The sequence below is a fragment of the Glaciibacter kafniensis genome, from assembly GCF_039538945.1.
In the GTDB taxonomy this organism is placed as follows: Bacteria; Actinomycetota; Actinomycetes; order Actinomycetales; family Microbacteriaceae; genus Cryobacterium; species Cryobacterium kafniensis.
In genome coordinates this window covers 1-57,232 of record NZ_BAABCN010000016.1, presented here as the reverse complement: position 1 = coordinate 57,232, position 57,232 = coordinate 1, and the positions used below count along the sequence as shown (strand labels likewise).

Annotated in this window: 49 protein-coding genes (1 of these 49 cut by a window edge); 20 read left to right on the top strand and 29 right to left on the bottom strand. The window is 65.8% G+C overall.

All coding sequences use genetic code 11. The features are described from left to right. Positions 1–2,299: the 5' portion of a carboxypeptidase regulatory-like domain-containing protein gene (locus ABD791_RS18740; protein WP_345069400.1), read on the bottom strand. The gene continues 2,264 nt to the left of window position 1, outside the view; 2,299 of the gene's 4,563 nt are visible here — the first part of the coding sequence; its start codon is at positions 2,297–2,299; the stop codon falls past the left edge of the window. A gap of 312 nt (positions 2,300–2,611) precedes the next feature. After that, positions 2,612–3,985 carry a multidrug effflux MFS transporter gene (locus ABD791_RS18735; RefSeq protein WP_345069399.1) on the bottom strand — a complete coding sequence of 458 codons (1,374 nt, stop codon included), beginning with the start codon at positions 3,983–3,985 and terminating at the stop codon, positions 2,612–2,614. 80 nt (positions 3,986–4,065) lie between these two features. Here ABD791_RS18735 and ABD791_RS18730 point away from each other — a divergent pair, with 80 nt between their 5' ends. Next, on the top strand, positions 4,066–5,037 hold the full coding sequence (locus ABD791_RS18730; protein ID WP_345069398.1) for an acetylxylan esterase: 972 nt from the start codon (positions 4,066–4,068) through the stop codon (positions 5,035–5,037). Positions 5,038–5,311: 274 nt separating this feature from the next. Here the strand turns inward: ABD791_RS18730 and ABD791_RS18725 are convergent, their stop codons facing one another. Beyond that, entirely contained in the window at positions 5,312–6,412 is a 1,101-nt protein-coding gene (locus tag ABD791_RS18725; protein ID WP_345069397.1) for a glycerate kinase, read from the bottom strand. A 280-nt stretch (positions 6,413–6,692) separates the two neighbouring features. Between ABD791_RS18725 and ABD791_RS18720 the strand changes: the two genes are divergently transcribed. From ABD791_RS18720 to ABD791_RS18705, 4 genes are all read left to right on the top strand, one after another. Then, a complete protein-coding gene (locus tag ABD791_RS18720; protein WP_345069396.1) occupies positions 6,693–7,622 on the top strand; it encodes a DsbA family protein in 930 nt (309 codons plus the stop codon). A gap of 264 nt (positions 7,623–7,886) precedes the next feature. Next, positions 7,887–8,876: a hypothetical protein gene (locus ABD791_RS18715; RefSeq protein ID WP_345069395.1), complete on the top strand. Its 990-nt coding sequence runs from the start codon at positions 7,887–7,889 to the stop codon at positions 8,874–8,876. Between the two features lie 110 nt (positions 8,877–8,986). Next, positions 8,987–9,907 carry an ABC transporter ATP-binding protein gene (locus ABD791_RS18710; protein ID WP_345069412.1) on the top strand — a complete coding sequence of 307 codons (921 nt, stop codon included), beginning with the start codon at positions 8,987–8,989 and terminating at the stop codon, positions 9,905–9,907. Continuing rightward, positions 9,894–11,168 (top strand): ABC transporter permease, encoded by a 1,275-nt coding sequence (locus tag ABD791_RS18705; protein WP_345069394.1) that lies wholly within the window; start codon positions 9,894–9,896, stop codon positions 11,166–11,168. Before ABD791_RS18710 ends, ABD791_RS18705 begins: the two co-directional genes overlap by 14 nt. Here ABD791_RS18705 and ABD791_RS18700 read toward each other — a convergent pair. The 4 genes from ABD791_RS18700 to ABD791_RS18685 form a co-directional block, all read right to left on the bottom strand. Then, a complete protein-coding gene (locus tag ABD791_RS18700) occupies positions 11,155–12,444 on the bottom strand; it encodes an ABC transporter permease (RefSeq protein ID WP_345069393.1) in 1,290 nt (429 codons plus the stop codon). The genes ABD791_RS18705 and ABD791_RS18700 overlap by 14 nt on opposite strands. After that, a complete protein-coding gene (locus ABD791_RS18695) occupies positions 12,441–13,124 on the bottom strand; it encodes an ABC transporter ATP-binding protein (RefSeq protein ID WP_345069392.1) in 684 nt (227 codons plus the stop codon). Before ABD791_RS18695 ends, ABD791_RS18700 begins: the two co-directional genes overlap by 4 nt. A gap of 69 nt (positions 13,125–13,193) precedes the next feature. Continuing rightward, positions 13,194–14,552 carry an ion channel protein gene (locus tag ABD791_RS18690; RefSeq protein ID WP_345069391.1) on the bottom strand — a complete coding sequence of 453 codons (1,359 nt, stop codon included), beginning with the start codon at positions 14,550–14,552 and terminating at the stop codon, positions 13,194–13,196. A gap of 8 nt (positions 14,553–14,560) precedes the next feature. Continuing rightward, positions 14,561–15,235, bottom strand: coding sequence for an ion channel (locus ABD791_RS18685; RefSeq protein ID WP_345069390.1), 675 nt, complete (start codon positions 15,233–15,235; stop codon positions 14,561–14,563). Positions 15,236–15,761: 526 nt separating this feature from the next. Between ABD791_RS18685 and ABD791_RS18680 the strand changes: the two genes are divergently transcribed. The 4 genes from ABD791_RS18680 to ABD791_RS18665 all read left to right on the top strand — a co-directional run bounded on the left by ABD791_RS18680 (position 15,762) and on the right by ABD791_RS18665 (position 20,431). After that, complete coding sequence (locus ABD791_RS18680) at positions 15,762–16,229, top strand: Lrp/AsnC family transcriptional regulator (protein ID WP_345069389.1); 468 nt, start codon at positions 15,762–15,764, stop codon at positions 16,227–16,229. A gap of 109 nt (positions 16,230–16,338) precedes the next feature. Beyond that, the gene (pdhA, locus tag ABD791_RS18675; RefSeq protein WP_345069388.1) at positions 16,339–17,475 is read left to right on the top strand and encodes a pyruvate dehydrogenase (acetyl-transferring) E1 component subunit alpha; all 1,137 of its coding nucleotides are present in this window, start codon (positions 16,339–16,341) and stop codon (positions 17,473–17,475) included. A gap of 299 nt (positions 17,476–17,774) precedes the next feature. Continuing rightward, complete coding sequence (locus ABD791_RS18670) at positions 17,775–18,737, top strand: alpha-ketoacid dehydrogenase subunit beta (RefSeq protein WP_345069411.1); 963 nt, start codon at positions 17,775–17,777, stop codon at positions 18,735–18,737. A 5-nt stretch (positions 18,738–18,742) separates the two neighbouring features. After that, positions 18,743–20,431, top strand: coding sequence for a dihydrolipoamide acetyltransferase family protein (locus ABD791_RS18665; protein WP_345069387.1), 1,689 nt, complete (start codon positions 18,743–18,745; stop codon positions 20,429–20,431). 541 nt (positions 20,432–20,972) lie between these two features. On the opposite strand, the gene ABD791_RS18660 is transcribed toward ABD791_RS18665, so the two are convergent. From ABD791_RS18660 to paaA, 6 genes are read right to left on the bottom strand one after another with little or no spacing between them, the layout of a single operon-like run. Further along, positions 20,973–21,752, bottom strand: coding sequence for an enoyl-CoA hydratase/isomerase family protein (locus tag ABD791_RS18660; RefSeq protein ID WP_345069386.1), 780 nt, complete (start codon positions 21,750–21,752; stop codon positions 20,973–20,975). A 52-nt stretch (positions 21,753–21,804) separates the two neighbouring features. After that, complete coding sequence (gene paaE, locus ABD791_RS18655) at positions 21,805–23,013, bottom strand: 1,2-phenylacetyl-CoA epoxidase subunit PaaE (protein ID WP_345069385.1); 1,209 nt, start codon at positions 23,011–23,013, stop codon at positions 21,805–21,807. Beyond that, a complete protein-coding gene (gene paaD / locus ABD791_RS18650) occupies positions 23,014–23,568 on the bottom strand; it encodes a 1,2-phenylacetyl-CoA epoxidase subunit PaaD (protein WP_345069384.1) in 555 nt (184 codons plus the stop codon). It abuts the gene before it with no gap. Next, positions 23,562–24,449 carry a 1,2-phenylacetyl-CoA epoxidase subunit PaaC gene (gene paaC / locus ABD791_RS18645; RefSeq protein WP_345069383.1) on the bottom strand — a complete coding sequence of 296 codons (888 nt, stop codon included), beginning with the start codon at positions 24,447–24,449 and terminating at the stop codon, positions 23,562–23,564. The genes paaD and paaC overlap by 7 nt, the downstream gene beginning before the upstream one ends. Then, positions 24,446–24,754 carry a 1,2-phenylacetyl-CoA epoxidase subunit PaaB gene (gene paaB / locus ABD791_RS18640; protein ID WP_345069382.1) on the bottom strand — a complete coding sequence of 103 codons (309 nt, stop codon included), beginning with the start codon at positions 24,752–24,754 and terminating at the stop codon, positions 24,446–24,448. The genes paaC and paaB overlap by 4 nt, the downstream gene beginning before the upstream one ends. After that, positions 24,751–25,761 carry a 1,2-phenylacetyl-CoA epoxidase subunit PaaA gene (paaA, locus tag ABD791_RS18635; RefSeq protein ID WP_345069381.1) on the bottom strand — a complete coding sequence of 337 codons (1,011 nt, stop codon included), beginning with the start codon at positions 25,759–25,761 and terminating at the stop codon, positions 24,751–24,753. Before paaA ends, paaB begins: the two co-directional genes overlap by 4 nt. 135 nt (positions 25,762–25,896) lie before the next feature. Here paaA and ABD791_RS18630 point away from each other — a divergent pair, with 135 nt between their 5' ends. The 3 genes from ABD791_RS18630 (at position 25,897) to ABD791_RS18620 (ending at position 27,948) form a co-directional block, all read left to right on the top strand. Continuing rightward, positions 25,897–26,571: a TetR/AcrR family transcriptional regulator gene (locus ABD791_RS18630; protein ID WP_345069380.1), complete on the top strand. Its 675-nt coding sequence runs from the start codon at positions 25,897–25,899 to the stop codon at positions 26,569–26,571. 91 nt (positions 26,572–26,662) lie between these two features. Continuing rightward, positions 26,663–27,592 (top strand): hypothetical protein, encoded by a 930-nt coding sequence (locus tag ABD791_RS18625; RefSeq protein ID WP_345069379.1) that lies wholly within the window; start codon positions 26,663–26,665, stop codon positions 27,590–27,592. Beyond that, a complete protein-coding gene (locus ABD791_RS18620; RefSeq protein WP_345069378.1) occupies positions 27,589–27,948 on the top strand; it encodes a GntR family transcriptional regulator in 360 nt (119 codons plus the stop codon). The genes ABD791_RS18625 and ABD791_RS18620 overlap by 4 nt, the downstream gene beginning before the upstream one ends. Positions 27,949–28,156: 208 nt before the next feature. Here the strand turns inward: ABD791_RS18620 and ABD791_RS18615 are convergent, their stop codons facing one another. Further along, positions 28,157–28,669, bottom strand: a complete 513-nt coding sequence (locus ABD791_RS18615; RefSeq protein ID WP_345069377.1) for a hypothetical protein — start codon at positions 28,667–28,669, stop codon at positions 28,157–28,159. After that, positions 28,666–29,490 carry a GNAT family N-acetyltransferase gene (locus ABD791_RS18610; RefSeq protein WP_345069376.1) on the bottom strand — a complete coding sequence of 275 codons (825 nt, stop codon included), beginning with the start codon at positions 29,488–29,490 and terminating at the stop codon, positions 28,666–28,668. Before ABD791_RS18610 ends, ABD791_RS18615 begins: the two co-directional genes overlap by 4 nt. A gap of 73 nt (positions 29,491–29,563) precedes the next feature. On the opposite strand from ABD791_RS18610, the gene ABD791_RS18605 reads away from it, so the two are divergent. Continuing rightward, complete coding sequence (locus ABD791_RS18605) at positions 29,564–29,956, top strand: RidA family protein (protein ID WP_345069375.1); 393 nt, start codon at positions 29,564–29,566, stop codon at positions 29,954–29,956. Positions 29,957–30,272: 316 nt separating this feature from the next. Here the strand turns inward: ABD791_RS18605 and paaZ are convergent, their stop codons facing one another. The 4 genes from paaZ to ABD791_RS18585 form a co-directional block, all read right to left on the bottom strand. Next, complete coding sequence (gene paaZ, locus ABD791_RS18600; protein ID WP_345069374.1) at positions 30,273–32,405, bottom strand: phenylacetic acid degradation bifunctional protein PaaZ; 2,133 nt, start codon at positions 32,403–32,405, stop codon at positions 30,273–30,275. Between the two features lie 66 nt (positions 32,406–32,471). After that, on the bottom strand, positions 32,472–33,446 hold the full coding sequence (locus ABD791_RS18595; protein WP_345069373.1) for a 3-hydroxyacyl-CoA dehydrogenase family protein: 975 nt from the start codon (positions 33,444–33,446) through the stop codon (positions 32,472–32,474). After that, positions 33,443–34,189 (bottom strand): enoyl-CoA hydratase/isomerase family protein, encoded by a 747-nt coding sequence (locus tag ABD791_RS18590; protein WP_345069372.1) that lies wholly within the window; start codon positions 34,187–34,189, stop codon positions 33,443–33,445. The genes ABD791_RS18595 and ABD791_RS18590 overlap by 4 nt, the downstream gene beginning before the upstream one ends. Next, entirely contained in the window at positions 34,189–35,373 is a 1,185-nt protein-coding gene (locus ABD791_RS18585; RefSeq protein WP_345069371.1) for an acetyl-CoA C-acyltransferase, read from the bottom strand. The genes ABD791_RS18590 and ABD791_RS18585 overlap by 1 nt, the downstream gene beginning before the upstream one ends. Positions 35,374–35,735: 362 nt before the next feature. On the opposite strand from ABD791_RS18585, the gene ABD791_RS18580 reads away from it, so the two are divergent. Together ABD791_RS18580 and ABD791_RS18575 are read left to right on the top strand one after the other, a co-directional pair. Further along, positions 35,736–36,689 carry an ABC transporter ATP-binding protein gene (locus ABD791_RS18580; RefSeq protein WP_345069370.1) on the top strand — a complete coding sequence of 318 codons (954 nt, stop codon included), beginning with the start codon at positions 35,736–35,738 and terminating at the stop codon, positions 36,687–36,689. Next, positions 36,686–38,413 carry an ABC transporter permease gene (locus tag ABD791_RS18575; RefSeq protein WP_345069369.1) on the top strand — a complete coding sequence of 576 codons (1,728 nt, stop codon included), beginning with the start codon at positions 36,686–36,688 and terminating at the stop codon, positions 38,411–38,413. Before ABD791_RS18580 ends, ABD791_RS18575 begins: the two co-directional genes overlap by 4 nt. A gap of 158 nt (positions 38,414–38,571) precedes the next feature. On the opposite strand, the gene ABD791_RS18570 is transcribed toward ABD791_RS18575, so the two are convergent. The 4 genes from ABD791_RS18570 to ABD791_RS18555 form a co-directional block, all read right to left on the bottom strand. Next, positions 38,572–41,262, bottom strand: coding sequence for a glycoside hydrolase family 2 protein (locus tag ABD791_RS18570; RefSeq protein ID WP_345069368.1), 2,691 nt, complete (start codon positions 41,260–41,262; stop codon positions 38,572–38,574). A 115-nt stretch (positions 41,263–41,377) separates the two neighbouring features. Continuing rightward, positions 41,378–42,742 carry an extracellular solute-binding protein gene (locus ABD791_RS18565; protein ID WP_345069367.1) on the bottom strand — a complete coding sequence of 455 codons (1,365 nt, stop codon included), beginning with the start codon at positions 42,740–42,742 and terminating at the stop codon, positions 41,378–41,380. Positions 42,743–42,829: 87 nt separating this feature from the next. Continuing rightward, positions 42,830–43,744 (bottom strand): carbohydrate ABC transporter permease, encoded by a 915-nt coding sequence (locus ABD791_RS18560; protein WP_345069366.1) that lies wholly within the window; start codon positions 43,742–43,744, stop codon positions 42,830–42,832. A 5-nt stretch (positions 43,745–43,749) separates the two neighbouring features. After that, the gene (locus tag ABD791_RS18555) at positions 43,750–44,775 is read right to left on the bottom strand and encodes a carbohydrate ABC transporter permease (RefSeq protein WP_345069365.1); all 1,026 of its coding nucleotides are present in this window, start codon (positions 44,773–44,775) and stop codon (positions 43,750–43,752) included. A gap of 221 nt (positions 44,776–44,996) precedes the next feature. On the opposite strand from ABD791_RS18555, the gene ABD791_RS18550 reads away from it, so the two are divergent. Then, complete coding sequence (locus ABD791_RS18550) at positions 44,997–46,004, top strand: LacI family DNA-binding transcriptional regulator (protein WP_345069364.1); 1,008 nt, start codon at positions 44,997–44,999, stop codon at positions 46,002–46,004. Between the two features lie 697 nt (positions 46,005–46,701). On the opposite strand, the gene ABD791_RS18545 is transcribed toward ABD791_RS18550, so the two are convergent. Beyond that, positions 46,702–47,445 (bottom strand): NUDIX hydrolase, encoded by a 744-nt coding sequence (locus tag ABD791_RS18545; protein ID WP_345069363.1) that lies wholly within the window; start codon positions 47,443–47,445, stop codon positions 46,702–46,704. 315 nt (positions 47,446–47,760) lie between these two features. On the opposite strand from ABD791_RS18545, the gene ABD791_RS18540 reads away from it, so the two are divergent. Further along, positions 47,761–48,522, top strand: a complete 762-nt coding sequence (locus ABD791_RS18540; RefSeq protein WP_345069410.1) for an MBL fold metallo-hydrolase — start codon at positions 47,761–47,763, stop codon at positions 48,520–48,522. Positions 48,523–48,781: 259 nt separating this feature from the next. On the opposite strand, the gene ABD791_RS18535 is transcribed toward ABD791_RS18540, so the two are convergent. Further along, the gene (locus ABD791_RS18535) at positions 48,782–49,153 is read right to left on the bottom strand and encodes a DoxX family protein (RefSeq protein WP_345069362.1); all 372 of its coding nucleotides are present in this window, start codon (positions 49,151–49,153) and stop codon (positions 48,782–48,784) included. A 144-nt stretch (positions 49,154–49,297) separates the two neighbouring features. Here ABD791_RS18535 and ABD791_RS18530 point away from each other — a divergent pair, with 144 nt between their 5' ends. The 3 genes from ABD791_RS18530 to paaK all read left to right on the top strand — a co-directional run bounded on the left by ABD791_RS18530 (position 49,298) and on the right by paaK (position 52,244). Continuing rightward, on the top strand, positions 49,298–50,104 hold the full coding sequence (locus tag ABD791_RS18530) for a TetR/AcrR family transcriptional regulator (protein WP_345069361.1): 807 nt from the start codon (positions 49,298–49,300) through the stop codon (positions 50,102–50,104). Between the two features lie 283 nt (positions 50,105–50,387). Further along, positions 50,388–50,822: a hydroxyphenylacetyl-CoA thioesterase PaaI gene (paaI, locus tag ABD791_RS18525; RefSeq protein ID WP_345069360.1), complete on the top strand. Its 435-nt coding sequence runs from the start codon at positions 50,388–50,390 to the stop codon at positions 50,820–50,822. A 108-nt stretch (positions 50,823–50,930) separates the two neighbouring features. Then, positions 50,931–52,244, top strand: coding sequence for a phenylacetate--CoA ligase PaaK (gene paaK / locus ABD791_RS18520; protein WP_345069409.1), 1,314 nt, complete (start codon positions 50,931–50,933; stop codon positions 52,242–52,244). A gap of 20 nt (positions 52,245–52,264) precedes the next feature. On the opposite strand, the gene rarD is transcribed toward paaK, so the two are convergent. The 4 genes from rarD to ABD791_RS18500 all read right to left on the bottom strand — a co-directional run bounded on the left by rarD (position 52,265) and on the right by ABD791_RS18500 (position 56,637). Then, positions 52,265–53,179 carry an EamA family transporter RarD gene (gene rarD / locus ABD791_RS18515; RefSeq protein WP_345069359.1) on the bottom strand — a complete coding sequence of 305 codons (915 nt, stop codon included), beginning with the start codon at positions 53,177–53,179 and terminating at the stop codon, positions 52,265–52,267. A 77-nt stretch (positions 53,180–53,256) separates the two neighbouring features. Beyond that, on the bottom strand, positions 53,257–53,658 hold the full coding sequence (locus ABD791_RS18510; protein WP_345069358.1) for a DUF6855 family protein: 402 nt from the start codon (positions 53,656–53,658) through the stop codon (positions 53,257–53,259). 105 nt (positions 53,659–53,763) lie between these two features. After that, positions 53,764–55,257 carry an SDR family oxidoreductase gene (locus ABD791_RS18505; protein ID WP_345069357.1) on the bottom strand — a complete coding sequence of 498 codons (1,494 nt, stop codon included), beginning with the start codon at positions 55,255–55,257 and terminating at the stop codon, positions 53,764–53,766. Positions 55,258–55,350: 93 nt separating this feature from the next. Beyond that, positions 55,351–56,637 carry an ATP-binding protein gene (locus tag ABD791_RS18500; protein ID WP_345069356.1) on the bottom strand — a complete coding sequence of 429 codons (1,287 nt, stop codon included), beginning with the start codon at positions 56,635–56,637 and terminating at the stop codon, positions 55,351–55,353. Between the last annotated feature and the right edge of the window lie 595 nt (positions 56,638–57,232).

The following is a 57,232-nucleotide window of genomic DNA, read 5'->3' as shown; positions in this document are numbered from 1 at the left end:
CGGCGAGGTTCGCGATCGAGTAGGCACCCGATGCAGCCGTCGTCGTCGTGCCACCGGCAACACCAGCCGTCGTGCTCGTGGCCGTCACCGTGACGCCGGAAAGCACACCAGTGGCATCCTTCACCGTGCCCTTGATGGTCACTGGCTTGGCCAGAGTTGCGTTGTTCGCGCTCGACTGGCCCGCAGTCAGATCGAAGTACGTCGCGCCGACAGCGGATGCCGCGCCGCCCCACCACTTCGTCAGGTAACCGGTCGCGCTGAACTGCAGTGTGTAGCTCGCGGCGGACAGCCCTGTGAAGGAATACGCGCCCGACGCATCGGTCGTGGTCGTTCCGCCCAAACCGGACGTCTTGCTCGACGCGGTCACGGTGACTCCGGAGAGTGCCGCACCAGCGCTGTTCTTCACCGTGCCGGCGATCGTGGCGGGATCCGCCAACTGGGCATCCATGGTGACCAACGAGGAGCCGACCGTGAGGTCAAAGTACGTCGCTGCGCCAACAGTTGGGGAGTTCTTCCACCACTGCGTCATATTCGTTGAAAGGTTCTCAAATTTCAACGTGTAGGTTCCGGCGGGCAGACCCAGTGCGTAGAAGCCCTCAGCCTGGGTGTAGGTCGAGTCCACACGAGTGGGCTCGGCGCTCCCCGATGACTTGAGGTAGGCCGAAACCCGAATACCTTCGATGTTTTGCAGGGCCTGGTTCCTGACCATACCCGTGACGCTCGCACCGTCCATGAGGATGGCATCCTTGCGGACCACGGTTACCCCAGCTGCCACCGGGAAATAGAATGCTTTGGCTTCCGAGGTGTTGATCCACCATTGGGTCTTGTAACCGGCTGCACGGAACTCCAGCGTGTAGCTTCCCTCTGGGAGGCTATCGAGCTGGTATGAGCCATTGGTAGCGGCTGTCGCCGACCGGATGCCGGGAGCGTTCTCCGCCCCCTTGAGGTGAGCGATGACCGTTGCAGCTACCCCCGTGCCTGCTGCATTTGTCACAATTCCCGTGATTTTCGCGCCCGTGGCGAGGGAGATCGCTCGCTGCGTCGCGGCCAGCCTCGACGTCGTGAAATACACCGCTTGATCGAAGGATGCCGCGTTGTCCCACCACTCGGTGACATACCCGACCTTGGAGGTGCGGACGGTGTAGCTTCCGACGACGAGCGCCGAAATTTCGAAGGTTCCCGCCGCAGTGGTCACAGCACTGCCGGAGCTGCGGGGGATCGTTGAACCGGTGGTCTTCGGGAAGACATCAACCACTGCGCCAGAGATGACCTTGCCTGCGGCATCCGTCACGGTGCCCGTGATCTTCGAGTAGGCGGTCAGCGCGATGCTCTTCGTGTGCTTCGTGCCGAACGGCACATCAAAATACGTCGCATATTCCGGGCTCGTGGCTGCGCCGTACCACCACTTGTCGGCGTAGAAGGGAGCAGTGATCTTCAGTGAGTACGAACCAGGCGTGAGGCCTGTGAACGAGTACACACCGCTCGCGTTCGTCGTTGCGTCAATGAGAAGGTGCTCAATGCTCCCATCCGCCTTCTTGCGGTAGGGGGCGACCGTCGCGCCGGGGATCGCCGCGCCCGCCGCATCCGTGATGATGCCCGAAATTGTCGACCCCGTCGTCATCTCAACGTTCATGTTGAGCGGTGTAGTAGCGGGCACCGAGAAGTAGGTAGCCGAGTCCCTGTCGGGCTGGTTGTCCCAGAACTCATTGAGGTTGCCGTTTCTCCCGTTAAAAGTCAGGGTGTATCGTCCCGGGCCGTGGATCAAGAAGTCTGCAGCGCTAATGCTGAAGTTGCCCGACGCATCGGTCTCGGTGGAGCCAATCGAGTTCGCACCGTTTTCCGGAGAGATCAAAATCCATGTGGCGCCTGTCTGCCCGGTTACCTTGCCGGTGACGCCGCCCAGGGGTGATGCTGCGGCCGCAGATACGCCGGTCGATGGCTCTGCGGCCTCGACGGTCGGCTCGACCGTCGGCTTGGCGGTCGGCTTGGCGGTCGGCTCGACCGTCGGCTCGACGGTCGGCGCGACCGTCGGCTTGGCAGTCGGCTCGACCGTCGGCTCGACAGTCGGCTCGACAGTCGGCTCGACCGTCGGCTCGACAGTCGGCTCGACAGTCGGCTCGACAGTCGGCTCGACCGTCGGCTCGACAGTCGGCTCGGCCACTGCCGTGGTCAAGGCGACGCTCGGTGCGTCCGGTGCGGCGCTTGCCGGTGCGGCCGCACTGAATGCGAGCAGTGAGCCGAATAAGGCCGCGGCGGTCAGAGCCGCTAACGCCTTCTTGGCATGGTTAAAACGAATCACAGGTCTCCCCTGGCTCGATGATGAAACACGAGCAGAACAGCCGTGAAGCTTACATATTTGCGTCGTTGCAAACTTTCTGCAAACCCCAATCCGAGTGCCCCCCAAAGGGGGAAGACAAGACGCAGATTGCGGTGTGTGCTCCAACAAACCGTGACGAATGACCATTCTCGAAGCCGAGAGCCCGTGGCCACCATCAGCGTCTTTCCGGTCGCGATGGTGCCGGTGACCTTCGGCGTCGCCGACTTCAGAGCGAGCTTCGGCGCCAACTCCTTGTGGGTGGCCCCACGATGGGGAAGGTCGTTCGCAGAGCTCCTAGTGAGTGAGCGCCGGCACCGTCGCCGGGCGCACCACCACCCAGAGCACCACGATGCCCACCACCGAGGTGGCGACCATCACGACGCCCATCGCCGCTGCACTCTCGGCTCCGATCACGCCGGCGATGAGACCGACGACCGGCGAGATGAGACCAGCGATGCCGAAGTTCGCAGCGCCCAGCAGCGAGGCCGCAGTTCCGGCCTCGCTTCCGTGAGCGTTGAGGGCGAGCACCTGCGTGCAGGGAAACGTGAATCCGCATGCAGTGATGAAGAACCAGAGCGGAACCAGGGTTCCCCAGAGGCCAGCTCCGGCGAGGTCCAGCACGACGATGGCCACCGCGGTGATGCCGAGCGCGGCGGTCGCCACGACGAGAATCCACTGGGGTCCGACATCCAACCGGTGCATCAGATAGGAGCCGGCTTGCACACCGAGAATCACCCCGAGTGAGTTGACGGCGAACAGCAGCCCGTACTGCTGCGGCGTGAACAGATAGCCCTGTTGAAATAAAAAGGGGGATGCCGCGAGATAGGAGAACAATCCGGTGAAGGTCATCGCCCCGACGATCGCCACCCCCACGAAAACCTTGTCGGAGAGCACAGCCCGATAGCGCTGCCCGAGCGTGCTGTGACCGGCGACATGACGCTCAGAAACGGGGAGAGTCTCGACAATCCACAACGAGACGGCGAGGATGACGACCGCGCCGTAGGCCGCGAGCACCCAGAAGATGCCGCGCCAGTTCATCACCACGAGCAGCTGCGAGCCGAGCACCGGCGCAATCACCGGTGCAAGCCCACTGATCAGAGCGAGTCGCGACAGCATCTTGACCAGCGGCTTGCCGCCGAACAGGTCACGCACCATCGCCATCGCGACGACGCCGCCGGCCGCAGCACCGAAGCCCTGCAGTACCCGGAACAGGCTCAGCCAGAGAATGTCCTGCGACATCGCGGCCCCGACACAGGCGAGCACGTGAAACCCTGTCGCGAGCAGCAGCGGCAAGCGACGACCGACCTTGTCGCTCCACGGCCCGACAACGAGCTGCCCGAAGCCGAAGCCGAGCATCGTTCCGGTCAGAGTGAGCTGGATGGCCGCGGCCGAGACGCCGAGGTCGGCCTCAAGCGTCGGAAACGCCGGCAAGTAGAGGTCGACGGTGAACGGACCGAGCGCGGTGAGCGCCCCGAGAACGACGATGTAGATAAGTCGCTGGCCGCGCGACAGGGCGTCGCCGGGGTGGTGAATGATGCTCACGTGGCTGATGTCCTTGAGATGGTGGGTGAACAGGGGCGCTCGGCTCCACACATCACTCGGGTCATGCAGCGGGAGAAGAATCAGGTCGGCACGGGGTCGACCGCCAGATCTACTCGTCTTCTCCATCGAATCGATTCGATTGTGGCTGAATTCAGTCTAGGGGGCAACGAATCTCCTGCGCTCAAAACGAGTGGTAGAACAGTCGAATGGCAAATACCGACTTCTCGCTTGACGTGCTCCGCGGCTACACCCCCGACGTGCTCGAACCGTCCGACTTCGATGAATTCTGGTCGTCGACGATCGAGGCGTCTCGACGGGCGAACGCAGGTTTCACGCTCACCCCGGCGACGACACCGATCACGGGCATCGTGATCGAAGACCTCACCTTCTCCGGGTTCGGCGGTGAACCGATCAAGGGCTGGGTCATGCGCCCAGCGGATGCCAGCGGGCCCCTTCCCACGGTGGTCGAGTTCCAGGGTTACAACGGGGGCCGCGGCCTGCCGGGCGAGAAGCTGCACTGGGCCGCCAGCGGTTATGTGCACGTCTTCATGGACACCAGGGGCCAGGGCAGCGGCTGGGGAAGCGGCGGCGACACGCCTGACCCGCACGGCTCGGGACCCGCAGTTGCCGGATTCATGACCCGCGGCATCCACGATCCGGCTGAGTACTACTATCGGCGCCTGTACACCGATGCCGTGCGACTCGTCGATCTGGTGAAGACCTTCGACTTCGTCGATGAGGGGCGCATCGCGCTCACCGGTGGAAGCCAGGGTGGCGGCATCGCGATCGCGGCGACGGCTCTCTCGAGCGGAGTACGCGCCGTCATGCCCGATGTCCCGTTTCTCAGCCACTTTCGCCGAGCGGTCGAGGCGACACCCGAGCAACCGTTCACCGAGATCACGCGCTACCTCGCGGTGCACCGCGACCGCGTCGAGGCCACGTTCCACACGCTCAGCTACTTCGACGGAGTGAATTTCGCTCGGCGGATCGACGCCCCGGCCTACTTCTCGGTCGCGCTGATGGACGCCATCGTGTTGCCATCCACCGTCTTCGCGGCCTACAACCAGCTCGCGAGCCCCGACAAAGGCATCGAGGTCTACGCTTACAACGGCCACGAGGGCGGCCAGTTTCTGCAGTGGACCCGCCAGGCCGCCTGGCTCCCGCAACGCCTCGTCTGAGCGAGTTCCGGCGGGGTCGCCGCGACTCAATCCCTTCCGCGAGTGCGGGCAAACGGTCGCTCTGACACGTCGGATAGCGACCGTTTGCCCGCACTCGCGAGAGTTGCCATGAGAAATTGCCGCGCATGCGCTTGAATCGTCGGCTGCTCAGCGCAGAGGCGACCATTTGAGCGCACGCGCCGCGGTCGCCACGCGGTCGCGACGCGGTGGCGACGCGGTGGCGACGCGGTCGCGACGAGACTGCTTCGACTCCGCGAGGGGCTCGCGCCCGCACTCAGCGTGCGGAGTCGACCTCACGGGCGAGAGCAGCCCCCGCCGCCCGCAGAGAGCGCAGCGGGTCGGCCATCGCCAGAGCGCCGCTTCCGGCGATGGTCGTGAGCGACTGCGCGACCGCGAAAGCCGCCGTGTCAGCCTCGATGCTGCCGGCGACCAGCATCGCCGGCACCCCCGCATCCGCCGCCAGCTGAAGCAGATATGACGGCACCTTTCCCGCCGCCGACTGCGCGTCGAAGCGCCCCTCGCCGGTGATGAGAACGGATGCCCCGGCGAGCGCCGCCGGCACACCGAGCGCCTCCCCGATGGCCGCAGCACCCGGCGCGAGTGTGGCGCCCCAGGCCAGGAGTCCGAATGCGGTTCCGCCCGCTGCTCCGGCGCCGGGCAGTGACGGGTCGACGCGGATCAGCCGCGCGAGCCGAGTCAGGTTCGATTCGAGCCCCCGCACCTGCGCCTCGGTCGCGCCCTTCTGCGGGCCGAAGACCGCCGCCGCCCCGTTCGGGCCGAGCAGGGGGTTCGTGACGTCGCAGAGAATCTGGGCTCCCCCAGCAGGGAGCTCACGCAGCCCGGTCAGATCCGCTTTGGCGAGAGTCCCGAGCCCGCGATTGCCGAGTCGGATCGGCCGGTTCGTGGCGTCGACGAACAGCGCCCCAAGTGCGGCCATTGCGCCGGCTCCCCCGTCGGTCGATGCGCTTCCGCCGAGGGCGAGCAGCAGCCGGTCAACGCCATGGTCGAGCGCGGCGCCAATCGCCTGGCCGAAGCCGAGGGTGTGCGCGTCGAGCGGGCGCAGCGGGTTGAGCAGGGTGAGGCCGCTCGTGTTCGCCAATTCGACGACTCCGGTGCCGTCGGGCAGCAGCAGCCAGCTGCTGGCGACCGGCTGATTGTCGGGCCCCTGCACCTCGACGGGCATGCGTCTGGCATGCGGCACTGCCGTGTCAAACGCGTCGAGCGTTCCCTCCCCGCCGTCGGCCATCGGCAGCAGAACCAGCCGGTCGGCCGGTCGCACCGACGCCCAGCCATCGGCAATCGCGCGCGCGGCGTTCTGGGCCGGCGCGGTTCCCTTGAACGAGTCCGGCGCAATCACCACGGTCAGCACAGTCATGAGCCCAGCATGCCAGGCGCGGCAACAGCGGCCGAGCGGATGCCGACGCACCAGGCCGACCGCCGCATCCGCCCCGCTCGCAGTATCCCCGCTGCGCATCCCCGCCGCGCATCCCGCCGCGCATCCCGCCGCGCATCCTCGCCGCGCATCCCGCCGCGCATCCCGCCGCACGGGACATCCGCCTCCCTCACAGCATGCACACAGCTCACCGCCAAGCGGCTCAAAGGATCGGCGCTTAACGTCAAGGCGGCAACCCCTGGCGTACGAAACGGACAAGGCAATGAAGAGCTCAATTTACGGAGACCCGGTTCCCCCCAAGAAAGACCGCCGCGACCAGGCCAGGGAGAAAGCCCGACTTCAATTGGCCGCAGCGCAGAAGCGGGAGCGACGCGTGCGCTGGGCCTGGCGCGGGGGAATCGGCCTCGGCCTGATTGCGATCGTGGCGGTCATCGCCATCGTGATTGTGGGCGGCGCGCGGCCGGCCGGGGCCGGCCCGCTCAACATGGCCAGCGACGGCATCGTGCTCACCGGCGACGGCACCACGGTGACAGCCGTGACGACGCCGGCGCTGGCCGCAGACGCCACACCCGTCGCCACCGACCCGACGGCCTCTCCCGATACCGTCAACATCGTCACGTATATCGACTATCTCTGCCCCTTCTGCGGACAATTCGAAGCCACCAACGCGGCCCAGATCACCAGTTGGCTGACCGCAGGCAACGCCACCCTCGAGGTGCACCCGATCTCGATCCTCGACGCCAGTTCGAAAGGCACCAAGTATTCGACCCGCGCCGCCAACGCCGCGGCCTGCGTCGCCAACTACGATCCGAACAACTTTCTCGCCGTGAACACCGCGCTCTTCACGCAGCAGCCGAAGGAGAACACCGAGGGCCTGACCAACGCGCAGCTCACGACGCTGGTGAAGGATGCCGGTGCCACCGATCCGAAGATCGCCACCTGCATCACCGACGGCACCTTCTCGGCCTGGGTGGCCACCGCAACCGATCGCGCGCTGTCCGGTCCGCTGCCGAACGCGAACATCCCGAAGGTGAACGGAACCCCGACTGTGATCGTCAACGGAGTCGCCTACACCGGCGCGCTCGACGATGCGACGGCGTTCCAGACCTTCGTGACGCAGCAGGCAGCGGCAGCGAGCGCCGGGTCAACGGCCACCCCGACCCCGACTCCCGCTCCGACTCCGACTCCGTAGCGGCGCCCGGGCGGCTGGGCGGCTGTCGGCTGTCGGCTGTCGGCTGTCGGCAAGCCGGCTGTCGGCAAGCCGGCTGTCGGCAAGCCGGCCGCCGCCCGGAAGCGGCCTGGAAGCCGCCCGGAAGCGGCAGCGCACACCGTCTGGATTGCGCACCTGTCACGAGAGACCGCACCGATTGTGCGGCATCCGCTCACCCGTGCGGTTTCTGCAAACGTCGGGGCGGCACCCAGCGCTCTCTGCGGTGGGGCCGGTAGGGTCTTGCTGATGCGAAGCCCCACTTCATTCCCTCGGCGCCTGCGGGCGATTGGTCTGGTTCTCGCGCTCGCAATCGGCGGGTCAGCGCTGACCCAGGCCGTCGCTGCCCAACCGGCCCAGGCCGCGCAAGCACAAGGGGCAGCACAAGCGGCAGCACACGCGGCAACACAAGCGGCAACGCTCACAACCACCGCCGCCACACCGCTGAAATCGAAGACGACCGCCCCCGACCCTGCTGATTTCGACCCAGGTCTCATCATCAGCGATTACGACTTCTTCAACCCCGATTCGATGACCGAAGCCGGCATCCAAGCTTTTCTCGAGGGTCAAGACTGCCGCCCCAAGGATGGCTCCCCCTGCCTCGCCGACTTCAGCCAGACCACCGTCTCTCAACCCGCTGAGGGCCCGGGTCACTGCACCAACTACGTGGGCGCCCGCAACGAGACGGCCAGCCGCATCATCGCCAAGGTCGCCGCGGCCTGCACGATCAGCCCGCGAGTGCTGCTCGTTCTGCTGCAGAAAGAGCAGTCCCTGCTCACCCGGCCAAGCGCATCCGGCTACCTGCGGGCCACCGGCTACGGCTGCCCAGACACGGCAGACTGTGACACCAAATACTTCGGCTTCTTCAACCAGGTGTACAACGCCGCGTGGCAGTTTCGGCAGTACACGCAGGAGCCAGACCGCACCTACAAGATCGGACAGGTCGACGTCGGATTCAACCCCAACGCCGAGTGCGGATCGTCGGTGGTGAAGATTCAGAACCAGGCCACCGCCAACCTCTACAACTACACGCCGTACCAGCCCAACCGGTCAGCGTTGAAGAGCGCAGCTAGTGAGGGCGACGGATGCTCCGCCTGGGGCAACCTCAATTTCTGGACGTTTTACACCGCCTGGTTCGGACCATCGGTCACCGATCCGTTCCCGGCATTCCTCGGCAGTTGCCTGAACTTTGCGGGCGGACAGCCGTGCCTGGCCCCTCGCCTGCTTCCGCGCGTCTGAACTCCCTCTCAGCCTTTCGCGCTGTCGCACACGATCGCCTGATTCCGGCGTAGCGTGACAGCGTGAGGACGGCGAATCCGGGGCCGCTGGTGGCGGTCGAGCACTTTCGAATGGACTTCGGCAAGACCACCGTCATAAGGGACCTGTCGTTCACGATCGAGCGCGGAGAGACCTTCGGCTTTCTCGGCAGCAACGGCTCGGGCAAGACCACCACGATTCGGGCTTTGCTCGGCATCTACCAGCCGACGGCCGGCATCCTGCACATCGACGGCCGCCCATTCACACCGGAGAACAGCGGCCGGCTCGGCTATCTGCCCGAGGAACGCGGACTCTACAAAAAGGAGTCGGTGATCGATGTGATGGTCTACTTCGGGCTGCTCAAGGGACTGGGCAGGGAGCAGGCTCGCCGCTGGTCGATTGACTACCTCGACCGGGTCGGTCTGGCCTCCACAGAGAAAACGCGCCTCGACAAGCTCTCGAGCGGCCAGCAGCAAAAGGTGCAGCTCGGTGTCACGGTGATGAACGAGCCAGAGCTGCTGATTCTCGACGAACCGACGAAGGGGTTCGATCCGGTCAACCGGCGCCTGCTGATGGACATCATCGACGACCAGAAGAGGGCCGGCACGACGGTGATGATGGTCACCCACCAGATGGAGGAGGTGGAGCGACTCTGCGACCGGGTGATCCTGTTGAAAGACGGAATGTCTCGCGCCTACGGAACCGTCGAAGAGGTGCAGGATGAGTTCGGCGGCACGGTCATCCAGGTCGATCACGACGGGGTGATACCGGAGGATGCGGCCTATCGCTGCACTCGCGATGCCCACGGTCACGCCGAGCTCGAGCTCAATCACGGGGCGGATGTCCCGGCGGTCCTCGCACGGCTCGTCGCGTCGGGAATCCGCATCAGCCGGTTTGCCCCGGCCCGGAGATCTCTCGAAGACATCTTCATCGAGGTATACGGCGCAGAGGACGATGGTTTAGACGAGCGTGGTGAAGCCGAGCGGGCGGAGGCGCGGCATGGCCAGGCATAATCTCGGCACGGTGGTGCGGTTCGAATTCTTTCGCACCATCACGAAGCGGCGGTTCTGGGTGGCGACCTTGTTCGTTCCCGTCGTTCTCATCGTCGTGTTCTCGCTGGTCTTCGTCTCGAACAACTCACGCGAGCAGTCGGAAGCGGCCCAGAAAGACGCCCACTTCTCGTTTGAGTACACCGATGCGTCAGGGGTCGTGCTGCCTTCCGTCGTCGAGTCATTCGGCGGGACTCTCGCGCCGAGCACCGAAGCGGGCGTTGCGGCGGTTAAGGCGGGCACACTCGATGCGTTCTTTGCCTACCCGGCCGAACCGGCAAGTCAGAAGATTCGGGTGTTCGGCGCTGACATCGGGGTGTTCAACAATGGGGAGTACTCCTCCGTCGCCCAATCGATCCTGCAGACGAGCGCAGCCGAACGGTTGGGCTCCCCCGAGTTGACGCAGATCGCCGCCGGAGATCTCACGACGAACACCGTCACATTCTCGAATGGGAATGTCTCGGGCGGGTTCAACGGGGTGCTCCCTCCATTGGTGTTCCTGGCCATCTTCTACGCCGTCATCCTGTTGCTCGGCAACCAGATGTTGAGCGCAACGCTGGAGGAGAAAGAGAACCGGGTCACCGAGATGATTCTGACCACGATCAACCCGACAAGCCTGATCCTCGGCAAGATCGTCTCACTGCTGTTCATCGGCATCGTTCAGATGGCAGTCTTCGCTCTGCCCTTCGTGCTCGGCTATCTTTTCTTTCGCAGCCAGCTCAACATCCCGAATCTCGACCTCGCCGCGCTCACTTTCGATCCGCAGCAGATGATCGTCGGCGCCTTGATTCTGCTCGGCGGTTTCGCCCTGTTCACCGGCACACTCGTGGCGCTCGGTGCCGCGATGCCGACGGTGAAAGATGCCGGACCGATCTACGGCGCATTGATGATCCTGATCTTCGTGCCGTTCTACACAATCTCGTTGATCATCAGCGACCCGACCGCACTCATCGTGCAGATCTTCACGTTCTTTCCGTACTCGGCGCCTGTGACGGCGCTGCTGCGCAATGCGTTCGGAACACTCCCGCTCTGGCAGGCAATCGTCATCATCGCCGAACTGTGGATTCTCGCCGCGCTCGTGCTGCGCCTGGCCGTTCGGCTGTTTCGCTACGGGTCGATCGAGTACTCCCGCAAGATCTCAATTCGGGATGCCCTGCGGCCGACCAGACAGCCGGTCAAGCAGCCCGTCACATCTCGCGAGCTGCCGCCGGTCACTCGTACCTGAGCGCATCGATCGGGTTCTGCCGAGCGGCACGGCGAGCAGGAAGCGTGCCGGCGAGAAACGCGATCAGCATGACGACGAGGATGATGATCGCGATCGATCCGGGTGCGAACTGCATCACGTGCAACCCAGGCAGGCCCGACAGCGCCGTGTTGGCCAGTGCCTCGCTGACCACTGATCCGACAATGATTGCGACGAGCGCGCCGATCGCGCTGCCGAGAAAGCCAATGAACACCGCTTCCATGCTGAACAAGGCATATACCTTGCCCCCGCTCATGCCCATGGCTTTCATCAGCCCGATCTCCCGGGTTCTCTCTTGCACACTCATCAGCAGGGTATTGATGATGCCGAATCCGGCGGCGATCAACGCGATCACTGCGAAGGCGTTGAGCACGCCGATGATGCCATTGATCACCGTCTCGAAAGACCCGATCTGGTCGGCGACCGTCATCGCGGTGAAACCCTGATCGGCGAGATCTTTCTTGATCGTGTCGATCTGTGCGCTCGTGGAATCCGACGCGATGCGCGCTGTCGCCACGGAATAGCCGATCGGGAGTCCCGCCGGTCGGCCGATCGACTGGATCGTGCTCAGCTCCGTGGTCAGATGCTGATTCAACCCGACGCCGCTGCCCAGCAATGTTTCGTTCTGCACGCCCACCACCGTCGCCGTCACCTCGTGAGCAATACCCTGGTAGTCGTTCACACCGATCGTGACCTGCTCGCCGATCGCCGATTCTGCGCTGGCGAAGCCGAGGTTCTTCAGGTACGACGTGGGCAGCATCACTTCGTTCTGGGTTGAGCTTTCACTCAGTTGTGCTCCGGCGGCGAGATCGGCTTTCGTCAGGGTCGCGGCCGGGTTGATAGTGAGCACGAACTTTCCGTTGTCGGCGAATTCGATGAAAGTCGGAGTCACCCGCGTGATGGGGTTCACGTCACTGAGGCCGGGCGTCGCGGTGATCACCGCCAGGTCGTCGGCGGTGATCGGTTCGATGGTGACCCCGGGAGGGCCGCCGTTGACCGTCGCCTGGTTGGGTTTATATTTCGCGGGCCCTGAGGTCGATGAGGCGGACGCATCCGTGGTCTTCGTGATCGTCAGCACGTCGGCGGCGCCGATCGAGGTGACCTGTGCGTTGATGTAATTCGAGATGCCCGTGCCGATCGCGCTCGTGATCGTGAGGGTGAATGCGCCAATGAAGATCGCCACGACGGTGAGCCCCGTGCGCAGCTTGCTGCGAAAACTGTTGCCGATCGCGGTGCGCACCAGGTCGAGGGGGTTCATAGCGCAGGCGCTTCCACTCCGTCGCGCAGAAACAGCTGTCTGTCGCAGCGCTCGGCCAATTCCACGTCGTGGGTGACGATGACGAGGGTGATTCCGTTCTCGCGATTCAAGTCGAACAGGATGTCCTCGACCAGTTTTCCCGTGGCCGTGTCGAGGTTGCCGGTCGGCTCGTCGGCGAAGATCACCTTCGGATTGTTCACGAGAGCCCGGGCGATCACCACCCGCTGCTTCTGCCCTCCCGACAGATTGATGGCCTTGTTCTTGGCCTTGTCGGCGAGTTCCAGCTGTTCCAGCGCTGCCATTCCGCGCTCCTTGCGCTCCTTCGGGCTCACCCCGGCGATCTTCAGCGGCAGAATGACGTTCTCGAGCACCGTCGCATTGGGGGTGAGAAAGAACTGCTGAAACACGAACCCGAAGTCTTCATTGCGCAGCCGGTTCACCGCTGCATCCTTGAGCTGCTTCGCATCCGTTCCTTCGACCAGCAGCGCCCCGCTATCGGGATTGTCGAGTAGCGCGAGCAGATGCATCAGCGTTGACTTGCCCGAACCGCTCTTGCCGACGATCGCGATCGACTCACCTGGCGCGATCTCGAGGGACACCCCCTTCAACGCGTCGAAGCGGCTGGCGCCGTGTCCATATGACTTGCGGATGTCCTTGGCCGCCAACACGGGATCGCTCACGAGCGCACCGCCCTTCTGTGCAGAGCACGATAGCGCGGTGGCGGTGATTCCGGCTGAGAGTCAGCCGCGTCATGCTGCAGCTGCGCTGGTCGCCGGGGGCGCCGAGGGGTTCACCGGTGGTTGCGGCGGACGGACGATCATTTCTGGAGCACGAGACACCAGCAGCCAAGCCGGCAGAACCGCGATGCACAGCACCCCGAGTACCGTCGCATCGCCCACGATTGCCACGGCCAGAAACAGCGCGAGCCATCCGTCACGGGCGACCGCCAGAACCAGCCCCAGAGTCGCGCTGGCGATGGCAAGACCAAGCGGCACATCCGGCAGCAGAACATGCGCAATGAGACCGAGGTCCACGCTGATGAACACCGCAGGAAAGATGCGCCCGCCCCGAAACCCGGAGGAGGCCGCAATCAGCAGAGCGAGGATTTTCACCACGACCATGAGCACTAGCGCGCCCAGGGAGTAGCTTGACGCGTTGGCCAGCAGTTCTTCGGACTGCTGGGCACCTTTGAACAGGGTGATCGGGCCGCCGATCACCCCCAGGATTCCGAGAATCATGCCACCAAGGGTGGTGAAGATGATGGGGCTGCCGAGCGCGTGAAAGAGCCGGTGAAGCACCGGAAGGGCATAGGCAAGGGCCAGCCCAACGAGAGTCGCCCCGACCGCAATGACAATGCTGCCGCCGACGTCGAATCCGTCGGGAATACCGAGCGGCGCCAGCTTCAGGGTGGCCGACGACGACCCCAGCATCGACATCGTGATCGACCCCGCCCCCGCAGATACGAGAGGGAGAAAGAGTCTGTCGAACAGCGAGCCTCCGGTTTTCAGCGCAGCGACGATTCCGGTGAACACCAGTGCTGCGGCAACCGGAGTGCCGAACAGAGCGCCGATCGTGCCCGATGCGACAAGCATGACAACCATGGGTGAGGGAATCCGCGGCGCAATCCGGCGCACGATGACGACAAGGAGTGCGGTGTTGATGGCGATAATCGGGTTCTCCGGGCCGAGACTGACTCCGCCGGCAAGCCCCAGCACTGCGACCAGCGCGAGTGTCGGAAGCGCGATCAGCGGAAGCGGAGGCGCGATGAGCTCAGTGGTCGCGCTGTCGCGGCCGGCGTGACCGGGAACCAACGCAACGATGAGTCCAACGGCCAACCCCGTGGCGCTCAGGGTGCCGAAGATCCACCACCCTGAGTCGGGGTTCACCCCGACCCAACCGGGAACGGTCTCCCAGAGAAAGTCTTGAAGAAAGTGGGCGAGCTCGTCGAGAGCGAACAGAACGACGGCGGAGATCAGCCCGATCGCGATGGCGGGCAGCGACAGCACCAGGAGCGTGCGCGGACCGAGATCGATGGGCGGGGTAGAACTGTTGGAGGCCCCGCCACTCGGGGTGCCCGGGCCGATCGGCGGAGAGGGAATTTCCGACATCGGTTCGCTCACTTTCGCTTCGGGATCCATGCGGTTACGACCCGGGCGATGGCCAACCCGATGAACAATTGGCCGGTAATGATCTCGGCAATGGCCAGAGTTTGACCGCTGGCGGTGACCGGAACAAAGTTGCCGTACCCGGTAGTACTGAGCGAGGTAAAGGAGAAGAACAGAATTTCGGAGAGGGAGCCGACCCCCTCGCCCTGAAAGATGTTGCCCGGGATGCTGGCCAACACATAGGCGAACGTGAAAAACATCCCGATCAGGATGTAGGCCGAGATCACGGCGAAGACGGTCTGCGCGTCGACGATGTCTCGATGGATCTGATGTCCGATGATCGCCGCCGGTGCGACCCCATAGAAAACGACCGCGACCATCGCCAGCGCGATCTTGACCCCTGTTCCCTCGGCACCGGATGCCCAGACGATTGCGATGCCGACGGCGGCGACAATAAGAATGATGGTTGCGACGTCTTGGATGCGTTTCCGCACTTCCGCTACCCGAAAGATCACCCCGACCGTCAGCAACTGCACAAGCAGGGCGAACGCGGTCGGCTGGGTTCCCGTCTGGGCCGCGCACAGAGCGTAGGCGATACCGATGAGAACGAGCACCGTTCCGTAGCCGGGAGTCCAGGAGAGGATACGCGCCCAGAAGTGTGTCGGAGGCGGCGCGGTGTCGGTCATGAGCGCGACCTCCTTGACCCAGGCAACCCTTCACCGACGCGCCCGAAATCTCGTCGGAGTGTTCCGCCCCTGACAGCGCGGGCGAGATCAAGCTACTCCTGCGCGCTCCTCCTGACCACTGTTTTGCGCCGACGAGTCGATCTCGGGATCAGACCATATCGTTGATCGAGGAGCAGCCGACGAAGGAGGCCGCCTCTCGAGATCTCGCGCGCCAACCTCTCGACTCTCGGTGGTCGAGCCTGTTGAGGCAGGCGAACCGGCCTCGAGAACGCTCGCGTGTGAGGGCCGGCGTGCGTGATGTCGACAGGCGCGACCAACCGATGCTGAAGCTCACGAGGTCAATAATGTTCAGCTGTGGGAGTGTGCAGTGCCCCGGGAGTACTGCGGGTGCTCAGGGCTGAACATTAACAACACGCGACCGGAATACCAGCTGCAGGTTCGAGGCCGCACCAGATCTCGGCACCGGGCCCGACCACCGGGAGCGCGCGGCCCCGGCCGAGGGGTAGCCGCCTAGTACGCTGAGCGCATGAACGTCGACCGCGTTGATCGCGCCCTCATCGCAGAGCTGAGCAAGGATGCGCGCCTCTCGATCCGTACCCTGGCCGAACGCGTGCACATCTCCCGCACCGCGGCCCACAAGCGCGTGCAGAACCTGATCGCCAACGGCGTCATCACGGGTTTCTCTGCCCACATCGACCGCAAGTCGATCGGCCTCAACGTGACGGCTCTTGTCGTCGTGACGATCGGAGACGCCTCCTGGCCTGGCATGGCTGCGGCGCTCGCCGAACTCCCCTTCGTCGAGTCGGTGCTCGCGGTCAGCGGCGACATTGACTTCGTGGTGACGGTGAGCGCGCCAGACCATGAGAAGTTGAGTGCCGTCATCCTGCAGCAGATCCATGAGATGCCCGGCGTCGTCGCCACTCGCTCCCACCTCGTGCTCGATGAACGCGAGGGAAATGCGCCCGGTGCGCTCCCGGACGCTTGGCCGCTTTAGCGCCCTCCCCCCGCTACAAATGGCACGCAGTTTCGGCGCTCCTCAGCCATCTGTCACTCGCCGCTGAGGGGCCCTAGCGGTTCGCTCGCAGGTGGCCGACGATTGCAGCATGAGCACTGTCGCTACCCCTTCCGTTGACCCGGTTTTACCGACCCGGCTGCCCATCCGGCTGATCGATGAGAATGGCATCGTCGTGGTCGACAACGAGGAAAACGGCGGGCAGACGGCCGGCTTCGGGCTTCCGGATGTGGACACCCTGTTGGATCTGTATCGCAAGATGGTGCTCGCCCGACGTTTCGACGCCCAGGTCACCGCGCTCACCCGGCAGGGGCGCCTCGCCACCTACCCGTCGGCGCTGGGCCAGGAGGCGTGCGAGATCGCATCCGTCGCTGCCCTCGCCCCGACCGACTGGCTGTTTCCGACCTACCGGGACACCATCGCGCTGCTCACTCGCGGGGTGAGCCCGGTCGAGATCTTGTCGTTCTTTCGCGGCGACTGGCACACCGGGTTCGACCCGTACGCGCACCGCATCTCACCGCAGTCGACCCCGCTGGCCACCCAGGCGTTACACGCCGTTGGCCTCGCGACCGCTGCAAAGCTCAAGCACGACGACACCGTCGCCCTCACCTTTCTCGGCGACGGGTCGACCAGCGAGGGCGACGCGCACGAGGCCTTCAACTTCGCCTCGGTCTGGCAGGCGCCGACGGTTTTTGTGATTCAGAACAACCAGTACGCGATCAGCGTTCCGTTCAGCAAGCAGTCGCACGCCCGCACCCTCGCCGACCGGGCCATCGGCTACGGCATGCCCGGCTATTACGTCGACGGCAACGATGTCGCCGCCATGTTCGCGGTCATCACCGCGGGCGTCGAACGCGCCCGCAGCGGCGGCGGCCCGACCATGATCGAGGGCCTCACCTACCGGATGGAATCGCACACCAACTCCGACGACCCCACCCGCTATCGCGATGCCGCGGAGGTGGAGCGCTGGCGCAGCTTCGACCCGGTGGAGCGCCTGGAGAAGTACCTGGGGTCGATCGGTGTCCTCACCGACGAGGTGCGCCTGGCCATCACCTCCGACGCCGAAGACCTCGCCACTCTCACGCGCGACGCCATGAACGAGGCCCCGGTGCTCGACCCGCTCGCTCTCTTCGATCACGTCTATGCCCAGCCCCGCCCCGCGCTGCTTGAACAGCGCGAGTTTCTCGCCCGCGAGTTGGCCTCCATCGAACCGGGAACCCCCTCATGACCATCATCGACAACCCGACTCCCGCGGCGAACCCGCGCCGTCCAGGCGCTACCGCGACGACCCCGGTCACGCCGGCGCAGCCCCGTGTCGCGACCGAGGTGACGACGGATGCGCCGAGCACGTCGACTCCCACGGCTGCGGCTGAGCAGACTCCTGACACGCAGAACCCGGCAGGGCAGTCCCCCGCGAGTCAGTCACCGACCGCGCAGTCGCCGACCGCGCAATCGCCGGCCGCGCAATCGCCGGCCGCGCAATCGCCGGCCGCGCAATCGCCGGCCGCGCAGTCGGCCCCCACGTCATTGAGCATCGCCGGCGCCCTCAACGCCGCCCTGCGCGACGCCCTCGCCGACGACCCCACCGTCGTGATCTTCGGCGAGGACGTCGGGCCGCTCGGCGGGGTGTTCCGGGTGACCGACGCCCTGCAGAAGCAGTTCGGCGAGGAGCGAGTGTGGGACTCCCCGCTGGCCGAAGCCGGCATCGTCGGCACGGCCATCGGCATGGCTATGTATGGCTTGCGCCCGGTGATCGAGATGCAGTTCGATGCGTTCAGCTACCCGGCGTTCGAGCAGATCACCTCGCACCTGGCGAAGATGCGCAACCGCACCCAGGGTCGAGTCGCGCTGCCGATCGTCATCCGCATCCCCTACGCCGGCGGAATCGGCGGCGTCGAGCACCACTCCGATTCGTCGGAGGCCTACTGGACTCACACCCCCGGCCTCACCGTCGTCACCCCGTCGAACCCGGCGGATGCCTACTCGATGCTGCGCGAGGCGATCGCGAGTGACGACCCGGTCATTTTTCTCGAGCCGAAGAGCCGCTACTGGGTGAAGGATGCCGTCGCACTGCCCACGCAGACACTCCCGATGACGCAAGCGCAGGTGCTGCGGGTCGGCAGCGATGTCACTCTGCTTTGCTATGGGCCCACGGTCAAGACAGCCCTGCACGCGGCCGAGCTCGGCGAGCAGGAAGGCCTCTCGGTTGAGGTCATCGACCTGCGCAGCCTCTCCCCCTTCGACGACGCCACCGTGAGCGCGTCAGTGCGCAAGACCGGTCGCGCCGCGGTCATCCATGAGGCGGCCCAGTTCGGCGGCTATGGCGCCGAGGTCGCCGCGCGCGTGACCGAACGCAACTTCTTCTATCTGTCCGCGCCCATTCTGCGGATCGCGGGCTTCGACATCCCGTACCCGGCTCCGAAACTTGAAGAGCACTATCTGCCGACTGCCGAACGCGTGCTCGCCGCGCTTGACACCTGGGAATGGTGAGCTCGATGCCCGATGATCTTCTGAAACCCGCCGCTCAGACACCCCACGATTTTCTGCTGCCCGACCTCGGCGAGGGATTGACCGAGGCCGAGATTGTGTCGTGGCTGGTCAAGCCCGGCGATGTGATTGCGATCGACCAGATTGTGGTCGAAGTCGAGTCCGCGAAGTCTGTCGTGGAGCTGCCGTCACCGTTCGGCGGCCGGGTCGTCACGCTGCACGCGGCGGCGGGCGAGGTCGTGCACAAGGGGTCGCCGTTGATTACGGTGGTGCCGGTGGGTGCTGAGCTGCCGACGGATGACCTGACCGGCAGGCCGGCGGATGTCGCAGGGTCGGCGGATGCCTCGGGGTTGGCGGATGTTGCGGCTGACGGGCCGGCTGATGCCGCACGGGCGACTGATGCCGCTGAATCGGCATATGCTGCGCCTCTCGCGGTCGACCGCCCGCTCGATTCCGGCATGGCGGCGGGTTCCGGCGCGGTGCTTGTTGGCTACGGCACGAGCGAGTCGACAGTGCGGCTCAAGCGGCCGGCCGGTGGCCGGTTCGGTGCGCGAGTGGTGACGCCGGTCGCATCCGCGGCGATGCCTGCTGCTATGCCCGCCGGCGTGCCTGCTTCGATGCTCGCCGGCGTGCCTGCTTCGATGCCCGCCGGGGCGCCCGCCGGGCTGCCCGCGGTTTCGCAGTCGCTGCTGGCGTCGGCGACCATGCTTCTCGACCCGAGCCGCCGCTCCCCCGTCGTCTCACCACTCGTGCGCAAGCGGGCGAAGTCGCACGGCTTCGATGCCAGTCAACTCATCGGAAGCGGCCCGGATTCGCTCGTACTGCGCGACGATGTCGAGGCGGCGATTGCCGCGCTCGCGGCACAGGACGCAGCCATCTCGTCGACGTCCGGGGCCGAGGCAACCGGTGCTGACGCATCCGTCGCCGGTGCAGCTGAAACCGTTGCGGAGGACGCGCTCTCGAGCGCCGCACTCGTGGTGCCGGACGCCGTTCCGCACCTCGGAACCGACGATCTGCGCATCCCGATCACGGGTCTGCGCAAGCTCGTGGCCGAACGTCTCAGCCGGTCGCGGCGGGAGATTCCCGAGGCGACGATCTGGCTCGATGTCGACGCGACCGAGTTGTTCACGGCCAAGGAGCGCCTGCAGAAGTCGACGGGCGAGCGGTTCAGTCTGACCGCACTGATCGCCCGCTTCGTCGTGGCCGGGCTGCGGCAGTACCCGGTCCTCAACTCGTCGCTGAGCGCCGATGGTCAGGCGATCATCCAGCACGGCCGCATCAATCTCGGCATGGCTGCGCAGACGCCGCGGGGACTGATGGTTCCGGTCGTGCACAACGCGCAGGACATGACGACGAGCCAGCTGCGGGATGCCATCGTGACCCTCGTCACCACCAGTGAGAAGGGTGATTTCCCGCCCGGATCGCTGTCGGGTGGCACCTTCACGCTGAACAACTACGGTGGGTTCGGCGTCGACGGCTCGACCCCGATCATCAACTTTCCCGAGGTGGCGATGCTCGGCATCGGGCGCGTACTCGAGCGTCCGTGGGTGGTCGAGGGGCAGCTAGCCGTGCGTCGGGTGATGCAGCTCTCGTTCGTGTTCGACCACCGAGTGTGCGACGGCGACGTCGCATCCGGTTTTCTCACCTATGTGGCCCGTTGCATCGAGGAGCCGCTGCTGTTGCTCGGCAACGTCTAGCGGCCGAATGCGCGTCGCGCGGGTCGAGCGCCGCGGCGCGGGTTGGGGCCGTTGCGCGCCTCGGCGCCGAACCCGCGCGGCGCCCCAAAACGCTCCGCACCTGACCATTTCGTTGATCGAGGAGCAGCCGACGAAGGAGGCCGCGTCTATTAGGTATATTCACCATTTCGTTGATCGAGGAGCAGCCGACGAAGGAGGCCGCGTCTCGAGATCCCGCGAGCCAATCCTTGAACTCGGCTTGAGTTCGAACATCGGCTCGCGAGGTCTCGAGACGGCCGCGGGCGGCCTCCTCGACCACCGAAATGGTCAGATTCGTCCACCACCATGCCGCGCAGCGGCCCGGAAGCTCGAGATCTCGCGAGCCAATCCTTGAATTCGGGTTGCGTTCGAACATCGGCTCGCGAGGTCTCGAGACGGCCGCGGGCGGCCTCCTCGACCAACGAGGTGCCGAGAATGTACAGCTGTGGGGGCCTGCAAGTTCCCGGGAGCCCTGCGGGTGCCCAGGGCTGAACATGAGCGACGGGCGACGACGCGCGAGACTTTAGGCGCGAGCCCCCGTGAAAACCGGACGCCGCTTCTGCTGGAACGCCGCGAAGCCCTCCCGATAGTCGTCGGTCGCAGAGAGCGCGCCCTGCGCCGCGTTCTCGTCGGCGAGCGAAGCCCAGAGCCCGATCCGCTCGTCGCGCAGCCGCGCGACGAGCGCCTTGCTCACGAGGAACGCACCGGTCGCACCGGTCGCCACCTTCGCGACCCGCTCCCGGGTGTACTCCAGCAGTGAATCTTCCGGCACGGCCCGGCTGAACAGGCCGGCCGCCACGGCCTCGGCTCCGCTCATCAGTTCCGCCGTGTAGATCAGGTCGAGCGTACGGTGCGCGCCCAGCCTCTCCACGAACAGGGCGTGCCCACCCGAATCGAGCGTCGCACCCAAATTCGCAAATGGGGAGCCGATCTTCGCGGTGTCCGCCACGTAGACCACATCCGTCGCGATCAGCAGCCCGAGGCCGACACCGAGGCAAGCCCCCTGCGCGGCAGCGAAGGTCGGCGCCGGAAAGGCGGAAAGCTGGCGCAGCAGCGGCGCGACCACGTCATCCAGGTAGCCGCGCGCGTCATCCGTCGCCGGATCGACCCTCGAAATATCGCGCCCCGCGCAGAACGCCCGGCCCTCGCCGCGCAGCAGCAGCGCGCGCACGCCGGCATTCTGAGCCGCCGTCAGCGCGCTCGACAGACCGGCAATCGCACTCTCGTCGAGCGCGTTGAGTTTGGCCGGGTCATTCAGCACGATCTCGGCAATGCCGTCGGCGATGCTCAATTCAACGGACATGACACTCCTTCAATTCGGGCGGATGCGACGTCATCACGAGCTCGGGAATGGGTCACGCGTCGTAGTTGACGCAGACCTTCTCGCTCGTGGGAATGGCCTGGCAGGTGAGCACATAGCCGCGCGCGAGTTCTTCGGGCTCAAGCGCATAGTTCTCGACCATGTCGACCGTGCCCTCGGTGAGCACCGCGCGACAGGTGCCGCAGACGCCCCCCGCACAGGCGAACGGCACATCGCCGCGCACGCGCAGCGCCGCGTTCAGGATGCTCTCGTTGCTGTGCACCGGACTGGTCACCGTCGCTGTCGTGCCGTCCAGCACGAACGAAATGCTGTGCACCTCGTCGTCGTCGCGCGGCACGATCGGGCGCCCCGTCTGCCCCGTCACATTGTCGGGGCGGTCGGTGGTGAAGAGTTCGTAGCGGATGGCCGACACGTCGACTCCGAGCTCGGCAAGGGTGTCGCGGCAGAGCTGAACGAGATCGAACGGTCCGCAGATGAACCATTCGTCGACATCGGCGGGGCTGATCAAGGCGTCGAGAATGCTGCGCACCTTCTCGGCGTCGAGGCGGCCGGAGAGCAGTTCCGAGCTTCGGCGCTCCCGCGTGAGCACGTGATAGAGCGCCAGCCGGGCCGGGTAGCGGTCTTTCAAGTCGGCGAGTTCGTCGACGAACATCGTGTCCATCGCGGTGCGGTTCGAGTAGACCAGTGAGAATGTGTTGCCGGGCGACGCCTTGAGCGTGCCTTCGATCAGCGCCATCACCGGGGTGATTCCCGAGCCGGCGGCGATCGCCACATAGTGAGCGTTCGCGCGCACGGGCACCTGTGACGTGAACCGGCCCTCCGGACTCATCACGTCGATCTGCATACCCGGCTCCAGATTGTCGATGGCCCAGGTTGAAAAGAGACCGCCGAGGTCGCGCTTGATCGCCACTTTGAGCTCGCCGGCGACCGGTGCCTGGCAGATCGAATAGCTGCGGCGCACGTCTTCGCCGCCGAGCGAGGTGCGGATCGCGATGTACTGCCCCGGCGCGTAGTCGTATTTGCCGGCCAGCTCGTCGGGAACGGCGAAGGTGATCTCCACCGAATCCGCGGTGAGCGGGCGCACGGCCGAGACGCTCAGCGAATGAAATCGCGCACGTCGCCGGGTCGGGATCACGCGGGAGTCGGTCGCCGCGGCATCCGTCTGGTCGATTGGCGTCGCATCCGTGGCGACGGGGGCCGCAGCACCGCTCGTCGTCGAGTCGGCAGTCGTCGTGGCTGTCATTCAGTGTTCCTTGAAGTAGTCGAACGGCTCCTGGCAGCGCTGGCAGACGTAGAGCGCCTTGCACGAGGTCGAGCCGAATCGGGAGAGTTCGCGCGTGTGCAGGGAGCCGCAATGCGGGCAGCGGATGCCGAGGCCCAAGCTCACTTTGCCGCCCGATTGGCGGGGCGCCGGGGCCGCGATCCCGTATTGCTCGAGCTTCGCTCGGCCCGCGTCGCTCAGCCAGTCGGTGGTCCAGGCGGGGGCCAGCACCACGGTGACGGTGACGCCGGCGTAGCCTGCCGCGGTGAGGGCGGTCACGATGTCGTCGCGCATGGCGTCGACGGCCGGGCAGCCGGAGTAGGTGGGGGTGATCTCGACGGCGACCGAGCCATCCGCGACGCTGACCCGGCGCAGCACGCCGAGGTCTTCGATCGTCAGCACCGGAACCTCGGGGTCGCAGACCGTGGCCGCGATGGCCCAGGCGGCGCGGTCGGCGTCGCTGGTCGGGCGCGGGCGGGCCTCGGCTTCGAGGGCTGTCGCGTCTCCTACTGCTGTATCAAGAACCGTGGCTACCATGACGCTCCCGGGTGCGCGCGAGCGAGCACCTGCATTTCGGCGAGCAGCGGCCCCAGCGCCTCGGAGTGCACGCCATCACGGCCGCCACCGCGCACCGGCTGCATCGTCGGGACCGTGAGTCCGGCATCCTCGATCAGCTTTGGAACCACCGCGTCGAACGCCTCGCGCATCCGGGCCGAATCGGCGGCGATGCCCGGCAGCGCTGCGGCCGCCGGTTCCTCACGAAAAAGCTCATCGGCAAACGGCCACATGGCGTCGAGCCCGCGCTGCACCCGGCGGTGCGATTCATCGGTGCCGAGGCCCAGCCGCAGCAGCCATTGCGCGCTGTGATCGAGGTGGTAGTCCACCTCTTTCACCGCTTTGGCCGCAATCGCCGCGAGCATCGGGTCGGCCGAATTCGCGAGTTCGGTGTAGAGCTGGTCGAAATAGACGGATGCGATCAGCTGCTTCGCGATGGTCTGCGCGAAGTCACCGTTCGGCTGCTCGAACAGCTGGCGGCAACGAAACTCCGACTCGCTGCGAAAGTAGGCGAGGTCGTCTTCGCTCTGTCCCCAGGCCGAACCGGCGTACGTGAGCAGGCTGCGGGCATGGCCGAGCAGGTCGAGTCCGATGTTGCCGAGGGCGATGTCCTCTTCGATCTCGGGGGCGTTGGCGATCCACTCCCCCAGCCGCTGGGCGAGAATCAGCGCGTCATCGCCGAGTCCGAGGGCATACTGCGCGACAGCATCGGATGCGACGACGTCGGTGCGTTCGATCGACTCGGCGATCGACTCGGGTGTGACGACAGCGGCGTTGCCGATCCGCGGGATCTGCGATGCCGAGGCGTGCGCGCTCTTCGCGCGACCGCCCGCTGCGTTTGTGCCCTGCACGTTCGCGCTCATAGGTGGGGCACCGATTCCGACTGGGTGTAGTAAGTGGCGTGACGGTAATCCTTGCCCTGCGGGGACTCGAAAAATGCACCCTTCGCATCCGGATCTGACGCGGTGATCGCCGACGCGGGAACGACCCATACCGACACGCCCTCGCCGCGCCGCGTGTAGAGGTCGCGGGCGTTGCGCACGGCCATGATCTCGTCAGGGGCATGCAGCGAACCGGCATGCACGTGCGACAGCCCGCGGGAGGAGCGGATGAAGACTTCCCACAGCGGCCACGTCTCTCGCTTGCCTGAATCTCCGGGGCTGGTCATGAGGCGATCCTCTGGGTCTCGTTGTGGGCGGTCTCAGCGTTCTCGGTTTGCTTCGCCGCGTGCTTGTCGGCCTTTTTGTCGGCATAGGCTCGGGCTGCTTCGCGCACCCATTCGCCGCCCTCGTGAGCATCGCGGCGACGGTTCACCCGCACGGTATTGGCCTGGCCGCGGCCGGCCAGCACCTCATGGAACTCGGTCCAGTCGAGCTCGCCGAAGTCGTAGTGGCCGCGTTCTTCGTTCCAGGCGATATCAGGGTCGGGCAGGGTGACGCCGAGAATCTCGGCCTGGGGCACGAGCATGTCGACGAAGCGTTGACGCAGCTCGTCGTTGCCGAACCGTTTGATGTTCCAGGCCATGCTCTGCTGCGAGTTCGGCGAATCGCCATCCGGCGGGCCGAACATCATGAGCGCCGGGGCATACCAACGGTTGACCGACTCTTGGGCCATCGCTTTCTGCTCGTCGGATCCGTTCATCAACGACAGCAGAATCTCGAAACCCTGACGCTGGTGGAACGATTCTTCCTTGCAGATGCGCACCATCGCGCGGGCGTACGGACCATAGGATGCCCGGCACAGCGGCACCTGGTTGCAGATCGCGGCGCCGTCGACGAGCCAACCGATCGAGCCCATGTCGGCCCAGGTGGGGCTGAGATAGTTGAAGATCGAGGAGTACTTGGCCTTGCCGGTGATCAGCTGGTCGAACATGGTCTCGCGGTCGACGCCGAGCGTCTGGGCGGCGGAGTAGAGGTAGAGCCCGTGGCCGGCTTCGTCTTGCACCTTGGCCATCAGAATGGCTTTGCGCTTGAGGCTGGGCGCGCGGGTGATCCAGTTGCCCTCCGGCTGCATGCCGATGATCTCCGAGTGCGCGTGCTGCGAAATCTGCCGCACGAGGGTCTTGCGGTAGCCCTCTGGCATCCAGTCGGTCGGCTCGACGCGGCTGTCGGCGGCGATGAGTTCGTTGAATCGCAGCTGGCCGACTTCGTCGACGGTGCCGCTAGGGGTATCCACGAGGAGCCTCCTTGCTCTGAGGCCACGAGAGCCGCTGATCTCGGTAGGCCACGCGCGCACTTACCGATCGTTCAGTAAAACTAACACGGCGGGCCACCCCGATCAAGAGTCACTGTCGGATAGAGTCGTGTTCTCATGAATCCCTCAGCAGAGTCCGGCAGCCCGGCCACCGGTGGCGGCAGTGGCGGCAGTGGCGGCGCAAATGGCGGCGGCGGAAATGGCCGCAGCGGACGCGCACCCTACGACCTGCCGGCCGTGCTCGACATCGCTGTCGCGGCGTTCAATGACTACGGCTACGACGCCACCTCGATGGGCCTCCTGGCCGAACGCCTGGGCACGAGCAAGTCGGCCGTCTATTACCACGTGAGCAGCAAAGAGGATCTGCTGCGGCTGGCTCTGGAGCGGGCGCTCGGCGAGCTGGAAGGCATCCTGAGCCAGCCCGGCGCGACCGAAGGGGCCGCCGATGAGCGCCTGCGCTACGTGCTGCGCGGCGCGGTCAAGGTGCTCGTCGAGGAGCTTCCGTACGTGACGCTGCTGCTCCGTCTGCGCGGCAACACCGAGCTGGAGCGTGACGCCCTCGCTCGCCGTCGCGAGTTCGACAATGCGGTCTCGGCCCTGGTCGAGGAGGCGCGCGATGCGGGAACGCTTCGGGCGGATGTCGACGCCCGCACGACCACGCGGCTGCTGTTCGGCATGATCAACTCGATCGTCGAGTGGTACAAACCGGGCGGACCCCTGACCCAGGATCAGCTGGCGGATGACGTGATCACGGTCGCCTTCGATGGCCTCCGAGTGCACGACGGCCGCTGAGCGGATTCAGCCACAATTCGAAACCCGTCATTGTGTATCTAGTCTTGTATTGCTACCGTTGCACAACACTTGATACACAACGGGGGTTCAGATGAATACAGACCTGTGGTTCAGCGTCTTCGACAACGTCAATCCCTCGACGCGGGCCTCAGACATCGTCATCGCGACCGCATCCGTTGTGGTCTTCGTCTCGACCTGGCATCCGTCCGTTCAGAGGATGCTCACACGTCGCAGCCAACACGCCGTCGGCTTGCCACTACCCGCGTCGCTCACGGACATCGTGCGTCTGCGCCAGGTGCGACGCGTTCGGGCTTTCATCATCGGCGGCCTCGCCGGATTGCTGATCTCGACAGCGTTTGTGTGGTTCGTCGGCGCAGATCGCAGCAGTCCCGCTCTTCTCATGCTGCTCTGCGGCTTCGCCGTGTGCGGGGCGTTGGGCACGTCGATCGCCGCCCTCGTCGGCGAGGCCACCCGATCGAATGAGGGAGTTCGGGTTGCCCATCTGAGCCGCCGTCAACTCTCGGACTACGTTCCTCGCTGGGAACGAGTACTGGTGTGGACAGCCGTGGCCTTGTCGACGGCTCTCGTCGTTTTACTTGCGCTCCTGACTGCCTTCGCCGATCTGAGGCTCAGCGTCTTTCCGGAATCATTCAGTGTTGCGGCGCTCCTGACGTGCCTCGCCGTCCTCGCGCTCGGCGCGTTCGAATTGGGTGGACGGCTCATCATCGGTCGGCGCCAAGCGACAGAATCCGAACTCGAGCTCGCGTGGGATGACTCACTCCGGTCCGGCGCAATCCGCGATCTCCTCACGGCGGCGTTCCTCCTCGGCGCAGCCGGAATCGGGGCAGGGATTACCGAAATCGGACTGGCGATCGTCGTTCAATTCGATGGAAACAGTATGCCCCCCACCGCCATGGATGTGGTGCTCGCTGCCGCGATCCTGATGGCGTTCATCGCTCGCTCCCGTCGGCGGTCTCCCGGGCAAAACCAGGCTGGAGTGGAATCGGGCCTCCGGTCATGATCGTCACTGTCGATTCGCGCTCGGCGACGCCGCCCTTCGAACAGGTGCGCATTCAAGTGATTGACCTTATTCGTTCTGGGGCTTTGGTCGCCGGCACCCGACTTCCCACAGTTCGGAGGCTTGCCGCCGACCTGGGTATCGCCCCCAACACCGTCGCGCGGGCGTACAAAGAACTTGAAGCAGCGGGGTACATCACGACGCGGGGACGAGCCGGGTCATTCGTCGAAGCCAAATCGGGCACCGCCGAAGACGAAGCGCTCAGCGCAGCAAGAGCCTACGTGGACCGCATTCGCGAGCTCGGCCTCTCAGCCGACGAAGCTGTGGCATTCATCACCGCCGTTCTGTCCAAGAATTGACCATTTCGGTGGTCGAGGAGGCCGCCTGCGATCGGGTCGAGACCCCGTGAGCCGACGTTTGAACTCAACCCGAGTTCAAGGATTGGCTCGCGAGATCTCGAGAGGCGGCCTCCTTCGTCGGCTGCTCCTCGATCAACGAAGTGGTCATTTGTCTAATAGACGCGTGCTCGCAAGCTCGCGCGCTCCTCGATCAACGGCGGGGTCGCGTTTAGTCGATCGGCCAATTTGGCCCAGGAGCACTCACCTGACGCTTGAGAGTGAAGCGTCGATCCTCCGGAAGCTCCCTTCCGCGCATGGTGACGACGAATCGCCCCAGATCTGCGATGGCCACGAATCCCGGCGCCATCTGCCGAACGCGCAGGGCGAAGCCGACGCCGTCGACCTCGATCCGCGTGAACTCCCACTTGGCCCAATCGACGTCCGCCGCGTCATCAGCAATCTTCTGCATGAGGTCGGGGAGCATGTCTCGCGGGGTGCTCTCATCCACCGCCGCAAGCCCGAATTCCTGCACGGCCATCCTGGCCATCGCCGGAGCGTCATCGACGATTCCCGAGACGAACCCTGATTCGTCCATTCGCGTTCCGGTGCGCTCCATGGTTCGAATGCCGAAGGCGAATCGGCCTTTCTCGGGCCCAACGAGGATCGAGACGTCAGGCTCCGTGTCTACGACGGATGTGACGACGACCGCGATCGAGGGATCAGCCGGGCTCAGCATCGTCATGACCGCCCCCTTCCTCGAGCTTCCGGAAAGTCCATCCCGAGCACCCGGCGCACAGCGATCGCACCGCCGTGATCTTCTTCGAGGAACCGCATTCCGATCTTCTCCGCAACCCGCGCTGAAGCCGCGTTGTCGGGGTGGATGATCGCAACTAGTTTCGTCGCCCCAAGAACGTCGCGCGCGAAATCCCGACAGGCTGCGGCTGCCTCCGTTGCGTAGCCGCGCCCCTGAAGGTCGGCGCGCACGTGATACCCGACTTCCAATTCGGCACGACCGTTGACCTTCTGCCAGGTGAGGCCGCAGTCTCCGACGAACTCACCCTCCCTCGTTTCGATAACCCAGAGTCCGTGCCCGTGCTCGCCGTAATTTCGCTGATTCCACTCGACCCAAGCCCGCGCTTCGTCCCGCGTCTTCGGCGCCGGGTAGTACGTCATCACCGCGGGATCGCCGAGCAGCGCGGCCATGCTCTCGAGGTCATCGAAGGTCATCGGCCGAAAGCGCAGACGCTCGGTGTCATTCGGGGTTGTGCAGGGAACGGATGCGAGATGGCTCTCGTGAACCGACAGCTCAAGGTCGATGAACGCGGCAATCATCGCCCGATACGTGGTCTCCACCACATCCGCCGAAGCACCCGCCTCCTCGGCCAGAGCGCGCACCTTGTCGATGACTTTCTGCACGCGATCCGGTGCTCTGACCGCGTCACGATCAGCCTTCAACGCGCCAGCCTCGACAACCCAGTGCTGACGCTGGGAGATCAGCTGAACGATCTGCCGATCCAGCGCATCGATCTCCGCGCGAACACCGTCGATATCAAGACTCGTCATCCGACCGATCTTATTGAGATTCCCTGGCCACCGGCGGGATACTCAGTGAGGACATCGTTGAAAGGAAACCGTGATGACTGCTCGCCCCACACCGGTCGACCCGCCACAGCTGCATTTCAACCCCGCGTTCACGCAGGGAATGATCATTCCTGCCGGGCCAACGCTCTATGTCGGCGGGCAGAACGGAGTTGACGGCACTGGCGCGCTGCTCGACGGGCTCGAAGCCCAGACCGAACAAGCCCTGCGCAATCTACTCACGGTGCTCGCCGAGGCCGGAACCGGCCCCGATCATGTCGCCAAACTGACGATCTACCTCGCGACGGGGGTCGACCCGGGAGCGGCCTACGCCGCAACCCGAGCGGTCTGGGGCGATCGCCGCACGGCCGTGACGGTGCTCGCGGTGACGCCGGCCCGACCAGGCGCCCTCGTCGAAATCGAGGCGATCGCGGCGGTTCCCGCGGGTTGATTGAGCCTGTCGAGCCCGACTCGGCCCATGATGCACATGGCCATTTCGTTGGTCGAGGAGCGCTCATCTACTAGGCATATGGGCCATTTCGTTGATCGAGGAGCGCGCGAGCTTGCGAACACGCGTCTCGAGATCTCGCGAGCCAATCCTTGAACTCGGGTTGCGTTTGAACATCGGCTCACGGGGTCTCGAGACGGCCGCAGGCGGCCTCCTCGACCAACGAGAGAGAGGATGCCACTTTTCGCTAACGCGTGCCCTCTCCGCGCCGCGATGATCGCGACAGCGACAGCACGGTGCTCGGCGATCGAGCGACCCGCTACTCCTTCGCGACCAGCGTCAGCACGTCATAGGTTGCGACGACCTCGTCGCGCTGGTTCTGCAGCACCGCATCCCAGCGCACCTCGCCGTATTCGTCGGTCTCCCGCGGCGTGATCTGCTTGGCCGTCAGCGTGACGCGCACGCTGTCGCCCGGCGACACCGGTGTGACAAAGCGCAGATTCTCGAGCCCGTAGTTGGCCAGCACCGGTCCCGGCGCCGGGTCGACGAACAGGCCGGCCGCGAAGGAGAGCAGCAGGTAGCCGTGCGCCACCCGACCGGGGAAGAACGGGTTAGCGGCGGCAGCCTCCTCATCGGTGTGCGCGTAGAAGGTGTCGCCGGTGAACTCCGCGAAGTGACCGATGTCGTCGAGGGTGATCTCACGGGCTTCGGAGGCGATGGCGTCGCCGATCCGCAGCCGAGCGAGGGACTTGCGGAACGGATGCTCCGCGTCGACCCTGCTCGGCGCGCCGGCCCGCCACTGACCGGTCAGAGCGGTGAGCACCGCCGGGGATCCCTGCACCGCGGTGCGCTGCATATAGTGCAACACCGAACGGATGCCGCCCAGCTCCTCACCGCCACCGGCGCGACCCGGCCCGCCGTGCACCAGGTGCGGAACCGGGGAACCATGCCCGGTACTCGTGCGCGCCACGCTGCCGTCGAGCACCAGAACCCGGCCGTGGAACGGCGCGATTCCGGCGAAGAGGGTCGCGACGGCGGCCGGGTCGGCGCTGGCAATCGTGGCGACGAGCGAGCCGCCGCCCCGATTCGCGAGCCGCACGGCATCCGTCACGCTGTCGTAACCGATCATCGACGCGACCGGCCCGAACGCTTCGATCTCGTGCACGGCGCCTGCATCCGAGTCGTCGAAGGCCAGCAGAACCGGCGACACGAACGCGCCATCGGCAGCGGGTCCGACCGTGCCGTCGGCGTGCGTCACGAGCGGGGCATCCAGACTCCCCCACGCCACGTGACCGCCGCCGGCGAGCAGCGCGTTGATGCTTTTCTGCACCTCGTCGCGCTGGTCGAGACTGGCGAGCGGGCCCATCGTGACGCCCTCGGCGCGCGGGTCGCCGAGCACCACCCGCTTCTCGATCCGAGCGCCGACGGCGTCCGCGACGGCATCCATCCGCTCGCGCGGCACGATCAGCCGACGGATGCTCGTGCACTTCTGACCCGCCTTCGCGGTCATTTCGGTGACGACGGATGCGACATACGCGTCGAACTCAGGCGTGCCCGGCTCGGCATCCGGGCCGAGGATTGCGGCGTTGAGGGAGTCGGTCTCGCAGGTGAGGTCCACCCCGACTTCGAGCACGTTGGGGTGCGCGGAAAACGAGCGGGCGGTGGACGCCGAGCCGGTGAAACCGACCTTGTCGCGCACATCCAGGTGGTCGAGAAAACCGCGCACCGAGCCGCTCACCAGCTGAAGGGATCCCTCGGGCAGCAGACCGGAATCGACCATCGCGCGCACACAGGCCTCGGCGACGAATGCCGTGGGCGTGGCCGGCTTGACGATGCTCGGCACTCCCGCGAGAAAGGCAGGGGCGAACTTCTCGAGCATGCCCCAGACCGGAAAGTTGAACGCGTTGACCTGAAAAGCCACGCCGGGCACGCGCGTGTAGACGTGCTGACCGCCGAACGAGCCGTCGCGAGCCAGGTTCTCGGGGGCCCCGTCGACATAGACCGTGCTGTTCGGCAGTTCGCGGCGGCCTTTTGAGCCGTAGGTGAAGAGCACGCCGATGCCGCCGTCGATGTCGATCATCGAGTCCCGACGCGTCGCCCCGGTCTGATCGCTCAGCTCATAGAGGCCGTCTTTCACCGAGTTGAGGTAGCCGGCGAGCGTCTTGAGCACGAGTGCACGCTGATGAAAGGTGAGGTCGCCGAGGCTCCTCTGCCCGACCGAGCGGGCGTAGTCGATCGCCGCGCCGAGGTCGAGTCCCTCGCAGCTCACGAGGGCGACGACCTCACCGGTCGAGGCATCACGCACCGGCACTCCGGTAGCGGCCACCGCCGCCCCGATCGACGGCGAGGGCGACGGCGAGGGCGACCACCACGCGCCCTGCACAAAGCTCGGCACGATGCGTGCCGTGGCGGCGGCATCCGCACGGTAACTGGTTTCGGTCTGCGTGGTCATTGTGAATCCTTTTCGAAAGACGAACTGTGAATGCGGGTCAGGAGACGGCACAGCGAAGGCGGACGCTCACTCCGACCAGGTGAAGAATCCCTCACCGGTCTTGCGCCCGAGTTGGCCGGCGGCAACCTTTTCCCGAAGGAGCGCGGGCGGGGCGAATCGCTCGCCGAGCGTGCTGTGCAGGTATTCGGCGATCCCGAGGCGCACGTCGAGGCCGACCAGATCGGTCAGGTGCAGCGGGCCGACCGGAAACTTGTAGCCGAGCACCATCGCGGTGTCGATGTCCTCGGCCGAGGCGACACCGTCTTCGAGCATGCGGATCGCTTCGAGCGCGATCACCACGCCGAGCCGGGAACTCGCGAAACCGGGCGAGTCTTTCACGACGATCGGGGTCTTGCCGATCATCCGCACCCAGCCGCGCGCGGCATCCGTCAGCGCAACGGATGTCTGCGAGCCGTTCACAATCTCGACCAGCGTCGAGCTCGGCACCGGGTTGAAGAAATGCAGCCCGCAGAACCGTTCGGGGCGGGTCAGCGTGGCAGTGAGCAGGTCAATCGAGAGCGACGAGGTGTTCGAGGCCAGCCAGGCGTCGTCGGCGAGCACGGCTTCGATCTTGGTGAGCATCGAGACCTTCAGATCGAGATCTTCTGGCACCGCCTCGATGACGAGGCCGGATGCCCCAAGCGCGCTCAGGTCGGTCGTCACGTCGATGCGCGCCAGCAACGCACTCTCGTCTTCCTGCGTCGTGGAGCGCTCGACGCTGCGGCGGGCCGCGGTGGCGAGCCCGGCCTGCGCGCGTTCGGCAGCCTCGGCATCCCGTTCGAGAATGAGCACCTGGGATCCGGCGAGCAGAAAGGCGTGGGCGATTCCGACGCCCATGCGTCCGCCGCCGACGACGCCGACACGGCTCGGAACGGCCAGCTCGGACACGCTGGCCGCCTCGGACACGCTGGCCAGCTCGAGCACGCTGGCCGCCTCGGACACGCTGGCCAGCTCGGGCACGCTGGCCGCCTCGGGCACGCTGGCCATCTGCGCCTCGCTCATCGTTTCTTCCTCTCCAAGAAGGTGGTCATGCGGGCGAACTTCTGCTCTGACTCGAACAGCACCGCCTGCGCTTCGTTGTCGGCAACGGGGTGCGCCTCGCGCGGAGCGTGAATCAGTTGTTTCGTGTACTGCAGGGCCGTCGGGTCTTGCGCGGTGATCCGAGTGGCCAGCGCGTGCGCCGCATCGATCAAGGCGTCGGGTTCGTGCACCTCGGTCACCAGGCGCACGGCGAGCGCCTCGTCGGCGTTCAGGATGCGCCCGGCGAGCAGGATCTCTTTGGCCATCGGCTCACCCACGAGCTCGACCAGGCGCCACGTGGCGCCGGCGGCCGCGACGATTCCGAGTCCGGCTTCCGGGTTTCCGATCTTGGCGGTCGTACTGGCCAGACGAAAGTCGGCAGCGTAGGCGAGTTCCGCGCCGCCGCCCAGGGCCCAGCCGTCGATCGCGGCGATCACCGGTAGCGGCAGCCGAGCGATGCGCACGAAGAGGGCGGAGTTGATTCCGGCGAGCGCATCGTCCCTGCGGCGCTCTCTCAGTTCGGCGATGTCGGCGCCCGAGGCGAAAACGCCGCCGGCACCCGACAGAATCAGCACGCGCGGGGTGTGTTCAAGCAGTGTGCAGACGGCGTGCAGCTCATCAACCATGTGCTGGTTGATGGAGTTCTTCGACTCGGGCCGGTTCAGCCGGATGTGCAGCCGGTCGGAGGCATCCGTTTCGACCAGCAGCGTCGTGTAGTTCACCATCAGACTCCCTCGAGTGCGAGGGCAGCGCCCTGGCCGACGCCGACGCACATGCTGGCGAGTGCGTGGCGGGCGCCTTCGCGCTGCATGCGGCCGAGCAGGGTCACCAGAATGCGGGTTCCGGATGCGCCGAGCGGGTGCCCGAGGGCGATCGCGCCGCCGTCGGCGTTGACGATGTCGTCGCGCAGGTTCAGCCGGCGCATCACGCCGAGGGCCTGGGTGGCGAAAGCTTCGTTGAGTTCGATCGCGTCGAACCGGTCGAGGTGCAGGCCAGTGCGGTTCATCAGCTTCTGGATGGCGGGAACCGGGCCGAGCCCCATCACCTCTGGCGAGATGCCGGCGGATGCCCCGCCGATCACCCGGGCCCGGGGGGTCAGTCCGAACCGGCTGATCGCTTCGTCACTGGCGACGAGGATCGCGGCGGCCCCGTCGTTGAGCGATGAGGCGTTTCCGGCCGTGACCAGGGTTCCGCCCTTCACGACCGGTCGCAGCCCGGCGAGAATCTCCATCGTGGTGTTCGCACGAGGGCCTTCATCGACCGCGAAGACCCCGGTCGGAGTATCGACGGCGACGATCTCGTCGTCGAAGTGGCCGGCGGTTGCGGCGGCGACGGCCCTCTGGTGGGAGCGCAACGCGAACGCGTCGGCATCCTCCCGGCTGATGCCTTCGTGCACGCCGACCTCTTCGCCGGTCTCTGGCATGCTGAAGGTGTACTTGTCGCGTGCGGCCAGCTTCGGATTGACGAAGCGCCAGCCGATCGAGGTGTCGACGATCTCGCCCGGTTTGCCGAACGCCTTCTCTGGCTTGGCCAGTACCCAGGGCGCCCTGGTCATCGACTCGACGCCACCGGCGATGACGAGGTCGGCCTCACCGGCCTTGACCATGCTCGCAGCCAGGTGCACCGCCGAGAGACCGGAGGCGCAGAGGCGGTTGACGGTGATGCCGGGCACCGTGACGGGGAGTCCGGCGAGTAGGCCGGCCATGCGGGCGACGTTGCGATTGTCTTCACCGGCCTGGTTGGCGTCGCCGAAGATCACGTCGTCGATCGCCGACGGGTCAACCCCGGTGCGGGCGACGAGCTCACGGATGACCAGCGCGGCCAGGTCGTCGGGGCGCACCTGCGCGAGCGCTCCCCCGTATCGACCGATCGGGGTTCGGACCCCGCCGACTACAAATGCTTCCGCCATGGCTCCATTACCTTGTTGGGAACTTACTGACCGTTCGTTCTGTAAAGAGTGTCATGCCGGTGGCCTCTCGTCAACCGGCTGCCCTCGCGTCGCTCGTCGGCCTCTCGTTGGTCGAGGGCGAGCGAGCGAAGCGAGCCCGTGTCTCGAGACCTCGCGAGCCAACCTTCACACGCAACCCAAGTCAGACGATCAGCTCGCGAGGTCTCGAGACGCATGCTCCTGCGTCGCGCGCTCGCCCTCGACCAACGAAATGGTCGTATACCTCAGAGACACGTCCGACTGCGTCGGGCGCTCCTCGATCAACGAGACGGCGGGGCAAAGAATTCGCTTCTCACCACCGAAAACAGGCGTAGCGTCGCGTCATGGACACAATCGTTGAAACCCGCGGGTTGACGAAACGATTCGGCCGGGTGGTAGCGCTCGACGGCCTGGATCTCACCGTCGCGGCGGGTGACGTGCATGGCTTTCTCGGCCCGAACGGGGCCGGAAAGTCGACAACCATCCGGGTGCTCCTCGGCTTGGCCCGAGCCACCAGCGGAGAGGCCACTGTCTTCGGAGCGAACCCCTGGGACGACGCGGTCGAGCTGCACCGGCGCATCGCCTATGTGCCCGGTGACGTGAATCTCTGGCCGAATCTCACCGGCGGCGAGGCGATCGACCTGATCAGTCGTCTGCGCGGCGGCGCCATCGACAAGGCCGTCTATGCCGCGCGCCGGGCGCAGCTCATCGACGCCTTCCAGCTCGACCCGTCCAAGAAGGGGCGCACCTATTCCAAGGGCAATCGGCAGAAGGTCGCCCTGATCGCCGCCCTCGCGACGCCCGCCGAGCTCTACATTCTCGATGAGCCGACCAGCGGCCTCGACCCGATCATGGAGACGGTCTTCAACCAGGAGATCCGCTCCGTCTCGGCGGCCGGGGCGACCGTGCTGCTGTCGAGCCACATCCTCTCGGAGGTTGAGCAGCTCTGTAATCGGGTCAGCATCATCCGGGCCGGCCAGTGTGTCGAATCGGGCACGCTCGCGGAGCTGCGACGCCTGACCCGCACCGAGGTGTCGTTCTTCTCCGAGGGGATGAACGCCGCGCAGGTCGCCGCACTGCCGGCTGTCGCCGATGTTCACACCGTGGGCACGCGCATGCGTCTCACCGTCGAGGGCGAGAAGCTGCCGGCACTGCTGCCCGCGCTGTCCGCACTCAACGTGCAGGGACTCACAATTGCCCCACCGTCGCTGGAAGAGCTCTTTCTGCGCCACTATGGCGACGAGCTCGCCGCCGCCGAGGCCGCGGAGAAGGCTGCGGAGGGGGCGAAGGCCCGATGAACACGAGCACTGCGGGCATGGGCGCTGCGGGAAAAGGCGCTGCAGGAACAGGCACTGCAGGAACCGACGCTGCGAGCACAGCCCTGCCGAACACGGGCACCCTGCACACGCTGGGTGTGCTGCTCGCGCAACGCCTGCGCCGCGATCGCATCCAACTGCTCATCTGGATTCTCGGCATCGGACTCCTTGGCCTGTTCTCGGCCACCTCGGTCGCGCAGACCTACGGCGATGAAACCGGCCGCATCGGCATCATCCGTCTCGCCGTGGCCAACCCGGTCATCCTGATGCTGCGCGGGCTCCCCCAGGGCACCGGACTGTCAGCCTTCGTGTTCTTCGAAATCTTCACCTTTCTGGCCCTACTCGCCGGCTCCATGAGCACCTTCCTCGCGGTGCGCCACACCCGCGCCGAAGAGGAAACCGGCCGGGCCGAGCTGATCGCGTCGACGCCCGCCGCGCGCACCCTGCCGACCGTCGCGACCCTGATTCACGGCATCCTGGCGAACCTGGTGCTCGGAATCGTTGTTGCGCTCGGAATGATCGGCGGCAGAGCGGATGTGGCGGGCTCGCTGGTCACCGGAGCAGCCGTCGCCGCCGCCGGAATCTCATTTCTGGGCATCGGCCTGCTCGCCGCCCAGTTCATGCTCACCTCCCGCGGCGCGAATGCCGTCGCGGCGAGCATCGTCGGCGCGGCCTACATCGTTCGGGGGCTCGGCGACGCGCTCGGCACGCCGTCGCCCGATGGCCTGCGGGTGACCGCGGCCTGGCCGAGTTGGATCTCACCGATCGGCTGGGGCGAACACACCGGTGCCTACACGACCAACGACCTCACCCCGCTGCTACTGAACCTGGCGCTGGCGGCAGTCTGCGTGGCCGTCGTTTTCGCGCTGCAAGCCAGTCGGGACAGCGGGGCCAGTCTGATCGCCGGCCGGGCCGGCCGGGTCACCGCTCGACCCGCGCTCTCGAGTTCGCTCGGGCTCGCCTGGCGGTTGCAGTGGCCGACGCTCGTCGGCTGGTGCGTGGGCGGCGCGGTCTGCGGACTGCTGGCGGGCATCCTGACCAAGCTCATCGAGCAGGCGGCATCGAGCGACAAGACTATGCAAGAAATCCTGCAGAAGCTGGTTCACGGCAGCCAGGAATCGTCGGCACAGATTCTGATCTCGACCATGTTCAGTCTCGCCGGCATCATCGCGGCGGCCTGCGCCACGCAGGTCGTGATTCGAATGCGCCAGGAGGAGGCCCTCGGAACGGCAGAGCTGATTATCGCTTCTCCGGTTTCTCGGGTGCGGTGGCTGGTCGACTATCTCGTGCTCGGCACGGTGTCGATCGTGCTTGTGCTCGCGGTGAGCGCGGGAGTCGGGGCGCTCGGAATCGCCGCCAGCAACAACACCGGGGCCGACGCTGGCGACATGTTCGCCGCTGCGGCCGCGCAACTGCCGGCCGCCCTGATCTATCTCGGCGTGCTCGCGCTCGTCTTCGTGCTGCTTCCCGGTATCACGATCGCGCTCGGCTGGACACTCGTGGGCATCGGCGTGATGTTCGGTGTCTTCGGCGGCCTGATCGGCCTGCCGGACTGGGCACGTGACATCTCGCCGTTCACTCACACCCCTGTGCCCAGCCAGGGGGCGACCGATTGGAGCGGCGGCCTCTGGATGCTGGCCATCGCCATCCTCACCGCGCTGCTCGCGCTGGTGCTGATGCGCCGGCGCGAGCTGCAGACGGCCTGAGCCGCGTGCTCCCTCGTCGTGATCGTCAAGCAGTCCCCTCCCATTCGACGGAGATTCAGCCCATTCCGTGAGTTTTCGGCGGCAAAACGGCCAATATCACGAAAATCTCCGTCGAATGGGCTCGGCGGGTTGGGTGAAATGAGTCTTGCGAGACCCCGCTACGCTCTTGCGGCGTGCGCCACCAGCGCACGACCCAGCGCCACAGCCAGCGGCGTCTGCCCCACCTGCTCCCGCACCCGGAACGTCGTGAGCGTCACCTCGCCGTCGCTCCAGGCAACCGTGGCGGTCGTCGTGGCGGCGTGACGCAACCAGCCGGAGAAGATCGCCGAGTGCACCTGGGCCGGGCGCATCGCAGCGGGAATCCCGTTGATCACGAGTGGGCCCAGCAGATCTTCGTAGGCGATGCCGAGCAGCGGCGCACCGGGGAGCGCGGCGAAGGCACCGTCACGGCGCAACCATTCCTGGCGCGGAACCCAGTCGCCGTCGCCATCGCGCGGCCCGAGCTTGGCAATGGGCAGATAGTCGAACGCGTCGCAGAGAGCGCCCTGTTCTTCGGCGAGCACGAGCACCCGTCCACCGCGGCGCGCGTGCGCCTGGGCGTCGGCATCGAACGCCCGGGTCACCACGAGGTCGTCCCTGTCGGCGGGCCCCTGTGCGACCGCGAAGCCGAGCGTGGAGAGCCAGTCGCTCACCTCGGCGTCGGCCGCGCGCACGGAACGCGCGATGAGCGGATGCTCGTCGGCGAGCACGACGATCGTCGCCGCATCCCGCGCGATCAGTTCACCATCGACCCACAGCTCGGCCGCAATCTCGACCTCGCCCGTCTGCCCCGGCATCGTGACGTCAGCGGTGCTCTGCGCGCGCTCGTTGATCGAGACGCTGCTGCGCTGCACGAGCTCGCCCGCGACCAGCAGCCGCAGTTCTGCCGCTGACGCGTGGGCCGCGCGCAGTGGCCGCGGCGGCACAATCGCCAGTGTCACGGCGACCCGATCGCCGACACCGGTCGAGTAGGCATCGGGTCGCAGCACTACAGCGGTCTCGCTGTTGATCAGACGAAAGTCGTCGTTGAACTGCTTCGGGCTACGCATCATGTCGAAGAGGCCGTTGGCCTCCCACTGCACATCGCTGAGCTGCGTCAGCACGTAGCCGGAGATGGATGCCTGGGCGCGGATTGAGCCGGTCTGGTAGCGATTGGCCACCATTTGCGAGTGGTGGAGCGCGGTGACCAGCGCCTCCCAGGAGCCGAACGCCTCTTCGAGTCCGAGTTCGGTGAATCGCGCGGCCAGCCCGGTTCCTTCTGCTGCCCCGAATGCCCACTGGGCACCGTTGGCAAACCACCAGGGTTCAGAACCGTCTGGGCCGAACTGGTCGAAGGCGTTCGGCAGCGCCCAATTGCCGTACTCGGAGAGCAGGAGCGGCTCTTCATTGCTGCGCTCCGCGTCGCCGTAGGGGCTGTAGGTCCAGTCGGGGCGGTGCGCGAATTCGGCGATCTTCTCGTCCCAGGCCACCCGGCTCTCGGGAATGCCGCGGTAGATATGAAAATCGTCGAGATCACTCTTGAGGTGAAAGTTCGGCTCGCAGGCGGAATTGTCGACGACGAGCGAGTCGGGAACGAGAGCCTTGACCACGTCGAAAGTGCGGCGCAGCCAGGCGCGCTGGTCGGCGTCACGCAGGTCGATTCCCCACGATTCGTTGATGATCGTCCAGATCACGATGCACGGGTGGTGGCCGTCGAGCGCGATCAGATCGGTCAAGAGTTGCACGCCCTCCTCTGCCCCACGCGTGGTCATGGTCAACCAGCTGGGCAGCTCCGTCCAGACGAGCAGTCCCATCTGGTCGGCGAGATCGTAGTAGCGCTGATCCGGGCGCTTGATGTGGCAGCGCAGCATGTTGAAGCCGAGTCGCTTCGTCTCGGCGAAGAGAGTCTCGAGCGCTTCGTCGCTCTCGGGGATGGTCGAGCTGCCGAGGTGGTAGTCCTGGTCGAGCACGGCTCGAATCTCGAGCGGTTCGCCGTTGAGAATGATGGCGCCGTCGCGTGTCTCGATGGTGCGAAATCCGACGGTGCGGGTGACGGAATCGCACCCGTCGCTGGTGTCGGTGACGTCGCTGACGTCGCTCTGCAGTTCGACGGTCGCCACATAGAGCTGGGGGCTGTCGGGTGACCAGCGGAGGGGCTCTGATACCTGCACCGTGAGCTCGGCGCTTTCCGCACCGGGCTCGAGAGCCATCAGCACGGTGTCGCTCGCATCGGCCGAATCGCGTCGCACCACTCGTAGGCTCAGGGTCTCCCCGGCCTGCGCGGGACGTGCCAAGCCCACGCTGGCCCGCACGACGCCGGTGGCGGCATCCGCTCGCACCGTCGTGGTGGTGAGGTGCTGAACTCTGCGCGTCTCGATGCTCACGGACTGCCAGATTCCTGCGCTCGGTCCGTACCAACTCTGCTTGCCGTGCGCCACCTCAGTGAACCCGGGCTGGCCCGGCTTTGCCATGCGGGGCGGGTACGACACGATGACCGAAATCTGGTTCGTTCCCGCACGCAGGGTCTCGCCGAGCTCGAATTCGAAGGGAGTCCAGCCGCCCACGTGCTCACCGATGCAGTGACCGTTGAGGGTGACGGATGCCGCATGGTTGACTCCGCCGAACACCAGGTGGGCGGTGCGTCCGGTCGCCCAGTCGTCTGGCACCTCGAAACTGCGCGTGTACTCGACGGTTTCGTGGGATGCCCCGTGACCGGCGAGTTGCGTGGTCCACGGCCCCGGAACGATGACTGTCGCAGTCTCCGGCGCCGACTCGAGCGTCAGGGTCCATTCGCCGTCGAGATCGAGAGTCGGGCGGCTGGATTCGGTCATGTGCGGAGCTCCTTGAAGAAGAGAAGAAAAAGAAGAGGGGCCTGCGGCGCGACGTGCGCACCGCAGGCCCTCAGCGTGATTCAGCGTCTTGCAGTGTGTTGCGGGGTGTGGACTGCTACTTCGCGAGTGCTTGCTCGACGCGCGCCTGCGCCTCGGTCAACGCGGCGTCGATGTCCTTGTCGTTCAGCCAGGTCGAGGAGATCTGCTCAAGGATTGCGTCTTCGGCGGGCTGCCAGTTCTCGATGTGCGGAACCTGACGCGCGTTGTGCAGAGCGGTTTCGACGTAGTTCGAGCGCTGCACGGCGTTCAGGTAGGCGTCAGACTCGAGCACCGAAACGCGCGGCGACATGTGTCCCGTTGCGATCGACCAGGTGTCGGTGTTGTTGTAGAGGTACTTCGCGAACTCGAGAGCCGCGCGGTACTGCACGACGTTGCCGTCCTTCTGACGCGGGATGACCCAGGTGTGCGAGGCGGCCCAGGTGGCCGGCTCTTCGTAGAGAGTCGGGAAGTCGGCAACCTGGTAGGTGAACGGCGCGGTGTTGGCGTATTCGTTGACGGCCCAGGTGCCGTTCATCAGCATTGCGGCGTCGCCGGCCAAGAACTGCGCCGTTGAACCGGCGTAGTCGACGGTGCGGTCGGCGTAGCCCTCGTCGACCAGCGTGTTGATGAACTCAAGCGCGTTCTTCGCCTCTGGCGTGTCAATGTTGACGGTCTTGCCGTCTTCCGAGATCAGTTCGCCACCCTGCTGGTTGACCAGCATTGAGAACAGGCGGAAGCCCATCGGGTCGTTCGCATAGGCGATCGAGATGAAGAACTTGCCGGTCTTCTCTTTGACGATCTTCGCGTCGGCGAGGAACTCTTCGGCGCTCGTCGGCAGCTTGGGGGTTCCGTCTGCATTGACCAGGCCGGCCTGCGTGAAGAGGTCGACGTTGACGTGAGCCAGGATGGCGTGCAGGTCGAACGGGATGGCGCGGGTCTCGCCGTTCCACTCGACTCCGCCGCGGGCTGCATCGCTCGCGTCGGAGAGGTCGATGCCGAGCGACTCGGTGTCGATCGGGATCACCGAGTTGCGGGCCGCATAGTCGGGAAGTGCGTGAGCGTGCAGGTTCGCGATGTCGGCGGGGTCGCCGCCGGCGAGGCTCGCGTTGAACGCGTCGTAGTACGACGCCCACTCGCTTCCGCCGAGACGTTCGACGGTGATGCCGAACTCGTTCTCCGCGTTGAACTTGTTGGTGAGGATCGTGATGGCCTCACACTCGCTCGTTGCTTTGCTGGTGTCGGTGACACCGTCGGTGGTCTCTTCACAGTCGCCGAACATCCGGGACATCTGAATGGTCGTGCCGTCGAGCTGCTCTGCCGTGACGGCGGCGATGTCTTTCGACAGGTCTCCTGAGCTGGCGGCCCCTGTTGACGCGGAACAGCCCGCGAGCAACAACGACGCCACCGCAAACGACGACGTCGTCATTGCGATCCTCTTCATGCGCATGATGTATCTCCTCTTATGTGATGGGAAAGGTGGCCGTTGGGCCGGGTGGCCGTGCGACCGGGTGGTGCAGCATAGGAGCGACTATTTATCGCCGCTGGTCAGAGCAATTCCGCGAATCAGATGCCGCTGGAAGAGCACGAAGATGATGAGAAGGGGAAGGCTGCCCATGACGCCGCGCGCCATCAGCGAGCCGAGTTCGGTGGCCTGGGCGAAGTTGCCCTGCAGCGAGGCGAGTCCGGTGGTGATCGTGAACATCTCGCGCTTGGTGGCAGAGACCAGCGGCCAGAGGTAGTCGTTCCAGGTCTGCACGAAGGTGAAGATGCCGAGAGCGATCATCGAGGGGCGGGCCAGCGGAAGCATGATCGAGAAGAAGGTGCGCCACGGCCCTGCGCCGTCGATGCGCGCGGCCTCTTCGACCTCATGCGGCACCTTCGAGAAGAACTGCGTCATCAAGAACACGCCGAGTGGGGCGGCGAGCCGGGGCAGAATCAGCGCCGGGTAGCTGTTGTGCAGATCCATGTCGGCGAACATCGTGAAGAGAGGAATGAACATCGCTTCCTTCGGAATCATCAGTCCGGCCAGCACGCTGGCATAGACGAGAACTTTTCCGGGAAAGTCGATCTTGGCGAAGGCGTAGCCGGCCATCGCGCAGAGAAACACGGTGAGAACGGTCGTCACGACCGACACGATGATGCTGTTCAGAAACCACTGGGGCGTCAGCCCGACCTGAAAGACACCGAGAAAGTTCTCGAGCGTCACAGCGGGCGGAATGAGACCGCTCGTCTTGGTGGCCAACATGCTGTTGGGGGTCAACGCGAGTGACACCATCCACAGTGCCGGAATGAGCCAGATGACGCTGGCCACGATCATGAGCACGTGATAGACGACGGATGCCGAGACGCGGCGACCCGGCGCACGGCGCGGGCGGGTGGGCGGGGCCTGGATCGGCCGGCGAGTGCGCTCTGTGGCGCGCTCCGCTGAGGTGAGAAGTGCCATGTCGGTTACCTTTCCCGCCCGAAGACCTTGAATTGCAGAATCGAGACGATGAGCATGAGCGCGAAGAGGAACAGCGAGAGCGCTGAGGCATAGCCCAGCTCCAGGTTGCTGAACCCGGTCTCATAGATGTGCTGAATCATCACCCGGGTCGCGCCGCCTGGCCCGCCGCCGGTCATGATGTTCACCTGACCGAAGACCTGGAATGACGCGATGATCTGGGTGACGGCCACCAACACGAGCACATGCTTCAGCCCGGGAAGGGTGATGTGCCAGAACTTGTGCAGACGCCCGGCGCCGTCAAGCGACGCCGCCTCGTAGAGCGTTTCGTCGATGTCTTGCAGGCCGGCCGAGAACAGCACCAGGTTGAAGCCGACCGTCCACCAGATGGTGGTGATGATGATGCCGGCCATCGCGAAGTTCGGGTCGGACAGCCAGGCGATCTTCCCGATGCCGAAGAGGGCGAGAAACGGCGCGAGAAGTCCGCGGTCCGGAGAGAAGAAGTAGCTCCAGACGAGTGTCACGACCGAGACCGGCAACACATACGGCAAGAAGAAGGCCATCTGGTAGAGGCCGCGACCGCGGCGCTTGCCCTGCAGCGAGAGCGCCATCAGCAGACCGAGGCCGGCGATGATCGGCGTGGAGACAACGGTGAAGAAGAGGGTGTTCTTCAGGGAGACCCAGAAGTTCGGGTCGTTCCACATGCCGCCGTCGCCGGGGTGAAAGCCCATCACGACTGCGAGGAGTGCCCCGCCGATGACCAGGCTCGCGCGTCCCGCCGAGATCGATCGGCGCTGGATCGGCCGAATCAGCAGCCAGACCACACCGGCCAGGATGAGCACCCGCCAGATGACGAGGTTGCCGAGGCTCCAGATCATCTCCGTGCCCCAGAACATCCGCACGTAGTTTTCGAGGCCGATCCACTCACGGGTGTACCCGAGCAGGTCCCAGTCGTGCAGGCTCATGAACGCCGCCTGAAGAAGCGGGTAGAGGATGAAAACGAGGTAGACGATCAGAAAGGGAGCCGTGAACATCAGACCGTGTTTGAGACCGGTCCGGGCCTGTCGAGCACTGCGAGCCACCGTACGGCCTCCTAAATTGCCACGTTGCAAACTGTGAATAGGTTGATTTATTCACATCGGATGCTGCTGTGTCAAATCCGGCGGCGAGGCGTTTTTGCTTCTCGACGGGCTTCGGATGCCGTCAGAAGTCGTTTGTGTACACGCACGGGCGAGAAGTGCGCGACGATATGTAAATGGCCGCCAGTATTCACGATGTAGCACAGCTCGCCGGTGTCTCTCCGCGCACCGTGTCGAATGTCGTCAACGACTTCGTGCACGTCCGTATCGAGACCCGCACACGGGTGCAGGCAGCGATCGACGAACTCGGCTACCGCCCCAATATCAGCGCCCGCCGCCTGCGCCAGGGAAAAACCCGCATCCTCGCCTTCGCGGTGCCCGAGCTCTCCCAGCCCTACTTCTCCGAGCTCAGCGAGCTCATCGAACGGGCGGCTCAGGCCAGCGGATACACGGTCATGGCCGCGCAAACCGGCGGTGTGCGCGAACGCGAGATCGGCATCCTGCGCGACTTCGACTCACATATCGTCGACGGACTGATCCTCAGCCCGATGAGCCTGCAGGCCGCAGATCTGACCGCTCACCGGCCGAACGTTCCCGTGGTTTTGATCGGTGAGCAGATCTCGAGCGAAGGCTTCGTCGATGTCGCGATCGACAATGTGCGGGCGGTGGGTGACATCACGCGCCACCTCATCGAGACCGGCCGCACGCGAATCGCGGCGCTCGGCGCCTACAGTTCTCCGGGATACCGCAGCGCCGACCTCCGCCTCGAGGGCTATCGCAACTCTCTCGCGGCGGCCGGCATGCCGTTCGATCCTGCACTGGTGCTCTACACGGATGTCTACAGCCGGCAGGCCGGGCGCGATGCGGTTCTGCGAGCCGCCCGGCAGGGTCTCGATTTCGACGCTCTGGTCTGCTTTAACGATGTGCTGGCGCTGGGCGCCATCCGCGCATTGGCCGACCTCGGCATCCCGGTTCCCGGCAGGATCGCCGTCACCGGAATCGACGACATCGACGATTCCACCTACTGCGTACCGTCACTCACCACCATCTCCCCCGACAAAGAGGGAATCGCCCAGAGCGCGGTGGCCCGCCTGCTGGAACTGATCGCCACCCCCGACGCGGTGGCGTCAGACATCGAGCACAGTTATCGGCTGATCGTGCGGGAAAGCTCGGCGCCGGCGTAGCCTGCCGCATCCGTCGCGCGGGTCCGGTGCCGTCACGCGGGTCGAATGCCGTCACGCGGGTCGAATGCCGGGCCCGATCGCACCACGCGGGTCGAATGCCGTCACGCGGGTTGGCGCCAACGCGCGCAGCGGCGCGCAACGCGCGCAAGGCGCGCAAGGCGCAGTCCGCCCGCCAACCTCCCTGCCGTGCATCCGTCGCGCGGGTCGAATGCCGCCACGCGGGTCGAATGCCGGGCCCGATCGCACCACGCGGGTTGAATGCCGCCACGCGGGCTGGCGCCAACGCGCGCAGCGGCGCCCAACGCGCGCAAGGCGCAGTCCGCCCGCCAACCTCCCTGCCGTGCATCCGTCACGCGGGTCGGATGCCGCCACGCGGGTCGGATGCCGGGCCCGATCGCACCACGCGGGTCGAATGCCGTCACGCGGGTTGGCGCCAACGCGCGCAGCGGCGCCCAACGCGCGCAAGGCGCAGTCCGCCCGCCAACCTCCCTGCCGTGCATCCGTCACGCGGGTCGGATGCCGTCGCGCGGGCCCGGTGCCGTCGCGCGGGCCCGGTGCCGTCACGCGGGTCGATTGCCGGGCCCGATCGCACCACGCGGGTCGGATGCCGCCACGCCCACTGAACTCAACGGGCGTCACGGTTTTCGACCCGCGCAACGGCGTTTCGGTGGGTTGAGCTTGTCGAGCCTGCGCGAAGTCAGACGGAACGGCTGTAGACCCACGGCAATATGCCGACCTCCAGCCGGTGACGCCCGCCCGTGCTCTCGAGCTGGCCATCCGCAGCATGCGCCCCCGCATGAGCCTCATCCCCGTGCCAGTAGAGCACCATGCCGTTCTCGTTGCTTCCGACCTGCGTCACAAAATTCTGCGTTTCGACCGCGCGCACCGCGGCGAGCGCCGCGTCGACCGAGTCAAACTGCGCCAGGTCGAAAAGGGTCACCCAGGTCGGCGGAACCAGCATGAGTTTCCCCGCTGCATGCCGCTCCAAAGCCAGGGCCGGGCGAATCCAGGTGTGGTCGACGATCTCCTCTGGCGGGATCACGATGTCACCGGCCGGCGCAACCGCCCAGTAGAACCAGGTGCGAAACCGGCGGGGAGCCTCGGCGGGCGGCGTCCAACAGGCGGCGGTGACCAGCGACTCGTTCGCCAGTTCAAGGCCGGTCTCCTCGCGCACCTCGCGCACCGCACTCCGGCGCGCCAGCGTCTCTTCGACGATGTCCGGCGGGTCGCTCTCCAGCCGGTCCTCATCGTCGACTCCACCACCCGGAAACACCCAGGCGCCCGCGAACGAGCCGCGATGATGCGGTCGCTCGAGCAGGAGAACCTCCACGCCGTCAACGCCGTCACGCATCAAAACGACAGTCGCGGCAACGGGATGCTCCGCGTCGGCCGGCAAGCGTGTTGCAGCCGTCGAAGGGGTTGCGTCTGGTTCTCGCTCCATCGTTGCGCCTCAGTCCTCGTCGTCTGTGCAGTCACATGCGCTCGCCGCCACCTGTGCTCGCCGCCACCTGTGCTCGCTGTCCTCCACCCTAACGCTGCCGTGTCTGGCAGCGTTAGGCTGCTCGGCATGCAGAACGACGCCACGGATCACACCTCCGATCGCACCGCGGACCGCACCGCTGACCGCACCTCCGATCGCACCGCGGACCGCACCGCGGACCGCACCTCGGGCCAGGCCTCGGACCCGGCCACGGACCCGGCCTCGGATCAGGCATCAGATCAGGCCCCGGATCAAGCCTCCGATCGTGACCGCGCAATGGAGTCGTCGAGCCTGTTGACCCGCCGCCTCCTCGCGCCGAACCCCGGCCCGATGTCGCTCGACGGCACGAACAGCTACCTCATCGCCGCACCTGGCGCGGCCTCGGTCGTCGTCGTGGATCCCGGCCCTCTCGACGACCTTCATCTGCAGAAGCTCGCTGCCGCCGGTCCGGTCGAGCTGGTGTTGATCACCCACCAGCACCCTGACCACACCGCCGCGAGCGTCACGTTCGCGCAGCTGACTGGTGCCTCCGTGCGCGCGTTCGACCGGGCATTCTGCGTCAACGGCGAGCCACTGCGCGACGGCGAGCTGATCCAGGCGGCCGGCACGCGCATCCGTGTCGTCGCGACCCCGGGTCACACGGCCGATTCGGTGTGCTTTCTTCTGCCCGACGACGGCCCGCACGGCTCGGTGCTCACCGGAGACACCGTGCTTGGCCGCGGCACCACGATCATCGGACACCCCGACGGCACACTCGCCGAATATCTGACCTCGCTCGAAACGCTGCGCGCACTCGGACCGGCCACGGTTCTGCCGGCTCACGGTCCGACGCTGCCCGACCTCTCCGCAATCTGCGACGCCTACCTCGCCCACCGGCGCGAGCGCCTCGACCAGGTGCGGCACGCGTTGGCCGAGCTGGGGCCTGACGCGACGGTCGAGCAGGTCACCGACGTCGTGTACATCGACACGGATGCCTCCGTGCGGTTCGCCGCGGAGGCATCAGTGCGCACACAGCTGGCCTATCTGCGCGGCAGCTAGTTCGCGTCGGCGCTGTAGCTCGACCCGCAGTAGCTCGCCGCGCAGTGGTCCCCGCTGTGTGGTTCGCCGCTCACCACGCCGCGGTCTCGCCACCCGGCATCCCACCCGCCGAACCGTGGCACATGACCGTTTCGCACGCCAAAAATGGTCATGTGCCACAGTTCGCGGGGCACGAGGCCACGAAATTACGAGGTCAAGAGCTCACGAGCTCACGAGCTCACGCTCACGGGGTCACGAACTCGCGAGTTGCGCCCGCTACTTAGAACGCGAAGGCGCCAAACCGACCGATGGCGACGACGAGCATCACGGCGAGAAGCACGATGTTGAAGCCCGCGCCCGAGAATTCCTTGCGGCGCAGATGAAAGACGATGGCGAGAGCCATGATGATCGCGAGGCCGACGGCGGCCACGGGAGTGAGAATGGGCAGGATGCCCGTCGCGGCCGGCAAGATCAGGCCGAGTGCCGCCAGCAATTCGGCGATGCCGATGAAACGCACGGTGGCAGTCGGAAACTCGGTCACCCACGGCAGCTTCGGTGCGAGCTTGTCGATGGGCTGCAACGTCTTCATCGCTCCGGCCATCAGGAACATGGCGGCGAGGAGGGCTTGCAGAATCCACAGGAAGATGGTCATGAGTGACTTTCGATTGGTGCGGACCGAGTGGTCCAGAGGGATTGGGGTGAAAAGACTGCAAGTGGAAAGATGCTTCCGATTGCATCCGCTTGAGGCTAACAGCAAAACCGGAGACCCTATTCCAGTTCTGAGTAGAATTGTTTTATGACTCTCCCTGGGCGTGTTTCAGCGGATGCCCCCGAACCCGGCCTGCGCGTTGATGCCGAGCGCAACCGCCAGAAGGTGCTCGAAGCCGCGCATGCCGTCTTCGCCGAACAAGGGCTCGACGCCTCGATGGCCGAGGTCGCTCGTCGTGCCGGCGTCGGCATCGCGACGCTCTATCGCCGCTTTCCCACCCGCGAGGGCTTGATTGCCGACACCTTCGCCAGCCGAATGACCGCCTACGCCGATGCGGTCGACGTGGCCCTGGCCAACCCCGATCCGTGGGCTGGGTTCTGCTTTTACATCGAACGGGTCTGCGAGATGCAGGCTGCCGACCACGGTTTCACCACTGTGCTCACCACGACATTTCCGACCGCCACGGCGCTTGAAGCCGAGCGAGCCCGTGCATTCCGCGGCTTCACCGCCCTCATCAGTCGGGCCCAGGCCGCCGGCCGCCTGCGCTCCGACTTCTCGGACACCGACCTGATCGTGCTCCTGATGGCCAACGCCGGAGTGATCGGAGCGACCGGCGACGCCGCCCCGAACGCCTGGCGCCGGCTGGTGGCCTACATGTTGCAGGCGTTCAGCGCCGAGAATACGGCGCCGCTGCCGGTGCCGCCGCGCGGGTCTGATCTGCTCGCGGCAATGTCCTGTGCGCCGCCCGCGTGCCCAGCGGCATCCGCACCTGCAGCAGCGCCTACCTCCGCCTCAGCGCCCACCTCCGCCTCCACTTCAATGCCGGCCTCAGCGCCCACCTCCGCCTCCACTTCAATGCCGGCCTCCACCCCTCCCCATTCGACGGAGATTTAACCCGCGACCCCGGCCACTCCCGCGTCGTTCCGCGCCACGCGGCGCGACGCCATCCGTTTGTGCTCAAAATCTCCGTCGAATGGGATTGCGCCTCCCCGAGCCCGAGCCCGAGCGCACCGAGCACACCGAGCGCCCCGAACACGCCGCATGCGCCGCGGCCGGGAGTCACCCCCGAACTACTTACCGATCGTTCAGTTTGGGCTATAGTCGTCTTCACACGGTTGGCGCGCGACAGTGAACCTCCGTGTGAACGCACGACCATCGCACTCATTGAGGAGTCACCATGACGGATGCCGCATCGGCGTTTTCGACAGCCCCCACGCGCACGATGATGGAGCGCGACAAGGCGTCATCCGCCCTCGGCATGGTCGTGCACCGAGACGAGCCGGGCCTCGCCGTCGTGTCGATGCGGGTGCGCGAGGACATGACCAACGGTTTTCAGATCACTCACGGCGGCCTGGTTTTCGCCCTCGCCGACACCGCGTTCGCCATCGCCTGCAACGAAGATGAATCGGTCACCGTTGCCGCAGGGGCCGACATCACCTTTCTCAAGTCGACGCGCGCCGGCCAGACTCTGACCGCGACCGCCGTGCGCCGCACGCGCAGCGGCCGCACCGGACTCTACGACGTGAGTGTCACCGATGAGACCGGCGACGTCGTGGCTGAGTTCCGTGGCCGCAGCCTGACCACCAACCGCACCACCTCCCCGTCCGTCTGATTCTTCGCGCCACCCCTCGCCGGTCTCTCGCCGATCCCTCACCCATTCCTCACCGATTCCTCGCCCCACCCCTCGCCCATTCCTCACCAGGAGGCACCCGTGTCAACGATGACCACCGCCCTGCACGCCCCCTCCCGTGAGGAGCTCGACGCCGAAGAGCGCCTGAGCCGCGCCGAAATTGAGCAGCTGCAACTCGAGCGCCTGCAGCGGACCGTCGCCCACGCCTACGCGAACGTGCCGCTCTACACCGCAAAGTTCGATGCGGCGGGGGTGCATCCGCGTGACATCCGCTCACTCGCAGATGTGACGAGGCTGCCGTTCACGACCAAGGCCGACCTGCGCGAGACCTACCCGTTCGGCATGTTCGCGGTGCCGATGAATGAGGTGGCCCGCATCCACGCCTCCTCCGGCACGACCGGGCGGCCCACGGTCGTCGGCTACACGAAACGCGACCTCGAGAACTGGGCGACGCTCGTGGCTCGGTCGTTGCGGGCCTCCGGCATCCGGGCCGGCATGAAGGTGCACAACGCCTACGGCTACGGTCTGTTCACCGGCGGTCTCGGCGCGCACGCGGGCATCGAGGCGCTCGGAGCCACGGCTATCCCGATGTCGGGCGGGCAGACCGCGCGGCAGGTGCAGCTCATTCACGATTTCGAGCCGGACGCCATCCTCTGCACCCCGAGCTACCTGCTCACGATCGCGGATGCGATGGAGGCCGCCGGCATCGACCCCCGCTCGACCAGCCTGAAGGTGGCGGTGCTCGGTGCCGAACCGTGGACCAACGAGATGCGTCACGAACTCGAACGACGCCTCGACATCGACGCCCTCGACATTTACGGGCTCAGCGAGGTGATGGGTCCCGGCGTCGGCAACGAATGCCTCGAAACCAAGGACGGGCCGCACATCTGGGAAGACCACTTTCTGCCCGAGATCATCGACGGCGACACCGGGGCGTCACTGGCCGACGGGGAGATGGGCGAACTCGTCTTCACCTCGCTGACCAAGCAAGCCTTTCCGGTCATCCGCTACCGCACCCGCGATCTCACCCGGCTGTTGCCGGGCACCGCACGACCCGGCATGCGCCGGATCGAGAAGATCACCGGCCGCAACGACGACATGATCATCCTGCGCGGGGTGAACCTGTTTCCGACGCAGATCGAGGAGATCGTGCTCGGCATCGAGACGCTGACGCCGCATTTCATTCTGGAGCTCACCCGATCGGGCCGAATGGATTCTTTGACGGTGCGCATCGAACGGCACCCCGACCTCAGCGTCGAGGCCTGCCAGGCGGCGACGGTCGTGCTCGCGCAGCGAATCAAGACGCACATCGGCTCGAGTGTCGAGGTGCGACTCGAGGAGCCGGGCGTGCTGCCGCGGAGCGAGGGCAAGCTGCAGCGGGTCTACGACCTCCGCGACCGGTGATCACCTCGTCGGTCAAGCGGTCACTTCCGTCGATATCCACGCGGCCGGTGCACCACGCCCTCCACGCACAGCAGCAGAATCGCCACCGCAATCGCGCCGTAGGTGAGCATTTGCGTGGTTGACACTGTCTCACCGAGCAGCAGCACGGCGACCACGACGAGCAGCACGGGCTCGAGATAAGTGAGCAGCCCGAACAGGCTGAACGACAGCAGCCGACTGGCGGCGAGATAGGCCACGAGGGCGACGCTGCTGACCAGCCCGAGCAGAAGCAAGGGCACGATGAGTTCGGGGTGTTCGACGATGGTCGCCAGCGAGTCCGGCTGCACGGCGAACACCACACTCGGCACGAGCAGGATCGCCAACTCGAACCAGAGCGCGCCGGGGCTGTCGAGGGCGGTGCGCCGACGAATCACGAAGTAGAGCGGGTAGCCGAGCGCGACCACGACCGTTGACCAGGAGATCCCACCACCGCCGAGCAGTGCGGCGCCGACACCGACCGCAGCCGCGGCGACGGCGGCCATGCGCCATCCGGTCAGCCGTTCTCTGTGCAGCAACACCCCGACCAGCACCATCACCAACGGCATCAGAAAATAGCCGAGTGCCACGTCGAGCCCATGGCCGGTGACCGGCGCCCAGCCGAAGAGCCATACCTGTACCCCGAGCAGCCCGGCATTCACCACCTGCACCCCGGCAAGCAGCGGTTTGCGGCGCACCCGCCGCGCGATCGCGCGCACGGCACCCCACTCGCGCATCGCCATCAGCAGCACGGTGAGCAACGGAACCGTGACAATGACCCGCCAGGCGAAGATCGCGGTCGGGCTGAGCGCGCCGAGGTACTCCGGCAGTACATAGAGCGTGGCGAAGAGGGCTGACGCCCCGACCGAGGCGATCACTCCGCGCGAGGTCGACGCCGAGCGGAGGTGTTCAGAATGCATTGAGAGTGCGTGCTCGGTTCTGTGAGGGAGGCGGTGAAACGCGGTGTACGACGGGCAAGCGCGAGCTACAGCGCAGGCTACAGCGCGCGCATGCGGTTGTTGCGGGCGTCGTGCGTGAGCTCAGCCAGCCCCAGCGCCTCGAGCAGCGGCGGCAGGTACATGCCGACCCGGCCGCGGTAGCCCTTGCGGGTGCCGTACCAACCGCCGACGGGGTTGCTCTCCGAGCGGCCCCAGGCCTCGACGGTTCCCTCGGCGGCAGGCTTTTGTTCATCGGCCGAGCCCAGCGCCACCCAATCGCCCTGCTCGCGCAGCCAGGCGGCCAAGTCTTCGATGATGCGCAGCTGGTAGGTGAGTTTCGTCGACCCGACCTGGCAGACCAGCAGCGGCGGATCCGCCTCGGGGTCGGTGAACATGAAATATTCGGATGTTCCTGGCGGGGTGGTCAGCACCCACGGGTCTTCGCGTGTTCCGGTGGCCATCTCGAACTCCTTCGCCTTCTGATCTCGATCTTCTCGTTCTCACCAGCGTAGGCGTCAGGCCGCGAACCCGAGCGGCGACGATCAGAAGTTTCTCTGGCCGACTCCTCAGACCCCGTCGGCGTGCGCGTGCTCTGCCTCGGCCGCCGCAACGATGCGGTTGGCCATTCCGTTGAAAATCACGCCGTGAAACGGAGAAATCCCCCACCAATAGAGGCGCCCACCCAACCCCGACGGAAAGAAGATCGCCCGTTGTGTGTAGATCGCCCCGCCATCGGCCGGAGTGCTCGTCATCTCCAGCCAGGCCTTCCCCGGCAGACGCATTTCGGCCCGCAACCGCAGCAAACGACCGCGCTCCAGACCTTCGACGCGCCAAAAATCGAGCGCGTCACCGGTGTTCAAACGTACGGGGTCGCGGCGGCCTCGACGCAGTCCGACGCCGCCGACGAGCTTGTCGAGCCAGCCGCGAATCGCCCAGGCCAACGGAAACGAGTACCACCCGTTTGCACCGCCGATGCCTTCGATAATGGCCCACAGTTGCTCGGGCGTGGCCGAGGTCGCACGCCGCTTGAGGTCGGTGTAGACGAGGTAGCCCGCCCAGTCTGGGTCGCTCGGCAACGGGTCACTCGGGCTGTCCACCACCGAAGAGTCCACCCAGCTCGTTTGCACCTCCCCCGCCTGCATGCGGGCAAGCGCCAACCGCACGGCCCGTCGATAGCTGCTCAGACCACCCGGTGGAGGCGGGATCAACGTGTCGATGTCGTGTTCTTTGACGACGCAGTCGTTCTGCAGTGACTCGATGATCGGCACGGCAAGACGGCGCGGAATCGGCGTGACGAGATTCACCCATTGCGAGGCCAACCACGGCGTGAGCACCGGAAGCGACGCGATCGGACGCTGCCGCAGCCCCGCCTCCAGGGCGTATCCGTTCATCATCTGTCCGTAGCGCAGCACGTCGGGCCCGCCGATGTCGAAAGCGCGATTCACTCCGCGTGGCAGCTTCACGGCCTCGACGAGATAGTAGAGAACGTCGCGCACAGCGATCGGCTGGATGCGATTGCGCACCCAACGTGGGGCCGGCATATATGGCAGCACATCGGTGAGACTGCGAATCATCTCGAACGACGCCGAACCGGAGCCGATCACCACTCCCGCCTGCAGTACCGCCGTGTCGACGCCCGAGCGCAGCAGGATCTCGCCGACCTGGGCGCGCGAACGGAGGTGGCGACTGAGCGGCGCATCCTCGGGGTGCAGCCCGCCCAAGTAGACGATGCGGGTAGCCCCGGCGGCACGTGCCGCGACCGCCAGATTGCTCGCACCCTGCGCTTCCCTGCGTTCAAACTCCTCACCGCTCGAGGTGCTCTGACCCATCGAGTGCACCAGGTAGTAGAGCGCGGTCACACCGTCGAGGGCGACGGCGAGGCTGTCAGGATCGAGCAGGTCACCGCGCATGACCTCGACCCGCGACGCCCACGGAACGTCCCGGAGTTTCTCGGGCGAACGCACGAGAACACGCACGTCGTAGCCCGCCTCCAGCAGCAGGGGAACGAGTCTCCCGCCGATGTAGCCGGTCGCTCCGGTGACCAAGATCCGTGTGGACATGCCTCACGTTAGTTCGCGGAGGCGACCGCTCACAAGTGCTGCCGGGAGCGAGCAGCCCGGCTCGTGACTCGACTACTCGAGTTTTCGATCCCGCTACAGCCGCGCCAGGGTGTCGATGTCTTCCAAGAACTCCGCAGCCACCTCGGCCGAGACCGTCGTACGCGTCGAAGAGATCGCGGCCACGTAGTCGGCGGTGCTCGGGCCCGATTGAATCGATGCCCCGCCCGCGGTGTAGACGGCGTCTTCGAGGGCGTTCTGCGAGGCCCGGCGCGCCGCATACTCGATGTCCGCCGGCGAGAATCCGCTGCTGGACTCGACCAGCTGATCGAGGTCGACCGCGCCGCGGGTAGATGCGGGAATGTAGCGTTCCCAGATCGACCGGCGGGCGGCGGCATCCGGCAACCCGATCGGGATGACGTAGTCGAACCGACCGTGGCGCAGAAATGCGGAGTCGAGGGCACGGATGAAGTTGGTCGCGCAGATGAGAAGCCGGTCGGGTTGGTCCCGAAACGCGGGAATGATTTTGAGCAGCTCGTTGGTGACGCCCTGCATCGGCGACGGCGGTTCGCCGGAACGATGAGCGGCGATCTCCTCGACCTCGTCAATGAACACGACGGCATGCTCGAGTTCGGAGATCTTGAGGAAGGTCTCGCGGAGCGCACCGGCCAGCCCGCGCGGATCGGCGGCGAGCCGCGACGGGAACACCTCGACGAACGACCACTCGAGTCGAGACGCGATTGCCTTGGCGAAGGTGGTCTTGCCGGTTCCGGGCGGCCCGAACAGCACGACGGCGCGCGGCGGGGCGACCCCGAACTGTTCGGCCAGCTGCGACTTCGCGAGCGGCATGACGAGGCGGCGCTCAAGCAGTTCCTTCTCGGCGGCCATCCCGCCCACGTTGTCCCAGAGGTCGCGCGGGAGCACCCGCCCACCGAGTTCGCCGAGCAACCGCAGCTCCTCGCGTTGCACGGGGATGTGGCGTTCGAAGTAGCGCAGGTTCTGCTTGACCTCGAAGCCGCGACTGAGAAACGCGTCGACGCGCGACTCGGTGTCTGGCATCAACGCCGACAGCTTCGACAGACCGTGCGGGGCCATCTTCGCTTCCAACGCCATCAGCAGCGCTGAGCCGATTCCCTGGCTCTGCCATTCCTCGAGCGTGGCGAGAAACACGATCCAACCCTGTGCGTGAGCGGCTCGACCGACCACTGCCCCGACGACTTTCTCGCCGACCACTGCGACAACCGCGTCATCCTTCTCGCACGAGGCGAGCACCTCACTCAGCCCGTAGACCGGTTCGGTTCCGCTCGCCTTGATCTCTTCCCAGAGCGCAAGAATGCCGTCGAGATCGTCGGGGTGAAAGTCGCGCAGTCGCCAACCAGTCATCGGGTCTCCTCCATTGGGCCGTAGAGGGATGCTACCGGTGGTCGCAGGCGGCCACGGCGCTTCGCGCCATCTCGTTGGTCGAGGAGCGCGACGAAGGAGCGCGCGTCTATTAGGTAGATGGGCCATTTCGTTGATCGAGGAGCGCGCGAGCTTGCGAGCACGCGTCTATTAGGTAAATGACCACTTCGTTGATCGAGGAGCGCGCGAGCTTGCGAGCCCGCGTCTCGAGATCTCGCGAGCCAATCCTTGAACTCGAGTTGCGTTCAAACATTGGCTCACGGGGTCTCGAGACGGCCGCGGGCGGCCTCCTCGACCAACGAAATGGTCAAATTCGTTCACCACAATGCCGCGCAGCGGCCCCACAGCTCGAGACCCGGCGAGCCGATCTCTTGACGTGGGTTGCGTTCAAACATTGGCTCACGCGTCTATTAGGTAAATGACCACTTCGTTGATCGAGGAGCAGCCGACGAAGGAGGCCGCGCCTCGAGATCTCGCGAGCCAATCCTTGAACTCGAGTTGCGTTCAAACATCGGCTCGCGAGGTCTCGAGCTATGGCGCCGCTGCGCGGCATTGTGGGACACGTAAATACCTTGTG

Coding starts and splice junctions, on each gene's coding strand:
- ABD791_RS18735 (WP_345069399.1), bottom strand. CDS start 3,985: ATGGAGAAGACGAGTAGATCTGGCGGTCGACCCCGTGCCGACCTGATT.
- ABD791_RS18730 (WP_345069398.1), top strand. CDS start 4,066: ATGGCAAATACCGACTTCTCGCTTGACGTGCTCCGCGGCTACACCCCC.
- ABD791_RS18725 (WP_345069397.1), bottom strand. CDS start 6,412: ATGACTGTGCTGACCGTGGTGATTGCGCCGGACTCGTTCAAGGGAACC.
- ABD791_RS18720 (WP_345069396.1), top strand. CDS start 6,693: ATGAAGAGCTCAATTTACGGAGACCCGGTTCCCCCCAAGAAAGACCGC.
- ABD791_RS18715 (WP_345069395.1), top strand. CDS start 7,887: ATGCGAAGCCCCACTTCATTCCCTCGGCGCCTGCGGGCGATTGGTCTG.
- ABD791_RS18710 (WP_345069412.1), top strand. CDS start 8,987: ATGGACTTCGGCAAGACCACCGTCATAAGGGACCTGTCGTTCACGATC.
- ABD791_RS18705 (WP_345069394.1), top strand. CDS start 9,894: ATGGCCAGGCATAATCTCGGCACGGTGGTGCGGTTCGAATTCTTTCGC.
- ABD791_RS18700 (WP_345069393.1), bottom strand. CDS start 12,444: ATGAACCCCCTCGACCTGGTGCGCACCGCGATCGGCAACAGTTTTCGC.
- ABD791_RS18690 (WP_345069391.1), bottom strand. CDS start 14,552: ATGTCGGAAATTCCCTCTCCGCCGATCGGCCCGGGCACCCCGAGTGGC.
- ABD791_RS18685 (WP_345069390.1), bottom strand. CDS start 15,235: ATGACCGACACCGCGCCGCCTCCGACACACTTCTGGGCGCGTATCCTC.
- ABD791_RS18680 (WP_345069389.1), top strand. CDS start 15,762: ATGAACGTCGACCGCGTTGATCGCGCCCTCATCGCAGAGCTGAGCAAG.
- pdhA (WP_345069388.1), top strand. CDS start 16,339: ATGAGCACTGTCGCTACCCCTTCCGTTGACCCGGTTTTACCGACCCGG.
- ABD791_RS18665 (WP_345069387.1), top strand. CDS start 18,743: ATGCCCGATGATCTTCTGAAACCCGCCGCTCAGACACCCCACGATTTT.
- ABD791_RS18660 (WP_345069386.1), bottom strand. CDS start 21,752: ATGTCCGTTGAATTGAGCATCGCCGACGGCATTGCCGAGATCGTGCTG.
- paaE (WP_345069385.1), bottom strand. CDS start 23,013: ATGACAGCCACGACGACTGCCGACTCGACGACGAGCGGTGCTGCGGCC.
- paaD (WP_345069384.1), bottom strand. CDS start 23,568: ATGGTAGCCACGGTTCTTGATACAGCAGTAGGAGACGCGACAGCCCTC.
- paaC (WP_345069383.1), bottom strand. CDS start 24,449: ATGAGCGCGAACGTGCAGGGCACAAACGCAGCGGGCGGTCGCGCGAAG.
- paaB (WP_345069382.1), bottom strand. CDS start 24,754: ATGACCAGCCCCGGAGATTCAGGCAAGCGAGAGACGTGGCCGCTGTGG.
- ABD791_RS18630 (WP_345069380.1), top strand. CDS start 25,897: ATGAATCCCTCAGCAGAGTCCGGCAGCCCGGCCACCGGTGGCGGCAGT.
- ABD791_RS18625 (WP_345069379.1), top strand. CDS start 26,663: ATGAATACAGACCTGTGGTTCAGCGTCTTCGACAACGTCAATCCCTCG.
- ABD791_RS18620 (WP_345069378.1), top strand. CDS start 27,589: ATGATCGTCACTGTCGATTCGCGCTCGGCGACGCCGCCCTTCGAACAG.
- ABD791_RS18615 (WP_345069377.1), bottom strand. CDS start 28,669: ATGACGATGCTGAGCCCGGCTGATCCCTCGATCGCGGTCGTCGTCACA.
- ABD791_RS18610 (WP_345069376.1), bottom strand. CDS start 29,490: ATGACGAGTCTTGATATCGACGGTGTTCGCGCGGAGATCGATGCGCTG.
- ABD791_RS18605 (WP_345069375.1), top strand. CDS start 29,564: ATGACTGCTCGCCCCACACCGGTCGACCCGCCACAGCTGCATTTCAAC.
- paaZ (WP_345069374.1), bottom strand. CDS start 32,405: ATGACCACGCAGACCGAAACCAGTTACCGTGCGGATGCCGCCGCCACG.
- ABD791_RS18595 (WP_345069373.1), bottom strand. CDS start 33,446: ATGAGCGAGGCGCAGATGGCCAGCGTGCCCGAGGCGGCCAGCGTGCCC.
- ABD791_RS18590 (WP_345069372.1), bottom strand. CDS start 34,189: ATGGTGAACTACACGACGCTGCTGGTCGAAACGGATGCCTCCGACCGG.
- ABD791_RS18585 (WP_345069371.1), bottom strand. CDS start 35,373: ATGGCGGAAGCATTTGTAGTCGGCGGGGTCCGAACCCCGATCGGTCGA.
- ABD791_RS18580 (WP_345069370.1), top strand. CDS start 35,736: ATGGACACAATCGTTGAAACCCGCGGGTTGACGAAACGATTCGGCCGG.
- ABD791_RS18575 (WP_345069369.1), top strand. CDS start 36,686: ATGAACACGAGCACTGCGGGCATGGGCGCTGCGGGAAAAGGCGCTGCA.
- ABD791_RS18570 (WP_345069368.1), bottom strand. CDS start 41,262: ATGACCGAATCCAGCCGCCCGACTCTCGATCTCGACGGCGAATGGACC.
- ABD791_RS18565 (WP_345069367.1), bottom strand. CDS start 42,742: ATGAAGAGGATCGCAATGACGACGTCGTCGTTTGCGGTGGCGTCGTTG.
- ABD791_RS18560 (WP_345069366.1), bottom strand. CDS start 43,744: ATGGCACTTCTCACCTCAGCGGAGCGCGCCACAGAGCGCACTCGCCGG.
- ABD791_RS18555 (WP_345069365.1), bottom strand. CDS start 44,775: ATGTTCACGGCTCCCTTTCTGATCGTCTACCTCGTTTTCATCCTCTAC.
- ABD791_RS18550 (WP_345069364.1), top strand. CDS start 44,997: ATGGCCGCCAGTATTCACGATGTAGCACAGCTCGCCGGTGTCTCTCCG.
- ABD791_RS18545 (WP_345069363.1), bottom strand. CDS start 47,445: ATGGAGCGAGAACCAGACGCAACCCCTTCGACGGCTGCAACACGCTTG.
- ABD791_RS18540 (WP_345069410.1), top strand. CDS start 47,761: ATGGAGTCGTCGAGCCTGTTGACCCGCCGCCTCCTCGCGCCGAACCCC.
- ABD791_RS18535 (WP_345069362.1), bottom strand. CDS start 49,153: ATGACCATCTTCCTGTGGATTCTGCAAGCCCTCCTCGCCGCCATGTTC.
- ABD791_RS18530 (WP_345069361.1), top strand. CDS start 49,298: ATGACTCTCCCTGGGCGTGTTTCAGCGGATGCCCCCGAACCCGGCCTG.
- paaI (WP_345069360.1), top strand. CDS start 50,388: ATGACGGATGCCGCATCGGCGTTTTCGACAGCCCCCACGCGCACGATG.
- paaK (WP_345069409.1), top strand. CDS start 50,931: ATGACCACCGCCCTGCACGCCCCCTCCCGTGAGGAGCTCGACGCCGAA.
- rarD (WP_345069359.1), bottom strand. CDS start 53,179: ATGCATTCTGAACACCTCCGCTCGGCGTCGACCTCGCGCGGAGTGATC.
- ABD791_RS18510 (WP_345069358.1), bottom strand. CDS start 53,658: ATGGCCACCGGAACACGCGAAGACCCGTGGGTGCTGACCACCCCGCCA.
- ABD791_RS18505 (WP_345069357.1), bottom strand. CDS start 55,257: ATGTCCACACGGATCTTGGTCACCGGAGCGACCGGCTACATCGGCGGG.
- ABD791_RS18500 (WP_345069356.1), bottom strand. CDS start 56,637: ATGACTGGTTGGCGACTGCGCGACTTTCACCCCGACGATCTCGACGGC.